Source organism: Enterobacter sp. Ag1, assembly GCA_000277545.1.
Lineage (GTDB): Bacteria > Pseudomonadota > Gammaproteobacteria > Enterobacterales > Enterobacteriaceae > Cedecea.
The window spans coordinates 57,672-114,164 of record AKXM01000055.1 but is presented as its reverse complement, the minus strand read 5'-3'; the positions used below and the strand labels follow the sequence as shown (position 1 = coordinate 114,164).

Genomic DNA, 56,493 nt, shown 5'->3' with positions numbered 1-56,493 from the left:
CAGAATGCGACCCAGCAAATTGGTGATAACCAGTGTGTGAAGCAGTTCATGGATAAAGAACTGAATGTCGACACTAAACTGCGTAACTCTTCTGACTACTCTGGCGTTATTCAGGGCCTGATCGGCGGTAAAGTCGACCTGGTGCTGAGCATGTCTCCTTCTTCCTACGCTTCGGTGTACATGAACGACCCGAAAGCGGTGGATATCGTCGGCATCGCGGTTGACGATAAAGATCAGTCCCGCGGCTACCACTCCGTAGTGATCGTGAAAGCCGACAGTCCGTACAAAACCATCGAAGATCTGAAAGGCAAATCCTTCGGCTTCGCGGATCCGGACTCCACCTCTGGCTATCTGATCCCGAACCACGAGTTCAAACAGAAACTCGGCGGCACCGCGGACAACAAATACAACAACTTCTTCTCCAGCGTCACCTTCTCCGGCGGCCACGAACAGGACATCCTGGGCGTGCTGAACGGCCAGTTTGCTGGCGCGGTGACCTGGGCTTCCATGGTTGGCGACTATAACGACGGCTACACCGCCGGGGCGTTTAACCGCCTGATCCGTATGGATCACCCTGACCTGATGAAGCAGATCCGCATCATCTGGACCTCACCACTGATCCCGAACGGCCCGATCCTGGTCAGCAACAAGCTGCCAGCTGACTTCAAGGCCAAAGTGGTGGATGCGGTGAAAAAACTGGATAAAGAAGATCACGGCTGCTTTGTGAAGGCGATGGGCGGCACCCAGCACATCGGCCCGGCGTCAGTGGCTGACTTCCAGCAGATTATCGACATGAAGCGTGAGCTGGTTAGCGCTCGCTAATTGACGCCCACCGCATAAAAATCGCACCCCGGCAGCCTGCCTGGGTGCTTTTTTATCAGGACGGGGCAACCCGTCACCGGAAACAAACCGGATAATAAGTGATGATGTTGAATACGGAATTTGAGCGTTACTATCACCAGGTCAGAATGCGCCAGAAGCGCGACACCCTGATTTGGTCCCTGCTGCTGGTAGGCCTGTATCTTACCGCCGGTCATATCGCAGAGTTCAGCCTGACCACCATCTGGCAATCGCTGCCAAACTTCCTCGACTACATGTTCGAAACCCTGCCGACGCTGCACCTCCCGGTTCTGCTGGCCGACGTCCACACCAAAGGCTCGCTGGCCTACTGGGGATACCGCCTGCCGATTCAGCTGCCGCTGATTTGGGAAACGCTGCAGCTGGCACTGGCGTCGACGCTGATTTCGACCTGCATTGCCGCTGTGCTGGCATTTTTGGCCGCCGGTAATACCTGGACACCGCCCGCCGTGCGCTTCGGCGTTCGTGCTTCAGTTGCCTTCCTGAGAACGATGCCGGAGCTGGCATGGGCGGTGATGTTCGTGATGGCCTTTGGTATTGGCGCTATTCCGGGGTTTCTGGCGCTGGCCCTGCACACCATTGGCAGCCTGACCAAGCTGTTTTACGAAGCCATCGAAAGCGCGTCCGACAAACCTGTGCGCGGCCTGGTGGCCTGCGGTGCCACGCCACTTCAGCGCGTGCGCTTCGCTCTGTGGCCGCAGGTGAAACCGATCTTCCTGTCCTACAGCTTTATGCGCTTTGAAATTAACTTCCGTTCCTCCACCATTCTCGGCCTCGTTGGCGCGGGCGGGATCGGCCAGGAGCTGATGACCAACATTAAACTCGACCGCTACGACCAGGTCAGCATCACGCTGCTGCTGATTATCGTGGTGGTTTCCATCCTCGATGTCCTGTCCGGCAGGCTGCGCCGCTGGGTTCTGGAGGGGAAAAAATGAGCATTTCACAGGCAACACCGGATATCGCTAAAAGCCGCGAGCAGCACCGCGAACTTTACCGGATGCAGGGACGATATCTGCGTCACATCGGCCTGCTGGCCGCCGCCATCCTAGGCTACTACGTCTGGTTTTTCTTCACTTTCGGCATCGACTCCGGGCAAATCCTGACCGGCATCGCTCAGCTCGGGCGCTATTTCCTGCGCATGTTTGTCTGGCATGACTTTGTTAACTGGCCGTTCGCCTATTACTTCTCGCAAATCGCTATTACGCTCGCCATTGTCTTTGCCGGGACGCTAACCGCCACTGTGCTGGCGCTGCTGCTGTCGTTCTTTGCCGCCCGCAATATCATGCAGGGCCCGGTGGCAAGGGTCATTGCGCTGCTGGTTCGCCGCCTGTTCGACCTGCTGCGCGGCGTGGATATGGCAATCTGGGGGCTAATATTTGTGCGCGCCGTGGGGCTTGGCCCGCTGGCTGGCGTACTGGCAATTATCATGCAGGATACCGGCTTACTGGGCAGGCTGTATGCCGAGGGGCACGAAGCGGTAGAACGCTCTCCGAGCCGGGGATTAACCGCCGTGGGCGCGGCGGGCATTCAGAAGCACCGCTTCGGGATCTTCACCCAGTCGTTCCCAGCGTTTCTCTCCCTCAGCCTGTATCAGATTGAGTCCAACACCCGTTCAGCGGCGGTGCTGGGTTTTGTCGGCGCGGGCGGTGTCGGCCTGGTTTATGCCGAGAACATGCGGCTGTGGAACTGGGACGTGGTGATGTTTATCACCCTGATTCTGGTCTGCGTGGTAATGGCGATGGATGCTATTTCTGCCTGGCTGCGCCGCCGCTATATCACCGGGAAGCCGGTGCCGCTGTATTCTCCGCAATAACGCCTAAACGGGGCACGGTTTTCGCCATGCCCCGGTTCCGCTATAAAGACCAACTCAGCGTTTGCCAGCCGTAGCGAGCGCCCTGCGCCGCAAGCTTCTGGCAAGGATTTACCATCAGCACTTTGTCGGCCTCAAGGCAGAGCGGTAGGTCGTTAATAGAGTCGGTATAAAACGTCAGTTCTCCGCTGTATTCGGGGTTCACCGTCAGCCACTCCTTCAGACGGGTAATTTTACCTGTCTGATAGCTCGGCACACCGCTTATCACGCTGGTGTAGGCGTTATTGCCGGTCACCAGGTCGATACCGATGGCGTGTTCAATGCCCAGCCGCGGCGCAATGGCCTTCACCAGCAGGCTGACCGACGCAGAGATGATCATCATCTGCTGGCCCTGAGCGTGTAATTGCTCAATCAGGCGCTTCGCCTCCGGGTAAACCAGCGGCAGTACATCATTTTCTACGCAGCGAGCCACCAGCGTATCGACATCGGCAACTGTCATGCCGGCCAGCGGGGCCAGCGTGACGCCAACGTATTCGTGAATGTTCATTTCGCCACGCTGGTAGTCGAGCATCAGCTTGTGCTCTTTGGCCAGATAATCAGGGTCTTTGATCAGCCCTTCGCGAGAAAGAAAGCGGCTCCAGAGAGTGCTGCAATCGGCGTCAATCAGGGTGTGGTCGAGGTCAAAAACGTACAGCGGGTTAGACATGTTCATTTCTCATTTCAGCAAAGAGGCCGCCGGGCAGCTTAGCACCAGACCCGACGGGCAGGGATTCCCACTTCTCTTTGTCGCAGAAAAAAATGACAGCGGCATGAAAGCACGCGTTACTTCACATGCGGCTTCCTCTTTCCTGCTGCTGCCGGACGGCGCTGGTGCGCAAGCGGGGTATGTTTCGTCAGCGCCGGGCGGGCGTGACGAGCATGCCTGCGGGCCTCACGCATCTCTTCCAGGGTCGGGGCAGGCACCAGGCATTCACGTCTGCCGCCAATCAGGTGCTTTTTCCCCATCGCCTCCAGCGCCTCACGGATCAGCGTCCAGTTAGCCGGGTCGTGATAGCGCAGCAGAGCTTTATGAAGGCGGCGCTGGCGGTCACCGCGAGGCACGACGATATCCTCGCTTTTGTAGTTCACCTTACTCAGCGGATTTTTGCCCGTGTAATACATGGTGGTTGAGTTAGCCAGCGGCGACGGATAGAAGTTCTGAACCTGATCGAGGCGGAACCGGTGCTGCTTCAGCCACAGCGCCAGGTTCACCATGTCCTCATCACGCGTCCCAGGGTGCGCGGAGATAAAGTATGGGATCAGATACTGCTCTTTGCCAGCCTGCTTCGAATAGGTATCGAACAGCTCTTTAAAGCGATGATAGCTGCCCATCCCCGGCTTCATCATCTTCGACAACGGCCCTTCTTCGGTATGCTCCGGGGCAATTTTGAGATAACCGCCCACGTGGTAAGTGGCCAGCTCTTTGATGTAACGCGGATCGGCAACCGCCAGATCGTAACGCACGCCGGAGGCAATCAAGATCTTCTTCACGCCCTGCAGATCGCGGGCACGGCGGTAGAGATCGATGGTCGGCTGATGGTTGGTGTCCATATGCTGGCAAATTTCCGGGTAAACGCACGACAGGCGACGGCAGGTTTGCTCCGCGCGCGGCGACTTACAGCGCAGCATATACATATTGGCCGTTGGGCCACCGAGATCGGACACTACGCCGGTAAAACCCGGCACGCTGTCGCGCATCGCTTCGATTTCGCTGATGATGGAATCTTCGGATCGGCTCTGAATAATGCGGCCTTCATGCTCGGTGATGGAGCAGAAAGAGCAGCCGCCGAAGCAGCCGCGCATAATGTTCACCGAGAAGCGGATCATCTCATAGGCCGGAATGCGGGCCTTGCCGTAGGAAGGATGAGGCACACGCTGGTAAGGGAGCGCGAACACGCTATCCATCTCTTCGGTAGAAAGCGGGATTGCCGGAGGGTTGATCCAGATATAGCGATCGCCGTGCTTTTGCATCAGCGCTCGGGCACAACCGGGGTTAGTTTCATGATGCAGGATCCGCGAAGCGTGGGCATACATCACCTTATCGGCCTTCACCTTCTCAAAGGACGGCAGCAGAACATAGGTCTTTTCCCACGGCTTTGGTCGCGGGGGCTGCACGGTTACAGCTTTGGTTTCATCCGCCTTCTTGTCCTTCGGTTTATTGCCGTCGGCACAGGGGAGATCGTCCCCGTAAGGATGCGGAATGGGGTCGATTTTTCCTGGCGTATCAAGCCGGGTGGAATCGACGCCAGCCCAGCCGGGCATCGCTTCTTTGCGCATGATGGCGGTATTACGCACGTCGCAAATGTCAGCGATCCCTTCTCCGTTAGCCAGACGATGCGCCACTTCCACCAGCGGACGTTCACCATTGCCGAAGATCAGCATATCGGCTTTGGCATCAACCAAAATCGAGCGGCGCACGGTATCAGACCAGTAATCATAATGCGCGGTACGGCGCAGGCTGGCCTCGATGCCGCCGAGGATCACCGGCACATCACGCCACGCTTCTTTGCAGCGCTGGGTGTAAACCAGAGAAGCACGATCGGGGCGCTTGCCTGCCACGTTATCCGGCGTGTAGGCATCGTCGTGGCGCAGCTTGCGGTCCGCCGTGTAGCGGTTAATCATCGAATCCATGTTCCCGGCGGTCACGCCAAAGAACAGGTTCGGCTTGCCGAGGCGCATAAAGTCCTGTTTAGAATACCAGTCCGGCTGAGCAATGATACCGACACGGAAACCCTGCGCCTCTAACATACGGCCACAGATGGCCATCCCAAAGCTGGGGTGATCCACGTAGGCATCGCCGGTGACCAGAATGATGTCGCAGCTGTCCCAGCCGAGTTCGTCCATCTCCGCGCGAGACATGGGTAAAAACGGTGCCGGACCAAAACAGGCGGCCCAGTATTGAGGCCATGAAAAGAGTTCGCGTTCCGGCTGGATCAGGCTTTTGACGCTCATAATATTTCCGAAGAGATGATGTAGAAATGAACAAAAGGGCGGCGATTATACGCCTATTAGCAGTAATCTTTGAAGGGTTATTCGGTGTTTTACGGCCCTCTCCCCAAAGGGGCGAGGGGAAAAAGACTCTGCGTAGAGTCCCATGCTATCCCTTCTCCCTTGTAGGGAGAGGGTTAGGGTGAGGGTAAAAACTAGGGTGTGGGCTGAACCAATAGCTGACCGATAGAGCCGCGATCGGCAAGCTCCAGCGTCTGGCTGGAATAGAGGAACGGGAAATGCTCCCAGGAAGGCTGCCCAAAGTAGACCAGCAGCTCAACCTGCCCGTCTATCCACACGGTATCCTTCCAGCCGCGATCTTCCCCGAACGGCGAAGCCCCGTTGACGTTGCGCACCAGGAAACTGACGCCCTCAATGTGGAAAGACTGCGGCGTATCAGCGCGCACCGTCCAGCGTTCCCAGGTGCCCTGCTGAGTCTGAATATCAATCCGCTTCATATCCCACAGCTGGCCGTTAATGCCCGGATCGTCACCGAGAGTGATTTCACGGCTGCGCGTTGGGTTACCGCCGATAATCTCTTCCGGCAGAAGGCGCATTGGCAGCGTGTCGGTCACCAGCGGCAGCAGCCCGGTAGGACGCAGCGTTAACACCAGCGTGGAAATCAAAATGCTCGACGGCTCAAAGAAACCACGAATGCGATCCATGATCCCCGCCGCTTCACCGGCGGTAATCGAGACCTCTTTGCCTTCGGTCATGTCGATAAGAATTTCTCGCCGCTCTCCCGGCGCCAGCGACAGCTGCTTGACCGAAACGGGTGCCGGCAGAAACCCCTGATCGCTGGAAATCACCGCGATGGAGCGACCATCGCTCATTTGCAGCTGGTAGCGACGCGAGTTTGAGGCGTTCAACAAACGCAGGCGCACCCAACCACGGGACACTTCCACGTACGGGCTTTGCACCCCGTTCACCAGCAGCGTATCGCCAACAAAACCGCCGCTACCGGGCTCCTGATACTCTGGCGCACCGAAGTTGTCGAGTCGCTTGTCCTGGATGATAATCGGGAAGTCATCCACGCCGTAATGGTTAGGGATTGGCAGAGATTTGCTGACTTCATCCTCAATTAACCACATCCCCGCGAGGCCGTTGTAAACCTGCCTTGCGGTGCGATTCGGCGTGTTGGCGTGATACCACAGCGTAGCGGCTCGCTGGCGAATGGGTAAAACGGGCGCCCAGTCTACGTTCGGCGACATCATACGTGCGGCCCCGCCAATCAGCGGACCCGGCACCTGCAGGCCAGCAATCGTCATCGCAACATTTTCCTGCAGACGGTTGCTGTAGATCATCTTCACGTCATCCCCGCTCCAGACGCGAATGGTTGGCCCCATATAGCGCCCGTTAAAGCCCCAAACGGGTGCCTTCGCGCCGCCGGTAAATGACCAGTGAGCGCGCTGCAGCGTCAGGAATAAGGGCTGGCCGCGACGAGATTCAAGCAGAGGGGGAACAGGTAAAGGCTGCTGCTGCCCTGCCGCGTTTGCCCTCAGCGGCACCGAGCCGGCACAAAGCGCAACTCCGGATGCCTGAATAAACTGACGCCGACTGAGTGACATAATTGCTCCATGTAAAACTGAATAACGAAAGGCGATACAAACCGTACCGCCAAAGGCGGCATTTAACTCGCCTGATTCTTTTCAACTTTGCCGGCGGCTTCACGCGCGGCAACTTCTTGATTGAGTTCGTCGATTTTGGCCATCATCAGTTCACGACAGTCAGTGGCCAGCTTACGGACCTGATCTTTCCCATAAGCGCTGGTATCAATTGGCGGCAGCATTTCGACGATGACCAACCCGTTGTTCCAACGGTTTAGCTTAATTTTATTACTGGTATTGGAAACGCACACCGGAATAATCGGCACGCCCGCGGCAATCGCGGCATGAAACGCCCCGGTTTTAAACGGCAGCAGGCCTCGACCACGGCTGCGGGTCCCTTCCGGGAACATCCAGATAGAAACATTACGTTTGCGAATCTGCTCGACAACCTGGGAGATAGTACCGTGGGCTTTTGCCCGGTTATCCCGGTCAATCAACAGGTTGCCCGTAAGCCAGTAAAGCTGGCCAAAAAACGGGATCCACACCAGGCTTTTTTTACCAACCGTTACCGTCGGCGGCTGCACGATACTCGAGGCCGTCACCATATCGTAGTTGTTTTGATGGTTACCGATGTAAATCGCGGTGGGATGGTTTTCTGCCCCGGCAGGTAAGCGGGTTTCAACCTTGAGACCGAATACCGGCGCCAGACGCCCGAAAAGGTGCCCAAAAGTTGCCACATGGCGCGGATTACGTGGGCTAAACAGACAATAAATTGAACCAAAGATGCATACCAGGATGCAGTAAATAACGACAATAATAAAACGTACAATCGCTAGCATAACTACCTCATGAGCCGAAGCCGTTGATAAGTATATCGGCTTTAGCGTAAAACACACCGGACGACGGCAACGCTGCCGCCGTACCCCGGATTATTCTTCGCTGTCTCCAGCTCCAGCCCGCATTGGGGAATCGACGTCCACGCGGTCGATACGCTGCAGGCCACGCATCAGCGTCCCGCGGCGGCCTCTCTCGCCGGTAATTTTCTGCAGCTCTTCAGGGCGCAGCTTAATTTTACGCTTCCCGACGTGCAGCGTCAGCGTACTCTGCGGCGGCAAGATAAACAGATGTGCCAGCTTGTCTTCACCTTTCGCCGCTTCGGCTGCCGGGATAGAGATAATTTTATTGCCCTTGCCTTTCGACAGTTCCGGCAGGTCACTCACCGGGAACATCAGCATGCGCCCGGCGGCGGTGATCGCCAACAGCATGTCGTCTGCGCTGTGAATTTCCAGCGGAGGGAGGACGCGGGCGTTATCCGGAAGGGAAATCAGCGTTTTACCTGCGCGGTTGCGTGAAACAACGTCGTTAAAGGTACAGACGAAGCCATAGCCTGCGTCCGAAGCCATCAGCAGCTTCTGATCGTCTGCGGCCATCAGCACATAGTCAACCGTCGCACCCGGCGGTGGCGTCAGCTTACCGGTCAGAGGCTCACCCTGACCACGCGCTGACGGCAGCGTGATAGGATCCAGCGCGTAGCTTCGCCCGGTGGAGTCAATGAACGCCACCGGTTGATTGCTCTTACCTTTGGCTGAGCCAAGGTAGCTGTCACCGGCTTTATAGCTCAGGCCCGGCGCGTCAATATCGTGGCCTTTGGCGCTGCGCACCCAGCCCATTTGCGACAGCACAATCGTCACCGGTTCAGACGGCACCATGTCATGCTCGCTCATCGCCTTCGCTTCACCGCGCTCGTGCAGCGGAGAGCGACGGTCGTCCCCGTAGGTATCGGCATCCGACTGCAGCTCTTTTTTCAGCAGCGTGTTCATTTTGCGCTCTGAAGCGAGAATACCCTGCAGCTGATCGCGTTCTTTTTCCAGCTCGTTCTGCTCGCCGCGGATCTTCATCTCTTCCAGTTTGGCGAGGTGACGCAGCTTCAGCTCAAGGATAGCTTCGGCCTGCGTTTCGCTGATATCAAAACGAGACATCAGCACCGGCTTCGGCTCATCCTCGGTACGAATGATATGAATCACTTCGTCGATATTGAGGAACGCTACCAGCAAACCTTCGAGGATATGCAGGCGCTTAAGGACTTTTTCCAGACGATAGTTAAGGCGGCGGCGAACCGTGTCACGACGGTAGACCAGCCATTCGCTGAGGATCTCCAGCAGTTTTTTCACCGCCGGGCGACCGTCCAGGCCAATCATATTCAGGTTAACGCGATAGCTTTTTTCCAAATCGGTGGTCGCGAACAGATGGTTCATTACCTGCTCAACGTCCACGCGATTGGAACGAGGCACAATCACCAGCCGGGTCGGGTTTTCATGATCCGACTCGTCGCGCAGGTCTTCAACCATTGGCAGCTTTTTCGCACGCATCTGGCTGGCAATCTGCTCCAGAACGCGAGCGCCTGACACCTGATGAGGCAGCGCAGTAATCACAACGTCGCCATCTTCTTTGCGCCACACCGCACGCATGCGGATGGAGCCGCGCCCGTTCTGGTAGATTTTGCGAATATCTTCACGCGGCGTGATGATTTCCGCTTCGGTCGGATAATCCGGACCGTGGACGATATCCAGCAGGCTGTCCAGCGTCGTTTTTGGCTGGTCAATCAGCGTTATGGCGGCCTGGGCGACTTCACGCAGGTTATGCGGAGGAATGTCGGTTGCCATGCCCACGGCGATACCGGTTGTCCCGTTAAGCAGGATGTTCGGTAAACGCGCAGGCAGCATTTTTGGCTCCTGCAGCGTTCCGTCAAAGTTCGGGATGTAGTCTACCGTTCCCTGCCCGAGCTCACTGAGCAGCAGCTCCGCGTACTTCGACAGGCGAGATTCGGTATAACGCATGGCAGCAAAGGACTTAGGATCGTCCGGCGCGCCCCAGTTCCCCTGCCCGTCCACCAGCGGATAGCGGTAAGAGAACGGCTGCGCCATCAGCACCATCGCTTCATAACAGGCGCTGTCGCCGTGCGGATGGTATTTACCCAGCACATCACCCACGGTACGGGCTGACTTTTTGAATTTTGCGCTGGCGTTTAGCCCCAGCTCCGACATCGCATATACGATTCGACGCTGAACCGGCTTGAGCCCGTCGCCAATAAACGGCAGGGCGCGGTCCATGATGACGTACATGGAATAGTTGAGATACGCATTTTCCGTGAATTCGTGCAGCGCAAGACGCTCAGCACCATCATGAGTCAAATCACTCATTGCTCATTCATCCTCAAACTGACGAACCGATTGTGGCCACAATCGGCGTAATTGCCGCCGATAGTACCTTATCTGGCCTGTTGAGTCATAGCGATGAATAGCTTTATACGAAGCGGCAGCCCATATGGGCAAGCCGCATTTTCAGCGTTACTTCAGTTTGTTAATTTGCTTTACGTCGATTTCTATCGAGTTCCAGTCTTTATCCACTTTACCCTGAATTTCCACGGTGTCCTGAGGAGTGACCGTTTGGCCGTTCCAACGCTTATGGTCAATGTCTACGTTGATACTGTCGGTTGCATCGCGGAAAATATAATCATCACCACCAATGCGCTGCTCAATTTTACCGGTCAGCGTCACCCAAGTGTCATCAGATAACGTTTTGGCCTGTTTTACCGTGGTTTTACTCCCCGTTGGGCCCACAAAGCCACCCTGCTGTATAGGCTGAGTTTGTATCGAGGCATTAGGATCAACAAACCCGCCGGTCTGAGCAGCAAATAGAGGGGCTGAAGTTAAAGCGATAATGGCAAATAAAGCGGCTGTCTTTTTCATAATGTAATTCTCCTTTCGTTTCTTAGCCCCTAGTAAAGCGCCCAAACCTTAACGAGATCTTAACCCCTCGGCAGGAAGTGTTTTTTTATTACAAATTTGCGGTCTTTGCCGAAGGAGCAGGCTTTTCTTCTGTACACACCAAGACGACAGGTATTTACTGCTCGTCTTAACGGCAGCAACAAGGAGTGCGCCATGCGCCTGTTACTTATTGAGGATGACCCACTAATTGGTGACGGCATTAAAGCCGGATTAATCAAAATGGGGTTTGCAGTTGACTGGTTTAGCGATGGGCCAAAGGGGCAAGCCGCACTTGGCCTGGCCCCCTACGACGCCGTAGTGTTGGATCTCAGTCTCCCGGGCATGGATGGCCTGGATATTCTGCGCGCCTGGCGTAAAGAGGGGCACAGTCAGCCCGTACTGATCCTGACTGCCAGAGACTCGCTGGAAGAGCGCATTGAAGGATTGCAGCTGGGTGCGGACGACTACCTTTGCAAACCATTCGCCCTGACAGAAGTGGCAGTGCGGTTGCAGGTACTCATCCGCCGGGCGCACGGCCACGCGCAGCCAGAGATTACCCACGGAAATGTCGTACTTTCTCCGGCAAACCATACGGTATCTCTCAACGGCGAGCCTCTACAGCTAAAGCCTAAGGAATTCGCTTTACTCGAGTTGCTTATGCGTAATGTCGGGCGTGTTCTGCCACGTACACTGATCGAGGAAAAAATCTATAGCTGGGACGATGAAGTCTCGCGCAACGCCCTTGAAGTTCACATCCATCATCTCCGTAAAAAGCTGGGCAGCGGTTTTATTCGCACCGTACACGGCATCGGCTATACGTTAGGTGAGGCATGCTAAGAACGTTGACCAAAAGCTTACGCACACGCCTGACCGTAGGCTTTATAGTGCTGACCCTTGCAGCAGCAGCCTTTGCCAGTGCCGCCGCTTGGTATGAAGCCCGTAAATCGCTCAACAAGCTCTTCGATACCCAACAACTGCTTTTTGCTAAGCGGCTAAGCGTGCTGGATTTCGATGGCGCAAACAGCGCCGAGCCACAGCTTCCTCGCAGTAAAAACATTCTGAAAAAACATCGCGGTAAGCTCGATGATGACACATTAGCCTTCGCCATTTTTACCGCTGAGGGCAGGCTTGTGCTCAATGACGGCGACAGCGGTAAAGGACTGATCTATTCATGGCATAGGGACGGATTTACTGATGGGCAACTCGATGATGATGACGATCTCTGGCGTCTGGTCTGGCTGACAACGCCTGATGGTCGTTATCGTATCGTGGTCGGTCAGGAGTGGGACTACAGGAACGATATGGCTCTGGATATCGTGTCCGCTCAGCTCACGCCCTGGTTAATAGCACTGCCGCTGATGCTGGTCCTGCTGATTGGGTTAGTCAGCAGAGAGCTGGCACCGCTGCGAAAACTGGCGCAAAAACTACAGCGTCGCCCCCCCGGTGACAACAGCAGACTCGAGACTCAGCCTCTCCCGCTGGAAGTCAGGCCCCTTGTGGATGCCTTAAATCAGCTCTTTGAGCGTACAGAAGCATTTATGCAGCGTGAAAGGCGCTTTACGTCCGATGCCGCCCACGAACTCCGAACCCCGCTTGCGGCCCTGAAGGTACAGGCAGAGGTGGCTCAACTGGCGGAAGATGATGCCCAAGTCAGAGAGCAAGCGCTGAACCAGCTTCATCAGGGCATTGACCGAGCCTCCCGTCTTGTTGAACAGCTGCTGACGCTTTCCCGGCTGGACTCTCTGGCTGAACTGAATGATGTCCAGGACGTGTCACTGCAGACTCTGCTTCAGGAAAGCGTGATGGAAGCCTGGCACGCGGCCCAGCGAGAGCATATTGATATCCACCTGCAGATGCCGGAAAAACCAGTCATCCAGCTCGTTCAGCCACTTCTGCTTGGGTTGATGTTGCGCAATATCATTGATAACGCCGTCCGCTACAGCCCTGCAGGCAGCGTTGTGAACGTCGTACTTAAGGAGAATGAGCTTGAGGTTATCGACAATGGACCGGGCGTGAACCCTGAATATCTTGCCTCTTTGGGGGAACGCTTCTTTCGCCCACCAGGGCAGCTAAAAACCGGCAGCGGGCTGGGGTTGTCAATCGTTAGTCGAATTGCGGCGTTGCACGGTATGCGGGCAACTTTCGGCAACGCAGAAAGCGGTGGTTTTAGGGTTCGCATCCGTTGGAACTGAGAAATTTCAGCCGGATTATTGCTCGTGCAGCAAAAGTCTTTGCACATCCTGGTCATTTTTTCACAGTAAGGTTCTCATTATAATGATTAGCAAACGTAATTATTTAAGGGCTAACAATGAGCAACATCCTGATTATCAACGGCGGTAAAAAATTCGGTCATTCCAACGGCCAGCTTAATGACACCATGACCGAAGTCGCGGAAAGCTATTTGCGCGACCTCGGGCATGATGTCCAGGTCACCCGCGCAGACAGCGAATATGACGTTAAAGCGGAAGTTGAGAAATTCCTTTGGTCAGACAGCATCATCTGGCAGATGCCGGGCTGGTGGATGGGCGCCCCGTGGACGGTCAAAAAGTACATTGACGATGTGTTCACCGAAGGCCACGGTTCGCTGTATGCCAGCGACGGCCGTACCCGTTCAGACGCCTCTAAAAAATATGGTTCCGGCGGCCTGATTCAGGGCAAAACCTACATGATGTCCCTGACCTGGAACGCACCTTTAGAAGCTTTCACCGAAAAAGATCAGTTTTTCCATGGCGTTGGCGTAGACGGTGTTTATCTTCCATTCCACAAGGCTAACCAGTTTCTGGGCATGGAAGGGCTGCCAACCTTTATCGCTAATGACGTCATCAAGGCACCTGATGTGCCACATTATGTAGCAGAATATCGCAAGCATCTGGCTGGTATTTTTGCTTAACTGTTTGCCGGATAACATAAGGAGTTAGTCATGCTGACAGTGATTGCAGAAATTCGTACACGCCCTGGGTCACACCATCGCCAGGCGGTAATTGCAGCGTTTGAGAAAATTATTCCAACCGTGCTGAAGGAAGAAGGCTGCCACGGCTACGCGCCGCTGGTCGATCATAACGCCCAGGTCGCGTTCCAGACTACCGCCCCGGACTCCATCTTCATGCTGGAAAAATGGGAAAGCGTTGCGCATCTGGAAGCCCATCTTGAGACGGCCCACATGAAAGAACATAGCGCCCGCGTGAAAGACGACGTGCTGGAAGTGCATATCCGCATTCTCGAAGAAGCCGTGAAGTAACTGGCGTCTGAGAATGCAAAAAGGGATGGCCTGAGCCATCCCTTTTACGTTTTGGAGAAAAACGTTTAGCCCTCGATATCGGCCATGTCGCCTTTTTCCTGCAGCCAGTTGCGGCGATCTTCCGAACGCTTTTTGGCCAACAGCATATCCATTGTCGCCAGCGTGCGCTGGTCGTCTTCATCACTGATGGTCAGTTGAACCAGACGGCGCGTATTCGGATCAAGCGTGGTTTCGCGAAGCTGAAGCGGGTTCATCTCGCCCAGCCCTTTAAAGCGCTGCACGTTTGGCTTGCCTTTCTTGCGCTTAAGCTGTTCCAGCACGCCGGCTTTTTCTTCTTCATCCAACGCGTAATAAACCTCTTTACCGAGATCGATGCGGTAGAGCGGCGGCATCGCCACGTAAACGTGACCACCTTTCACCAGTGCCCGGAAGTGGCGCACAAAGAGCGCGCACAGCAGCGTGGCAATGTGCAGACCATCGGAGTCCGCATCCGCAAGGATACAGACCTTGCCATAGCGCAATTGGCTCAGATCTTCACTGTCTGGATCAATACCGATCGCCACAGAAATATCGTGCACTTCCTGCGAGGCCAGTACTTCGTCAGAAGAAACTTCCCATGTGTTCAGGATCTTCCCTTTCAGCGGCATGATCGCCTGATATTCACGATCGCGAGCCTGTTTCGCGGAGCCGCCCGCCGAGTCCCCTTCCACCAGGAATAGTTCGGTCCGGCTTAAATCCTGCGCAGTACAGTCTGCCAGCTTACCCGGCAGCGCTGGCCCGCTGGTCAGCTTTTTACGCACAACTTTCTTCGCGGCGCGCATCCGGCGCTGAGCGCTGGAAATAGCCAGCTCTGCCAGCTGTTCTGCCGCCTGTACGTTCTGGTTCAGCCACAGGCTGAAAGCATCCTTCACTACGCCGGAGACAAAGGCCGCACACTGGCGTGAGGAGAGACGTTCTTTCGTCTGGCCAGCAAACTGAGGATCCTGCATTTTGACCGACAGCACATAGGCGCAGCGTTCCCAAATATCTTCCGCAGAGAGCTTCACGCCACGCGGCAGAATATTGCGGTATTCGCAGAACTCACGCATGGCATCGAGCAGCCCCTGACGCAGGCCGTTAACATGAGTACCGCCCTGCATGGTTGGGATCAGGTTTACGTAGCTTTCCGTCAGCAGCTCACCGCCTTCCGGCAACCAGAGCAGCGCCCAGTCAACGGCTTCGGTGTCGCCCGAAAAATTGCCGATAAACGGCGCTTCCGGGAGGGTAATCAGGCCATTTACGGCTTCGCACAGATAGTCGTTCAGGCCGTCCTGGTAGCACCAGCGCTGCTCGGTATTATTCACCTTATCGGTAAAGGTAATCTCAACCCCCGGGCACAGTACCGCTTTCGCTTTCAGCAGATGGCTGAGGCGTGAAACGGAAAAACGCGGGCTGTCGAAGAAGCTTTCATCCGGCCAAAAATGCACGCTGGTCCCGGTATTGCGCTTCCCGCAGGTGCCAATCACTTCCAGATCCTGCACCTTCTCGCCGTTTTCAAAAGCGATGCTGTATACCTGAGCGTCGCGGCGGACGGTCACTTCAACGCGTTTGGAAAGGGCGTTAACCACAGAGATCCCTACACCGTGGAGGCCGCCGGAAAATTGGTAGTTTTTATTCGAGAATTTACCGCCCGCATGCAGACGGCAAAGGATCAGCTCAATGGCCGGGACCTTCTCTTCGGAATGGATATCAACAGGCATCCCGCGCCCGTCATCAATGACTTCCAGCGACTGGTCTGCGTGCAGGATGACATCCACGCGCTTAGCGTGACCTGCCAGCGCCTCATCCACGCTGTTATCAATGACTTCCTGTCCTAAATGGTTAGGACGAGTGGTGTCAGTGTACATCCCCGGGCGGCGGCGAACAGGCTCAAGCCCGGTGAGTACCTCTATATCATCGGCATTATAGGATTGCGTCATGGTTTATTCATTCAGATAGCGAAACAGGAAATCGGCCGTCAGGCCTCAGCGCAAGCCGAGGAAGTCGACAATCTGTGTGAAATAATCTTCGAAGCCCGTGAAGGCATGATTGCCACCGGGTTTCACCGTCTGGCGGCAGAGCGCGTAGTAGGCTACGGCCTGGCGGTAATCAAGCACCTCATCGCCCGTTTGTTGCAGCAGCCAAATCAGGTCTGGCGCTTCCAACGGGTCAATCTGCATGACTTTCAGATCGTAAATATGGCGTGACTCTAGCACATATTGCTGCCCGGTGTAGGGGTTCTCGTTTTTACCAAGGTAACCCACAAGCAGCTCAAAAGGGCGAACCGCCGGGTTAACCACTACCGCAGGCAGCGTAAAGCACTGCGAAAGCCAGGTCGCGTAATAACCGCCGAGGGAAGACCCCACAATGCCCAGTGGCTCTCCTCCACGTTTGAGCACCAGCGACTCTAGCAGTTCGGAAGCCTCTGCCGGATAAGGCGGTAACTGAGGCACAATCATCTCAATTTCAGGATGATGCTGAGCCAGCCACGCCTTAAAACGGGTCGCTTTCGCGGAGGCCGGAGAGCTATTAAACCCGTGCAGATACAGTAACGCAGGCATTAATAACCCTCAGAAGCCGTGTCAGGACTGAATTTACCGCTGTGCAAACGGCAAACTTCCGTCGTCAGGCTGCCGTCAGGATAAAGATCGAGCCAGCGCCATCCCGGCTCAATGGTGTCGAGCGTGAAATTGGCGCAGTGAGGTTTGAACTGGACGCATGTCGAAGGCGTGGCCAGCATTCTGCGACCGTTCCAGTCGAGATCCAGTTCCTGATGAATGTGCCCACAAAGCAGCGTTTTCACCTGCGGCCAGGGCTTAAGCACGGCATCCAGTGCGGCAGCATTGCGCAGGCTGTGCTGATCCAGCCAGCTGCAGCCGGCAGGAAGAGGATGATGATGCAGCAAAAGTAGGGTGTGACGCTCTGGAGCCGCAGCCAGCTGACGCTCAAGCCATTCCAGCTGATAGTCGCTCAGTTCACCGTGGGGAACGCCAAAGACCTGGCTGTCCAGCAGCAAGATTTGCCAGCGATCGCCGATATAAACGCGCTTGGCCGGGGAAATACCCGCTTCCTGCAGAGCGTTAAACATTGCAGGCTGAAAATCGTGGTTACCCGGCAGCCAAACGCAAGGCGCAGAAATGCGGGAGACTCCTTCAGCAAAGTGCTGATAAGCCTCCACGCTGTGATCCTGGGCCAAATCCCCGGTTGCCACCAGTAAGTCGCAGGCACGCTGTTCGGCCAGAATAGCGGTCAGCACCGCCTGATAGCTCTTCCAGGTATTAATCCCGAGCAGCGTTTCGTTCTTTCCAGCGAACAAATGGGTATCGGTTATTTGCAATATCCTGATTCGGCCTCCATCGGCCACAGGAAGGGTTAACAGGCTTTCCAAATGGTGTCCTTAGGTTTCACGCACACTTACTACCCACCACACTTAAGCTGCTGATATCCAGGCGGCAGCTCGATTCATTCAGGGTATCAATATCATCCATTTATTCAGGGCGTTGTGCCGTTAACCGTCCTCAACCCTAAAAAAACTAGGTATACACAGGCACGGCCATTGCTCCATGCGCTAAACAGTAGCGCAGCCAATCAGCAAGAAACTGGTTAATTTGATGCTTTTCGTCGCGTTGATGCAACTTTTTATTCGGATAATCATATCGCGCTTTGAAGCGAAAGATCTGCTGGCTTGAACACACTTCCGCGACCATCGCGTCGTGATACAGCCTGACCGACATTGACGGCAGGCTCCAGTAACTCACCGAGGGGTGCGTTTGTTCTATTTCCACCAGGGTGGTATAACGTGTTGATTCTGAAATAGTTAATCGATATCTGGCGCTATTAACCTGATAGGTTACCGTTTCGCCCGCTGCATCATTTTTCGGCAACAGACGGCGCAGCTGCGCGAAGTTGGTTTCGCACAAACGCATCATTTCGGGGAAGTCAGGGGTATAGCGCTTCATAATCAGTGATTCCACTCTTTTCTTAGTTGCTCATAATGCAGCTGCAGCCATTGCAAAGCGATGACCGTCGCCGCGTTGTCGATGCTCCCCTCTTCGACACACTGGTAAGCCTGCTCCCGGCTCACCACATGAACACGAATATCTTCGTTTTCTTCCACCAGGCCATGAATACCTTTGGCCTGAGTGGCATCCACTTCTCCGACTAAAATAGACAACCTTTCGCTGGTGCCGCCGGGGCTGGCTAAATAGCTCAGAACCGGTTTGGTTCGGCCCACAGCAAGGCCAGCTTCTTCTACGGCTTCACGACGCGCAACATCTTCTACGCTTTCGCCCTCTTCAATCATGCCGGCGATCATTTCTAACAGCCATGGAGTTTCGCTGGTGTCCCAGGCCGCGATACGAATCTGCTCTATCAGCACGACTTCATCACGCACAGGGTCATAGGGTAGCAGCACCGCAGCGTGACCGCGTTCAAAAATTTCGCGCCTGACTTCGCCACTCATTTCGCCGTTGAATAAACGATGACGAAAACGATAAAGATCGAGTGAAAAAAAGCCACGATAAAGCGTTTCCCGTGCAATAATTTCTACATCCTTTTTGGCGAAAGTAGCCTCTAGCTTTTCTGACTTGTTCATAGATGATGTCCTGATGACAAATGGGCGCTGGCCGGGCGATTTCAACCCTGCGTAACTGCCCTTTCAATTTTGATGTGGTAGATTGGTGAAAATTAAGGTAGATGGCACTTTACGCCAACCTGCCCGGCTGACGGAATCTGTAGAATCGGCGATCATCTTTGACTCCTGTCGGCGTTAAACAAAATAATTCTGCTTCACAACAAGGAATGCAAATGAAGAAACTGCTCCCCATTCTTATCGGTCTGAGCCTAACGGGTTTCAGCGCCATGAGCCAGGCAGAAAACCTGCTGCAGGTTTATCAACAGGCGCGCACCAGCAACCCGGACCTGCGTAAATCCGCTGCTGACCGTGACGCCGCATTCGAAAAAATTAATGAAGCACGCAGCCCATTACTGCCACAGCTGGGCCTGGGTGCAGATTACACCTACGGTAACGGTTTCCGCGACTCTAACGGTATTAACTCCAACACGACCAGCGCAACGTTACAGCTGACGCAAACCATTTTTGATATGTCGAAATGGCGCGCACTGAGCCTGCAGGAAAAAACCGCAGGGATTCAGGACGTCAGCTTCCAGACCGATCAGCAGTCTCTGATCCTGAACACGGCCACAGCCTATTTCAACGTGCTGAGCGCCATTGACGCGCTTTCCTATACTGAAGCGCAGAAACAGGCCATTTACCGCCAGTTGGATCAAACCACTCAGCGCTTTAACGTAGGCCTGGTCGCCATCACTGACGTGCAGAACGCCCGCGCGCAGTACGACACCGTGCTGGCGAATGAAGTCACCGCCCGTAATAACCTGGACAACGCGGTGGAATCACTGCGTCAGGTCACCGGGAACGACTATCTGAGCCTGGCTTCTCTGAACGTAGACGGTTTCAAAACCAGCAAGCCAGATGCGGTCAACAACCTGCTAAAAGATGCTGAAAAACGCAACCTTAGCCTGCTTCAGGCTCGCCTGAGCCAGGATCTGGCGCGCGAACAAATTCGCCTGGCTGAAGATGGTCATCTGCCGACGCTGAGCCTGAACGCATCCAGCGGCGTCACTAACAGCAGCTACAATGGTTCTAAAACTTCCGGCAATTCGCAGTATGACAACAGCTATAAAGGGCAGAACCAGGTTGGCCTGAGCTTCTCCCTGCCGCTGTACCAGGGTGGCCAGGTTAACTCTCAGGTTAAACAGGCTCAGTACAACTTTGTGGGTGCCAGCGAGCAGCTGGAAAGCGCGCACCGCAGCGTGGTACAGACCGTGCGTTCTTCCTTTAATAACGTGAACGCCTCTATCAGCACCATCAACGCTTACAAACAGGCCGTGGTGTCTGCGCAAAGCTCCCTGGATGCGATGGAAGCCGGTTACTCGGTGGGTACCCGTACTATCGTTGACGTGCTGGATGCGACCACCACGCTGTATAACGCCAAACAGCAACTCTCCAGCGCACGTTATAACTACCTGATTAACCAGCTGAATATTAAATCAGCGTTGGGTACGTTGAACGAGCAAGATCTGATTGCGCTGAACAATACGCTGGGCAAACCGGTTTCAACCTCTGCGGACAGCGTTGCGCCGGAAACCCCAGAGCAGGATGCCCGCGCTGACGGTTACAACACCGCGCCAGCGACGGCTTCCACTAAGGCAACTCATGCCACTCCGGCTGCGGCCACCAGCGGGAAAAAAGCGAACCCATTCGCTAATTAATCGCCGGAATGCTAACGAAAGGGGCGTATTTTTACGCCCCTTTTTTTCTGTCTCGCGTTTGAACGTAAGGCAACGTAAAGATCTCCTGCCAACAGGCCAACATCGCTTCAATTTCAACCGCTCATCCCCTATCCTTAGCACCAAACCTACTGGGCTCAGGACTGATTAAATGAAACGGACAAAAAATATAAATCATTCATCGTTCCGCAAAAGCTGGAACGCACGCCATTTAACGCCGGTGGCGTTGGCGGTCACCGCCGTCTTTATGCTGGCCGGCTGTGAACAAAGCGACGAAACCGTCTCAATGTACCAAAACGCGGACGACTGCTCGCAGGCAAACCCGAGCAAAAGCGCGGAATGTACCACCGCCTATAATAACGCTCTGAAAGAAGCCGAGCGCACGGCACCGAAGTACGCTTCCCGTGAAGCCTGCGTGGCCGAGTTTGGCGAAGGCCAGTGCCAGCCAGCCCCTGCTCAGGCAAGCCTTGCCGGCGAAAGCCAGGCTCAGGCTCAACCGCAGCAAAGCGGCAGCTTCTGGATGCCGCTGATGGCGGGCTACATGATGGGCCGTCTGATGGGCGGCGGCGCGGGCTTTGCGCAGCAGCCGCTGTTTACCTCAAAAAACCCGGCCAGCCCGGCTTACGGCAAGTACGCCGATGCCAGCGGTAAAAGCTACGGCGCGGCCACCCCAGGCCGGACGACAACCGTTCCGAAAAGTGCGATGGCACCAAAACCTGCGACCACCTCAACGGTGACTCGCGGCGGCTTTGGTGAGTCAGTGGCCAAGCAATCCACCATGCAGCGCAGCAGCGCCACCTCCGGCAGCAGCCGTTCGATGGGCGGCTGATAAATCATGGAAAGAGTTTCTCTCGTTGAACGCCCGGACTGGCGCGAAAAAGCCACGGAATACGGCTTCAATTTTCACACCATGTACGGGGAGCCGTACTGGTGTGAAGACGCCTATTACAAGCTCACGCTGGCTCAGGTTGAACGCCTGGAAGAGGTCACCGCCGAGCTGCATCAAATGTGTCTGCAGGTTGTGGAAAAAGTGGTGGCCAGCGACGAGCTAATGGCCCGTTTCCGCATTCCGAAACACACCTGGGAATTTGTTCGCCAATCATGGCGCAGCCAGCAGCCCTCCCTTTATTCCCGCCTGGATCTGGCGTGGGATGGCGTGGGTGAACCCAAGCTGCTGGAAAACAATGCCGATACGCCAACGTCGCTGTATGAAGCGGCTTTCTTCCAGTGGATCTGGCTTGAAGATCAGGTGGCGGCGGGCAATCTGCCCGAAGGCGCAGACCAGTTCAACAGCCTGCAGGAAAAGCTGATCGAACGTTTCGCCGAACTCAAGCAGCAGCATGGTTTCAATCTGCTGCACTTTGCCTGCTGTCAGGACACGGTAGAAGATCGCGGCACCGTGCAGTATCTGCAGGACTGCGCCGCCGAATCTGACGTCGCCAGTGAGTTCCTGTTTATCGAGGAAATTGGCCTCGGCGAAAAAGGTCAGTTTACCGACCTGCAGGATCAGGTTATCAGCAACCTGTTCAAGCTCTACCCGTGGGAATTCATGCTCCGCGAGATGTTCTCCACCAAGCTGGAAGATGCCGGCGTGCGCTGGCTGGAGCCAGCCTGGAAAAGCATTATCTCCAACAAAGCCCTGCTGCCGATGCTGTGGGAGATGTTCCCGGGCCACCCTAACCTGCTGCCGGCTTATTTCGCCGAAGATAACTTCCCGCCGATGGAAAAATACGTCGTGAAGCCAATCTTCTCCCGCGAAGGCGCCAACGTGAAGATCATCGAGAATGGCCAGGAGATCGCGCGCGTTGACGGGCCGTACGGCGAAGAAGGCATGATCGTCCAGCAGTTCTATCCGCTACCAAAATTCGGCGACAGCTATACGCTGATTGGCAGCTGGCTTATTAACGATCAGCCTGCAGGGATCGGGATTCGTGAGGATCGCGAGCTTATTACGCAGGATCTTTCCCGTTTCTATCCGCATATCTTTGTGGAATAGAGCATTAAAAAAGCGCCCATTGGGCGCTTTTTTGTTTATCCTACCACAACCGACAGCATACTTAGCGATCCCATCTCTATGCCGTCGACCGGAATCGTCACCGGCTCTTTGCCGTCCCACGCGCCCAGGACATAAAGTAGCGGCAGGAAATGCTCCGCCGTCGGGTTAGACAGTGAACCGCCTTCATGACTGAGATAGTTCACCAGCGGATGCTCCTCCGCAGGCCCCTTCCAGGTCAGGTTGGCTTTAACATAGTCGTTAAACGACTCAGCCCAGGGGTAAGGTGTATTTTCACCGTGCCAGCGCGCAGTTCTCAGGTTATGCACCACGTTACCGCTCGCCACCAGCATAATGCCCTGGTCACGTAGCGTGGCCAGTTTGCGGCCAGTCTCCAGATGCCAGGCTGCCGGCTTCGTGCTGTCAATGCTCAGCTGCACCATCGGGATATCCGCGTTAGGGTACATCTTGATCAGCACTCCCCACGAGCCGTGGTCAAAGCCCCATGCCTCTTTATCTAACGCCACCGGCGTTGGTGCCAATAATTCAACCAGCTGCTGCGCCAGCTCAGGCGAGCCAGGTGCCGGGTAATGCGTGTCATACAGCGCCTGAGGAAAACCACCAAAGTCGTGAATCGTCTTCGGCGCTTCCATCGCGGTCACGCCCGTTCCACGGGTGAACCAGTGGGCCGACACCACCACAATCGCTTTTGGCCGCGGCAGCGTTTCGCCGAGCTGAGCCCAGGCGCGGGTATAGCGGTTATCTTCCAGCACGTTCATCGGGCTACCGTGGCCAAGGAACAGCGCGGGCATACGTGGGCTTGTCATGATGGTGTCCTTAAATGGCTAAGATTCAATACACACAGATTACGCCCAATTTTTGTGGGAAGAACTCAGATAAGCATGATGATGATCATCAGAAATTTTGAACAGGTCTGAAAAGACGAAAACAGCGAGGCGGGAGTGAATAACAAAAGCCCGATCGCGCTGACCGGGCTTTACTTTTTTAGCTGGCTTTACGCGCTTGCGCCTGGCGATATTCCACCAAATCTTCGATGGTCACAACCGCCATATTATGTTTGCGGGCAAACTCGATGCACTCCGGCGCACGCGCCATGGTGCCGTCGTCGTTGGTCAGTTCACACAGCACACCCGCAGGTTTGAAACCGGCCAGGGAAACGAGGTCGATAGTGGCTTCGGTGTGGCCGCCGCGAGTTAACACGCCGCCCGGCTGCGCACGCAGCGGGAAAACGTGACCAGGGCGGTGCAGGTCGCTCGGCTTAGCGCCGTCGGCAATAGCTGCACGAACGGTGGTCAGACGGTCGGCTGCGGAAACGCCGGTTGTCACGCCGTGAGCGGCTTCGATGGTCACGGTAAACCCGGTGCCGAAAGCGCTGGTGTTGTTTTCGACCATCATCGGCAGATCGAGCTGTTTACGGCGTTCGTCGGTCAGGCACAGGCAAACAATGCCGCTCCCGTGGCGAATGGTCAGCGCCATTTGCTCCACGGTCATGGTTTCAGCCGGGAAGATCATATCGCCTTCGTTCTCACGATTTTCATCGTCGAGAACCATAGCGCCACGGCCTTCGCGAAGCGCATCAAGAGCACGCTCAACGCGCTCAGTCGGGGTGCCAAATGCAGAAAGTAGCGTCTGATTCATGGTAATAAAAACCTCATTAATATTATGGTTACCAGAATCAGGGCAGTCTTAGGAGCTAAAAAAATAACGCGGGCAGGCCAGGGCCTGACGTGATCGTTACTCTCTCCCATCCGGACTTTAACCGTCGGCCCCGGAATTACACCGGATCTGCTGACCTTCAGGCAAAGCCTGAAGCGCTCGCGGGCTTTCAGCGTTCGCTGATTTACCGCCGGTGGGGAGTTTCGCCCCGCCCTGAGAATAAGCAGGTTCACTATAGCGCTAATCATTTTTGTGGGCAACGATTACACAGGCAACATTTCCAGTTTATCCCCTGGCAATCAGGCATTACAATTAGCCCTATTACTCGCCAGATAATGGAAGCCGCTATGATTGACCCGAAAAAAATTGAACAAATCGCCCGCCAGGTCCATGAGTCAATGCCGAAAGGGATTCGTGAGTTCGGGGATGATGTGGAAAAGAAAGTACGCCAGATCCTGCAGTCTCAGTTGACCCGTCTTGACCTTGTGAGCCGCGAAGAGTTTGACGTGCAAACTCAGGTCCTGCTGCGCACCCGCGAGAAACTGGCTCTGCTGGAGCAGCGACTGACCGAACTGGAAAACCGCGAAGCCCCGAAAGACGCCGAGTAACGCTCCGCCCCCTGACGCTCCCGCAAAGGAAAGCGTCAGGGGGAAATTCTCAGCGTAAAAATGCCTCACTCAACCGAACCCAATATGTAGCCCCCACCGAAATACAGGCATCGTTAAACTGATACAGAGGATGATGCACTGAATAGTCGTCTTTCCCCGTCGCCGTACCCAGCCAGAGATAACACCCCGGCACCTCTTCCAGCATAAAAGAGAAATCCTCGCTGCCCATCATGCTCTTCACCTGCTGAGGATCCGCGACGTTATCCGCGCCGAACGTATCCCGGGCAACCTGAAGCGCGAATGCCGTCTGTGCTTCGTTATTTATCGTCACCGGATAACCAAAATCCACCTCTATACAGGCCTTCAGGCCAAAACTTTCCGCCTGAGCGTGGACGAGGGTTTCAACCCGTTGTTTGAGCGCCTCACGAACCTCTTTTTTAAAGGCACGCATGTTCAGCTTCAGCACGGCTGTGTGCGGAATAATGTTGTGTGTTGTGCCGCTCTGCAGGCTGCCCACGGTCACCACCGCCGCATCCTGCGGATCGATATTGCGAGAGACAATAGTTTGCAGCGCCATCACAATAGAGGCTCCGGCAATCGTAGGATCGATACAGTGCTCCGGCATCGAACCATGCCCACCTTTACCTTCCAGCGTGATAGTCAGGCTGTCAGAAGAGGCCATTAGCGCCCCCGGCTTCGTCACCCACTGACCGGCGGGGATCAGGGGGAAATTATGCAGCCCAAACACCGCGTCGCACGGGAACAGCCTGAACAGACCGTCGTCGATCATCCGCTTAGCACCGCCGATCTTTTCTTCCGACGGCTGAAAGATCAGATGCAGCGTCCCGTTAAAAGGCTTCTTCTCCGCCAGGTAGCGAGCCGCAGAAAGCAGAATGGCGCAGTGGCCGTCATGCCCGCAGGCATGCATCTTACCTTCCACCTGGCTTGCCCAGGGCAGCCCGGTTTGCTCTTGCATCGGCAGCGCGTCCATATCGGCGCGGATCCCCAATCTTTTGCTACCGCTTCCCACTTTTAGCGTCCCAACCACCCCGGTGCCGCCTAACCCGCGATGTACTTCATAACCCCAGCCGGTCAGCAGTTCAGCAATACGATCGCTGGTGCGGAACTCTTCAAACCCCAGTTCCGGGTTTTGGTGGAAATCACGCCGAAGGGCGATCATCTCTTCTTCACGATCCAGAATCTCTTTAATCAACATAGGTAGCTCCTTGTATTAAGCGTCAGGTTGCGTTTTCCGTTCCCGCCAGACAAGCAGCGCCGCCAGCGAAACGAAAGAGCAAAAAATCAGATACCAGGCCGGCGTCATCGGCTGACCCGTCGCTTTAAGCAACCAGGTCACGTTAAATTGCGCAAAGCCGCCAAATAGGGTGACGCCAACGGCATACACAATGCTGATGCCCGAGGCCCGAACCGTTTTCGGAAATGCTTCGAGCAGCAGCAGGAACAGCACCACCGTGCACACATTCGCCAGCACCTGATCGACAGCGATTAACGCAATAGTGATCCACAGCGGCATACCGTTCAAAATCGACGCGAAGATTGGCCAAACCAACAAGAGTGAAACGGCAAAGCAGAACGTCATGATCGGCTTACGTCTGGGCAGCCTGTCCGCCAACTTTCCTGCGAAAAAAGGGATCAGGAGCGTCATCAGCGCCGCCGTCAGGCTTATCCAATAGGAGGTCGCCGCCGGCATGTGCAGCGTGTTCACCATGTATGCAGGCATGTAATAAATGATGATGTAGAACGTTGTCGTGCCTTTCATTATCAGCAAAATGCCCAACAGCAGAGCCCGACGATGCTCCCGCCAGAGGATTTTGGCCGAGTTCTCCTTTTGGGGAGTCGCTTCAGTATGATGCGTTTCCGGCAAATGGCGCCGGATGTACATCCCAATGGGCATGATCGCCAGACCCAGAATAAAGGGCACGCGCCAGCCCCAATCGTACAGGGCCTCTTCGCTGAGGTAGTGGCTCAATCCTGCTCCCATTGCCGCCCCAAACAGCGCGGCGCCGCCCTGGCTGGTCATCTGCCAGCTCACCCGCTGCCCGCGCCGGGATTTATCTCCGGCCTCCATCAGCCAGCTGGTTGCCGCGCCGATTTCGCCCCCGGCGGAAAAACCTTGCAGCAGGCGGCCAGCAATCAACACGATAGGCCCCAGTATTCCGACCTGGCTGTAAGTCGGCGCAAACGCCACCAGCATCACGCCAAGGGCCATCAGTCCGAGGATCAACGTCATCCCGGAACGGCGGCCATGCTTATCCGCATAGTTACCCAGCACCAGGCTGCCCAATGGGCGCATCACAAAACCGACGCCAAAGGTCGCTACCGCCAGCAGCAGCGAAACATAGTCATTACTGGAGGGAAAAAAAAGGTGGCCAATAATCACTGAAAAGAAGCTATAAACCGCAAAATCATAGATTTCTAATCCGTTTCCCAATGTTACCGCCACCAGAGACTTAGCGCTGGTTCGCTCTTCCAGAGGACGGCTTTGAGGCGGCATCGCGGCGATCAACCCGCTAGCCGCAGAGGCAGTATTTGCAGATGATTTCATGCTCACTTCCTTCTCATTATTTTTTGCATGTCGGGCTGTGACTTCTGAGGGTGATTCGACTATCTGCATAAAAAAAGAACATCGCAAACATAAAAATTAGTTATGGCTTTGGTTATATTCTTCGTATCCTGAAAGTGCATTTTTTGCACTATGGCGAAAGCCGATGGCGGAGTGACAAATGAAAATCAAAATAAATCAATTAGATGTATTACTGGAAGTTGCCGCACAGGGCAGCATAGGCAAGGCCGCCCGGGCGCTGCATCTCACTCAACCCGCTATTTCCAAAACCATTCAGGAGCTGGAGACGGAAATCGGCATGCCAATTTTGCAACGCTCATCACGGGGGGTGACGCTAAATGAGTACGGGCAAGTGCTGTTGCGCCATGCCAGGGATATCGATCGCTCGCTACATCAGGCGCGGGATGAAATCGATAATCTGCTCGGAAAAGCCATGCGTCAGCTGCGCATTGGATTTACCTCCGCCGCCTCTTACGGTCCCTTTAGTACCACAATGAGCCAGTACCAGAGCCGCTATCCCGGCGTGAAGTTAATCGCCATGGAAGGCAGGCCGCTCCAGATTCTGGATGCGCTCGCTAATCAGCGGCTGGATATGGCGGTGATGACCAGTGCCAGCGGAACGCCCATCGGCACGTTTTACCAGGAAACGCTCTACGCCCTCAGCAACACCATTATTGCCGGCGAGCATCATCCCGTCACCCACACCACCACGCTGAAAAGCCTGATGCAATTTCCCTGGCTGGACTGGGATGAGCCGGGAGAGCACTCTATTCTGGGCCAGGTCTTCCGCCGCTATAACCTGCCGCTTCCGCCGACGATTGTGCACTGCTCCTCGCCGTGGATTATGGCGCGCATGATGGAACAGGCGCCCATTGTCAGCATGTGGACTTCGGTCAGGCTTCGCTTTCCTGGCTATGAAAAAAACCTTCGGCCACTGGCGCTTAAAGAAGTGCTGCCGGCAACCAGCGTGAACATCGTTTGCCCCAGTATAGGGCGGCTGTCCACCGCAGGGACGACCTTTATGGAAATGCTGAGGATCAATTCGCGCGACTGGCTTCAGGACAGCGACGCGCTGGAAATGGTAGCGAGGATATAAAAAAGGCGGACAGCATTGAGCTACCCGCCTTGTTGTTCCTATACAGCTCGAATCAGAAGGTTTCCCAGTTATCGTCAGACGTAGCAGCCACGGCTTTACGCGGGGCAGCCGTCGTCACAACAGCCTTCGGCGCAGCGGCCTGGGCTTTGGCCTGGCGTTCCTGAGCGATACGGAATACGGAAACGGACTGCGTGAGCCTGCTGGCCTGTTCTTCCAGCGCAGCGGCGGCGGCGGCAGACTCTTCCACCAGCGCGGCGTTCTGCTGGGTCACACGGTCCATTTCTGCAACCGCTAATCCAACCTGATCGATCCCGCGGCTTTGCTCGTCAGAAGCAGAGGCAATCTCACCCATGATATCGGTTACGCGGGTCACCGCATTAACGATTTCCCCCATGGTTTCCCCGGCGCTTTCAACCAGCGTTGAGCCGGTATCCACCTTGCTAACCGAATCCTCAATCAGGGTTTTGATCTCTTTCGCGGCCTGCGCGCTACGCTGCGCCAGATTACGCACTTCCCCGGCTACCACGGCAAAACCACGTCCCTGCTCACCCGCACGGGCAGCTTCAACGGCGGCGTTAAGAGCCAGGATGTTGGTCTGGAAGGCGATGCCGTCAATGACGCTAATAATGTCGGCAATTTTCTGCGAACTGCCGGCAATTTCGCTCATGGTATGCACCACATTGTCCACGACTTTACCGCCGCGCTGCGCGGTTTCAGAGGCACTTAGCGCCAGCTGGCTAGCCTGACGGGCGTTTTCAGCATTCTGTTTAACCGTGGCAGTCAGCTGCTCCATGCTCGCGGCCGTTTCCTCAAGCGAAGCCGCCTGTTGTTCGGTACGAGAAGAGAGATCGTTATTGCCGATGGAAATCTCGCTGGCGCCGCTATAAATGGCATTCGCGCCGTTGCGGACCTCACCCACGGTAATCACCAGCTCGTTTTGCATATGGCGCAGGTTCTCGGCCAGCTGCCCCATTTCGTTGGTGCCTTCCACGTCGATTTTGCGCACCAGATCGCCGCTGGCGATGTGGCGAATGCTTTCGATCAGGCGATTCAGCGGAGAGATAAGCGTGGTGCGGATCCCCTGCCAGACCACAAGGATCACCACCAGCACCACAATCAGGACGCCAATCAGGATCCAAATCGCCATGCTGTAAGAGCTGTTGCTGCTGTCGACCGCTTCCTGATAAAGGTGGTCGTTTTGCTGCAGATAGTTAACGTATTGCTTCTCAAAGCCATCCTGATACCCCTGGGTTGGCTGATCGAAGAATTCATTAATTTTCCCCGCGCCAAGCAGTTGAATCAGCTCTGCCAGCGCACCGTGATAAATATCGTAGTTGCGCTTAATTGCTTGTGCGGCCGCGTCGCTTTGGCGTGGATCGCGCGGTAAAGCTTCATAAGCCGCCCACTCAACCTCAGCCTGTTTCAGCGAAGTGCTGGCAATCGCCATCAGTTCTTCAACGGTTGCACCGCTGCCAATTTTATTGGCATCCATCATATAGCGAATACCGGCGCGGTTCAGGGTGTTACGGGTCTGCAACAGCGCGACCCAGCTGCCGTTCAGCGTTGACTGCTGCTGACGAATGGTTTGTAGAACGGTGAAATTTTCTTTGTCCTGCTTCAGCGCATTGAAGAACAATCCGCCGGAAGCTATCTGCAAAATGCCAAACAGCCCCAGGACGACCAGTAAGCTTGTAACGATTTTGATACGGTTTAACATTGCTTCTCATTCCCTGTAAGACAAGTCTTAATCATCGGCGTAACAGCAGAAAACTTTACCCAAAGCGTTTTTTTGCCGTTTTTTCTGCTACTCCCAGGAAATGGCCTGGCAATAATTCATCCTCCACACCTGCGGGGTTAAGTCGTAACACATTCATAATCCGAGTTTTTTTCACTATCATTTTTTTAATAGTCAACCAGCCCGGAGGAAGGCATGCTTACCGTTGCTATCTGTGAAAGAAATAGCCATTTTGCCAATGGCATTAAAATTATTATCCAGCAGCTCTGCCGTCAGTTTAGCGAGACTTATCATTTCCTACCGTTGGCGCACCAGGACGTCGCCGATCTGGTTTTTTTCGCGCTAGACGACAACTGGTCAACCGCCAACTGCTACAAAATACCGCAGACGACGCGCCATCAGCGGGTGATCCTCATCTGTAAAAAGCAGGATCAGGAGAACCTGATGTTTCGTCCCTGCCTGTATATGCTGCCGTCTATCTACCGTGAGGATGAGGTTGAAGATGTCAGGCTCAAACTGGCCCCCTGGATAGATCCAGAACGGCGCAAAAAAAACACCCTGCCCGTGCCCACGTCTATTTGCCACTACTGCACAACGCGGCATTTCAACATGCAGGAGCGTGAATTACTGAAGCTAATGGCCTGTGGTTACTCGCTGATTGACGCGGCTTTTATTATGCATATTGATGAAAATACGGCGCGGGATAAACGACTGTCGATTATGAAAAAACTTAATATCAAGAGCCAATATAAACTCATGAATTATATCAAACTCAATCTGCCGTTCTTGCTGGATTGAATTATTTAATTAAGTACTTTCTTATTATGCCAGGGAATTACTCTTAATTATAAAAAAAACGCGCCCTTCACTCTTCAGGGTTGCGAATTTTCGCAACCTGGAATAAGCCATCCCCGGTATTCACTCATTCGAGGCGCTGAGAGAATACGCTCAGAAAAATCTCCAAATTTGCTGAAAGCACACCACCTCTTCCTCTCAGGGCATTGATTGCTCAGCAATTCAGTTATAGCTGTCACAATTAGCGACAAAATAATGATAAATATTTCTAGAGATAACAATTTATTATCTGTTGACCAGCATATTTCCGGTTTCCGTCTGGAACCGATTGTTAATTTATTTAGCGGACACGTTATTAGCCACGAAGTACTCAGCCAGCTCGCCGCGCCATCACGCGATTCCGAGATTTTTTTTGCGAACCTGTCGGCAGCCGACAGCGTGGCGCTTTTTTGCCGTCAGGCCAACCTGCTGAAGTCCCGACAGGCATCCGGTAGCTTCTTCCTTAACCTTCCCATTATGGCGCTGATTGACGAGCGGCTATTCGCCCGGCTGCTTGATGTTTGTGAATCATGGATAACAATTGAGATACAGGATGCTCCACTTTTTGATACGTGCTCCAGGCGGCATCAGCTTTGCCTGCGGGAGCGAATTAAGCTGTTACAGCAACAAAGGATATCGGTATGGCTGGATGACCTTACCGAGGGCTGTATTGAAAGCTTCCACCGCTACGCCATTGATGTCGGCGGAGTAAAAATTGATAAGCAAGCATTCTGGACGCTCGGTAAAAATCCCAGGGCACTTCAACGCCTGGTCGCACGGTGCGCGGACATTTCACCTCACATTATCATCGAAGGTATCGAAGACACACATCATCTCGAGCTCGCTCGCCAGTCAGGTGCCAGCTTCGGGCAAGGCTATTTATGGCCGCATAAACGCTGGCTGCTCTCTGATACCTTGTCATTGTGAGCAGGCTTATGTGCGCAGCTATGAGGCGAAATAAACACCGTCGTACCAGGACTGATTATCTTCTAAACCCCGCCAACTCCACCGCGCCACTTTTTTTTGATCGACTCGAATATATTCAACAGCAATTGATTGGGGGGCAAAAACCAAAGAAGCCCGATGCCATCCTCGTTTCTGCCGACAATTTTCTCAGCAGCGCAATCACCGGCACTCTTTTCCATCGCCTTAACATTCCCGTGCTCTCTTCGCTGGATGACGTTATCGCGCATCAGGTGCACTCTCCCGTACCGCGACTGATCGTCGACCTCGACAGCCTGGAGATCCCCACACTTGACGTTTTGAAGGCCATTCGCCAACAAATTATCACCACGCCGCAACACCAAATCATGCTGCTTAGCGCGCAGCGAAAGCCCGAAATCACACGATTTATTCAGCAGGCCGTTGGCTGCAAGATTGTCGAGCGTCGTCTACCCCCGGACAAACTGAAACAGGCTTTAAGCCCCGGCGCCCCAGATTTGGCGGCGAGTTACGACACGCAGGTTTTTTCCCTCAGAGAGTGGGCGATTTTACTGGCGCTGAGCCGCGGAGAGTCATTGAAATCAATCGCCCTTTTACTTGAGAAACCCTATCATTACGTCGTTTATCGCTTCAACGTTTTGCTGACCCGACTGGCGCTCGATAACCGCAGTAAATTGCTGCACCTTCTACATGAAATTTCTGTTGCAAATAGCGCACATTGGCTATCGAACTAACCTACTGAGGCATAAGATATTTTAAGAATTTACTTAATTTCAATGTTCAAATTGAGTTAAAAACAAACAAAAAATTAACAATTACAACTATTCCTGGAAGCAATTATTCCGCTATGACGCCATTCAGCACTTTTTGATCCAAAACAAAATAACAACATTCAGAACTAAATGTCATTTTTTCTCCAATAAAAAGTCTTTTAACCCACCTTAACTAAAAAATTAGGTTCGTTAATTCAATTTAGAAAAAGGTCAATTAACTACACAGCATTTCGTATTGACTTAGACTTATTCCAGGAACATCAGACTTTTCCCACAAAAACTGCGCTGTATAATCACCTCATCACATATTTATATTTGCCATGGCATCTATAAGGATTACATGTGAAGTTATTTAGGCAGTCATTCTCCCGCCGACAATAACGAATTTAAAAAGGAAGAGAGTTAAAAAAAACAAGGAGGTTCCCGCATAAAGACCGGCAACCGCCAACTCACTGTTTATCACTTTCGCTGCCATTGACGCTGTGTCAAAGCGATGTTTTTATCAAACAATCGAGGCAAAAAAAAATGAAACCGGCATCCGTAATCATTATGGACGAGCATCCTATTGTCAGAATGTCGATAGAAGTTCTCCTCCAGAAAAATAAAGATATTAATGTTGTTTTAAAAACAGATGATGGTCGGGAAGTTATCGACTATATGCGCGCGAATCCAGTCGATCTGGTGATTCTTGACGTTGAACTCCCCAACACAGATGGCTTTACATTACTTAAAAGAATCAAAGGATTACAGGAAAAAACCAAAATCCTTTTCCTGTCGTCAAAATCAGAGTCGTTTTACGCAGGGCGCGCTATTCAGGCCGGCGCCAACGGATTTGTGAGCAAACGTAAGGAACAGGAAGATATATTTAACGCGGTTGAAATGTTGCTTTCTGGCTACTCCTTTTTCCCTTCGGAAACGCTGCATTTTATCAGCAGCCATAAATCACGCCGGGGAACGATGGACGATATGCCGTTATCCAACCGCGAAATCACAGTCTTGCGTTATTTGGCAAACGGCCTGTCGAATAAAGAGATTGCCGAACAGCTATTACTGAGTAACAAGACCATTAGCGCACATAAAGCTAATATATTCTCTAAACTCGGACTCACTTCCATTGTCGAGCTGATTGACTATGCCAAGGTGCATGAACTGCTATAAAGGACCATTACGCACCGGAAGCGGAAATACCGGGAAGACTCCTCCCGGTTATTTTCTGGAACCATTAACGATGCTTTAATTGTAGTTAATCAGAAACGTCGCATCCGCATTGGCCAGCCCGGCATCCGCGTTGTCCGCCGTGGCAATATAGTTTGCCCAAAACTTGAGCGTCACATCGCCGTTGGCATCAACCGGCATCGTTTTACTGGCATCATTCAACAACAATCGGGACTTATCCTCATTCAGTAGCTCAATGGCCACATTTTTCGCCGTACTGGCAGCGTTTAGCGCCAGCAGTCCCGTGCCGGTACTCTTGCCATTAAAGGTGATAGAGGCGGTACCGCTCGGCGGGCAGCCGGTTAGCTTCAGGTTAAACGGCATTGCCTGAGTTGTGCTCCCGGCGGTGCGCAGCTGTTTGGTCGGCCACGAGCCAAGCTTCACCGTCTTATTGTCCCCGCCCGTCTCCACGACACAGGTGTAATCCACGATTGTTCCATGCAGCTCAACGTTGATTTCCCCCAGCGGCGAAGCCGCTTTCACTGAGGGCACGCAGAGTATCGGGACCAGCGCCAGCGCGCTCAGGATAAACTTGTTCATCAGGTCCCCTTAGTCGAAATCAACGCGCAGATAGCCACGAGCCGTGAACGGCCCTTCCTTCGGCTTAACGCCCGTCACGCTGACCGGCCAGGCGCGAATTCCCACCCGGGCCGCAGCGGCATCATCAAGCTGGAAATTAATCTTGCTGCCAAGGTTGTTTGGCGTCAGCGGCGTACCGCTGGCGTTCGCCACGATAAAGCCCAGATCGCTGTTATCGGATATCATCATATTGCCGCTGCTTTTCTCAGCCTCAAGGCGCAGCGTGAGGTAAGCCTGGGCATCGATATTAGTGCATTTGATGCCGACCGTTTTACTTTGCGGCGTCACGCTTTGCGGGCGGTTACCGGCCCCGGCCTGGCTGAATAACGATGCCCCGATGCTGCCAAAATCAAACTCCACCACCTGCCCGGCGTTGATTTCGCAGGTCTGCGGGACTTCAACTTTGCCGCTGTAGCTGATGGTGTAAACGACGGTATCTAACGGGTCCGCAGAGGTCGTCGTTACGTAGACCCGGAACATCGTCTGGCGTGGAATCGGCACCATGTTAATAAAACGGCGGGTGACTTTAAGGCGAAACACCAGCTTCGAATCCGTGACCCCAAAAGGTTTGTTCTTCGATACGTTAGGGTGCGACCCCATTTGCATGTAGCTCACCGGCGGATAAAAATCACCTGCATAGCTGTCGTTTATTTTCATGGCGCCATTAAGGTAGTCATTTATCTTCAGATATTTATAACTCCCCACCACTTCCTGAATGGGTAAATCGGTAACATAGCTACGCTTGGTGGTATTCCCCGACGTTCCTTTAGGACAGATGGCATTCACCCCAATCAGCCCTGTTTTTTCACTCAGAGTCACGATCTGCCCGACGTTGTTGTTGCTACTATTAAATTTGTCAGACAGGTCGTACGAAATATCGGTTGGGACCTTAAGCTCGTTTTCACAAACCGTCGCCAGAGCTGGGGCAGCAAACGCCAGCAGCAGCGACCCGGCCATCAAATTTTTCAGTTTCATTTTCATCTTCCTGAATCTCTCCGCACGCTATGAACAGGTGGCGGTTGCCATGACGACAGCCTGTTTCAGGCTCTCTTCCGGCAGGGAATAGTTGGCGCGGCACTGGGAACCCTTCCCGTCGCCCCACTGGATCAGCAATTTGCCTTTCAGCGGCAGGCCGCTGAGGTAAATCTGCCCGTCGTCACCGGCCATGCTGGTCACACCGCTTTGCTCTTCCCGCACCACGGAACCAAACGGCACCGGGCGGTCGCCGCGTTTAACGGTGAGGATGGCGCGCACGCCAATTCGGGCATCGAAGGTGGCGCGGACCAGGGCACCCTCCGTCGGCACTACGCTGCTGACGTTGTTTTCAATGTCGGTGTGGTTGTCCATTGTGTTGGTGTCGAGCGCTACGCGGTTGTAGCGGTAAACCGTGGCATACGGCATAACGGCATAGCCACGCCAGTCGGTTTTCACCCCGGTCTGGTTTTCAATGCTGACGCCGGAAGCGCCCGGCGCTTTAATCAACACGTTGGTGTCGCCCAGCGGCTGGCTGAAGGTCACCCCGTCCGCATGGCCGACCACGCCACCGGAAGCCTGCCAGTTGAAGTCATGCTGGTTGCGGTCATAGTTGTAGCCCAGGCCAAGCGTGCCGTACGTGGCCTGCCAGTTGGCAGTGGCGCTGCCGGAATAGCCGTTATTGCTGGTATGCCCCTGACTCACGCTGTAGTTCAGGTTGCGACCTTCCAGCAGCGTGCCGCCGACCCCGGATTGCCAGCTGTTTTTGCCGTCAGAGCTGCGGCTTGTGGCCATCGTGGCGTAGGCACGATCCAGCGCCGTATCGCGCGAATAACCGTGCCCAAGCAGCGTGCTAAACGGAATCGAAAGGTTGAAGGCGACAATCCGGTTGGTGTCTGCCAGGCCGAGCGACTTACTCCACGACCAGGAAAGCGAGTAGCTGATCCCGCGCCAGCCGCTGGAGTACCCCAGCTGGTACCAGGTGTTGTCCTGATCGGTTCCCCAGTAAGTTTGCTGGCTGCCGGAAACATAGACCGAGCCGTAATCCCCCAGAGACTGGGAGATATTGACCTGAAATCGGCCCTTTTTGTTGTAGCGCAGGTTGTGATAGCTGGTCGCCACCAGTTCCTGCCGGTTGCTGTCATTGTTTTGCCACTCGTACTGGTAGCCTTCCATATTCCGGTAGGCCACATCATCCAGAGTGTAAAAACCGCGCGTGGAGTAGCGATAGCCCAGCAGCTGGAAGTTAGTTCCGTAGCCGCTCAGGGATTTGGCGTACAGGAAGCGCAGCGACTGCCCCTGATGATCGCTGTCATCCGCCAGCTTGCTGCGCGCATGGGTAAGATCGAGCGAAATCGCCCCCCAGTCACCGAGGTTTTTCCCGGCACCTAACGCAACGGCGGTATAGCGCTCTGCCAGCTGTGTCCCACCATAGGCGGTGTAGCCGTTCGGCAGACCGGCAATCAACGTACCCTGAGTAAAGAACGGCTTATCCTGCTGGTTATTCCCGCTGCGGAAATCCCCCATCACCACATCATATTTAAACCGGCCTTCACGCTGCAGCATCGGCACGGTGGAATAAGGCACGGAGTATTTCTGCACAGAGCCGTCTTTCTCCTCTACCGTAACCTCTAAGTCACCGCTTGAAGAGGTCGGGTTAAGGTCGCTGATGGCAAACGCGCCCGGAGAGACATAGCTCTGATAAATCACGTAGCCGTTCTGGCGGACAACAATCTTGGCGTTGGTGCGGGCAATCCCGCGCACGGTTGGCGCGTAGCCCTGCAGGCTGTCCGGGTACATGCTGTCGGAAGAATAGAGGCGCGCCCCACGAAACCCGAGGCTGTCGAACACATCGCTGCCGGTGTTGCTGTCGCCCATGACCAGCTCGCCCTTGAGCGGGATAATCGTGCGCTGCAGCGTCGTACTGATGTTCTGCCATTGATTCTGGTGGTGGCCATCGCCGCTGGTGTAGTTCCAGGCCCCGTTATTGCGCAGGCGCCACGGGCCCAGATTCAGGCCGCTTTGCAGGTTCAGATAGTAGCTGTCGTTGTAAGTGCCGCGGTTGCCGGTGAAGGTGTAGTTCAGCAACGCCGCCGGGATCCCTTCATCCCACTGATCCGGTGGAATGTAACCGCGGGCGCTGTTGATTAAAGAGGCCTGTGGCAGGCTAATATCCAGTCGCAGACGCGAAAAGTCATAGCTCATTTCAGCGCCTGGCACGGCCGTGGTCAAGGGGACGCACTCCCCGGACTTATATTTCGCCAGCTCAGGATACGCCAGCATATTCAGCCCGAGCCGCTTGAGCCAGTCGACGTCGAGGCAGGCCGTCAGCCCGCCGGACTTCACGGCTTCAGAAGCAGGGACTTTCGATTCCGTCGCCGTAAAATGCACGTCTTCGGTGGCAACAAATTCATCGTTGCGCCAGATGTCCACGCGATAAACGCCCGGCGGCTGGCTGCTGCCTTTTTCGAAGCGAGACAGATCCGCCACCGCCGCGGTATCGTCCGACAAAAATGCCGGGTTGAAATAGCTCTCAGCGGCAGCGAACGCGGGCCAAAATGAGGCCACAATGGTCGCCGCCAGCGGCGCTAGCGTAAACACTTTACGCGAGACTGATCTCTTCATGATTTACCTGCTTCCCTTTGCCCGCCTGGCGTTACTGCATGACACCCGCTTGTGCTTTAGTCACCGCGCCGTAGTCGTTCACAGTCTGGAAGCTCACCGCCCCCTGAACGCCGGACGGTACGGCAACCTGCACGCTATTTTTCGGTGCCACCATGGTGTTAGGCAGTTTTTCACTCCCCATTTTCAGGTTGACCAGTGAAACGTAGTAAGGCGACGGGTTACTGATCTTCAGGTACTGACCGTTGCGCGCGAAGCGAATCTCTTTCAGCGCATCTTCCGGCTGCATCTGCAGATTTTTAGGGCGTACAAACAGTTTGATGCGGGAAAGCACCGCCAGTTGAAGGACGTTTTTTCCCTCAACGCTGTTTTTATCCACGGAAGGAATGGCCTTCACGTTCATCCAGAAAATAGACTCGCGATCCGTCGGTAACGCCGGCCCGGCATAGATAATACGCAGCGTGTTTTCGCTTTTTGGCTCACTGACAAACAGCGGCGGCGTAACCACAAAACTTTTCTCTTTCTGGCCGAGATCGTTCTCGATCCATGAGTTCACCAGGAAGCGCTCTTTCGGATCGCTGTTGGTGATGGCCAGCGAAGTTTGTTTCGCGTCGGCCGGATAAATAACGCGCGTAGCGCCCAGGGCAATACCGCCCGCAGCCTGCGCATTAAAAGTCATCATCATTAAAGAGAGCATCAGTGCCGAAGCGGCTTTATATAATTTGTTCATCACGACAGGTACCATCAAAATAGCCAGAATGGAAAAGCAGAGGTTCAGGGATAAACCAGCGTGAACCAGACGTCAGAGCGAATATTTCCGGGCGACATATGCTTAGAAACCGCGCGATAACGGGCAGTAAAATGAAAACTCATTTCCTGCGTAGTTATTTCCGAATAAGACGCCGGTTCGCTATTGGGAATAATCAGCTGCTGCTGTTGGTCGAATAATGCGAGGCCAATGCCGCTGCTGGCGTCATTGCCACTTACGCTGGACGTAGCCAGAAAGACCAGAGGATCTTCCGCAGGAGTAGATCCCTGAAACGCGATGCCCACATGGTCATAAACCTCCGGGCGACAGTCCGTCAGCCGAAGGGTAAAAGGGATGCTGGGCGGCGCGTAGCTGCCAACATCTTTAAATACGTTGCTCGGGTACTGGCCCATTTGCACCGTCATTTCCTGACTTTCAGGCGCGACGGCGCAGGCGCCGTTAACCAGCTCACCCTGCATATGCACTTCCCCACCGTGGATAACCACAATGCGCTTTGCCTGAACGGGATTCACCGCAGCCAGCATCGCCAGGAGCAGGATTTTCCTTATCATCATCGTCCTCTCTGGACTCGCGTCGGACAAGCCTCATCCGTGAGGCTGAATCATCCCTGTGCTCTCAGCCGTGGCTGATTATTCGTATTTCATAACGAAAGTTGCGTCCGCGTTCGCAGCACCGGCAGTCGCGGTGGCAGCGGTTGCTTTATAGCGAGCGGTGAACGGAATGGTGTTCTCACCGTCGTTCAGAGTCTGAGCGGTAGAGAAGGTAGAACCGTTCGGAGACAGGGTCTTAGAGGTACGATCCAGGATCTCGATACCCACGCCTTTCGCGGTGGTTGCGTTCCCGCTTGAGTTTACCGCCAGCAGCGTTGGGTCGGTCGCATCAGTCTGGCCGGTGAATGCCACAGAAGCGGTGGCCGCCACGGTGCTATCGCAATCGGTCAGAACGATGTTGAATGGGATCTGGGAAGAGGTATCGCCCACTTTGGTGAAAGCGGCGGTACGGTACTGGCCCAGTTTAACGATCTGGCCGTCGGACTGAGTGCTTACCGCACAAGCGGCGTTAACCAGCTCGCCCTGGAAATGCACGGTCCCGCCATTAACGGTAACAGGATCTGCTGCGTTAGCGGCGCTGCTGACCAGAGCAACGGTTGCGATCAGAGAAGAGGCGATTTTGCTTAATTTCATGGGTATTCCTTCATATATAAAACGCACATCGGAGTCAGGCATCCTTCATGACTCCGTTTGAATCATCATCGGTCTTAAATGACCGCATAACGCATTCCCCACATCCTGTGGGAATTCCTTAGAATGCTCAGTGGTTTCATTAGAATTAAAGACAAACGTTTCCCCAGCACATTATTTAATGTGCCGTATAAAGTTATCTTTAATAATTCAAGATGAAATTTTTATATATTCGTGATGGGCTACGAAGTATGGCTAAATTAAGCTAAATTTTATTTAAGTAATAGATACCAATTCTTTATGTTGCATAAGCTCGGTCTTAATAACGCCTAAGAAATGACCAGGTAAACCTTTCGGGAAAATGATTATTGAGAGATAAAAGCCTCGTAAATTTAGGGGGTTATATTATTCTCTTAGCCCCAGAAAATTGTTCGTTTTTTGTTAAATTTGTTTATTTTTTGTTTGATTCAGATAAAGGGATCTTGAACGCCTGCCGCGCAATACCGAGTGAAGTTGCCAAAAGGTTAAAGACGTTGCGCAAGCGGTGATACACTGGAAGGCTTGCCCCAAACTTTGACCCAGGACTTCAGGATGAATGAAACCGCCCCCCATACCATTCCGGCAACCTCGATAACACGCCCCAACTGGTCGGCAGTCTTTGCCATCGCGTTTTGCGTGGCCTGCCTGATTACCGTTGAGTTTTTGCCGGTTAGCCTGCTGACGCCGATGGCGCAGGAACTGAATATCTCCGAAGGCCTTGCCGGGCAGTCGGTCACGGTCACCGCCTTTGTGGCGATGTTTGCCAGCCTGTTTGTCACCAACCTGATAGGATCGACCGATCGCCGCCGCGTGGTGCTGCTTTTTGCCGTCCTGCTCACCGCCTCCTGCCTGCTGGTTTCGTTCGCGGGCAACTTCTCTCTGCTGCTGCTTGGTCGCGCCTGTCTTGGGCTGGCATTGGGCGGGTTCTGGGCAATGTCGGCCTCGCTGACCATGCGCCTTGTGCCCGCGCGCACGGTGCCTAAGGCGCTGTCCGTTATCTTCGGAGCCGTCTCGATTGCGCTAGTGATTGCCGCCCCGCTGGGCAGCTTCCTCGGGGGGATCATCGGCTGGCGCAACGTCTTTAACGCCGCCGCCCTGATGGGTATCGCCTGTATTATTTGGGTCTGGAAAGCGCTGCCTTCTCTGCCAGGGGAAGCGGCGCACCAGAAGCAAAACATGTTTGGCCTGCTCAAACGCCCGGGCGTGCTGGCGGGTATGCTGGCAATTTTCATGGCGTTCGCCGGGCAGTTCTCGTTCTTTACCTATATTCGCCCGGTTTATATGACCCTGGCGGGCTTTGACGTGGACGGCCTGACGCTGGTGCTGCTGAGCTTCGGTATTGCCAGCTTCGTCGGCACCTCTCTTTCCGCCCCGATCCTGAAACGATCGCTCAAGCTGGCCCTGGCCTGCGCGCCATTAATTCTCGCTATCAGCGCGGCGGTACTGGTGCTGTGGGGGACGAACAAAGCCGTGGCATCGGTGATTGCTATTGTCTGGGGGCTGGCCTTTGCCCTCGTGCCGGTCGGCTGGTCAACGTGGATCACCCGCTCGCTGGCGGATCAGGCGGAAAAAGCCGGGTCAATTCAGGTGGCCGTGATTCAACTGGCCAACACCTGCGGGGCGGCAATAGGCGGCCTCGCGCTGGATAACCTCGGCCTGCTGGCCCCGCTTATCTTGTCCGGCAGCCTGATGCTGCTGACAGCGGTGCTGGTTACGGTGAAGGTGCGGGCTTAAGTTGTAAAAACAACAAGGCCCGCACCAGGCGGGCCATATTCGTGATGAGAAGCTACAGGCGTTTAGTTAATTCACGGCGAGCCAGCTCTGCTAAAAAACCACTTCGGCTGGCGTACTCCCTATTACCACTGACATAGCTATCGATTCTCGCCAGCAAGGATTGTGGCAACGTAATATTCAATTTTACCGATTTACCTTCGTACCGGGTAATATCGATATCAACAAATCCCCAAACGCCCCCCTGGCAACTCTCATCATTTTTATGATCGTTAATCGTCAGAGCAACAGGCACCGCTCTGCCTTTCTCGCTTTGATATTCCAGATGAGCATTAATCGCGCCATGGGCGTCATCGATAGCCTCATCGATGGTGTCTCCGGCGAAATAGCAGCCTTCAATATCCGGCACAAACCCTGACCAGCTTCCACTTTCGGCCTGGTGCAAATACACAGGATATTTCATACGTTCCTCTCTCCTGAAAGCGCTACTCGTTGGCACGCCACTTATTCATTTCTCACCCAGTTGCTTAAGAATTTTATGCAACGTTCCCGGGGCCAAATCCTTGGTTGGGTGGGGTACCACGACAGGGTTTGCCTCACCTTCTTTTTCAAAAATGTGGTGGCTGCCTCTGGTACGCACGTGTAGCCATCCCAACTTTTTCAACATCCTTATCAGCTCTGCGCTTGTCATTCCTTCATCCATGAAGTGAAATTTGGTGGTTATAATAACCACCAAAAGAGCAAATATCAATCACACCTTCGGATGCTCAGCCGCGCCAGAAAGGCTTATCCCCGAGGATTGTCGCGCGGTGCATGATACGGCGAGCCGGGAGATAATCGGCGTTGGCGTAATGCTGCGTCACGCGGTTGTCCCAGATGGCAATATCGTTTTGCTGCCAGCGCCAGCGTACCTGGAACTCTGGTTTGGTGATGTGGGCAAACAGGAAGCCCAGCAGCGTCTCACTCTCTTTTTCTGTCAGGTTAACAATGCGCGTGGTAAAGCCTTCGTTGACGAACAGCGCCTGTTTCCCGCTGACCGGATGCGTGCGAATCACAGGATGGCGCAGCGGCGGGTTCTTCGCCACGGCTTCGCGCCAGCGCTGGTGTTCGACTTCGCTGTGGGCGTACTTATACTCCTGGAACGATTTACGGAAATCGTGCTCGGCCTCGAGCCCGGACAACAGCTTTTTAAACGGCTCGGACAGCCCCTCATAAGCGGCAATCCCGCTGGTCCACAGCGTATCGCCGCCGGTTTCCGGCAGCTGCTTCGCCGCCAGAATCGCTCCGGCAGGCGGCGTTTCAATAAAGGTCACGTCGGTGTGCCAGTTGTCGTTATCCGGCGGATTATCGTTGTGGGTATCCAGCACGATAATTTCTTCCACGTCTTCGGCATGCGGATAAACCGGGTGAATATGCAGATCGCCGAAACGCAGAGCCAGCGCGCGCTGCTGCTCGGGCGTAATTTCCTGCTCGCGGAAGAACAGCACCTGATGGCGGATCAGCGCGTGGTAAATCTGCTCGAACTGGTTGTCGCTCAGGCCGCGCGTTAAATCCACGCCGTCAACCTGCGCCCCGATATACGGCCCCAACGGCTTAATGTTCACTTTTTCACTCATTGCCCTTCTCCATGCCACGGGGTCAGACGGCGCTGTAGCGCCCGTAGCCCCAGTTCTAAACAAAATGCGATGACGGCAATGACGCCGATCCCGGCCAGCACCACGTCGGTCGCCAGAAACTCACCGGCGGACTGCACCATAAAGCCCAGCCCGCGCGTGGCGGCGATAAGCTCTGCGGCCACCAGCGTGGACCAGCCCACGCCCAGCCCAATGCGAAATCCGGTCAGAATTTCCGGCAGCGCGCCCGGCAAAATCACATGCCAGATAACCTGCCAGCGAGATGCCCCGAGCGCCTGAGCCGCACGAATGCGTACCTGCTTCGCGCTGCGCACGCCCGCCATGGTGGACATGGCCACCGGCGCAAAAATCGCGAGATAAATCAGCAGGATTTTGGATGTCTCGCCGATGCCAAACCAAATCACCATCAGCGGTAAATAGGCCAGCGGCGGCACCGGGCGGTAAAGCTCGATCAGCGGATCAAGAATGCCGCGCACGGTGGGACTCAGCCCCATTGCAATGCCCACCGGGATGCCTATCAACACCGCAGCGGCAAGCGCGGTAAGAATGCGCCCCAGGCTCGCGGCCAGATGCTGCCAAAGCGTGGCGTCCATAAAGCCCTGCGGCCCGGCGATGGTGATAAGCTTCGCCAGCACCTGCCCCGGTGGCGGCAGAAACAGCGGGCTTATCCAATGCTGCGCCGCCACCCACCACCACAACAGCACCAACGCCACCAGCGTGGTTGCGCTCAGGGTGAGCTGACGCGAAAACGGCCAGCGCAAGGCTAGCCTGCGGCGCACGGGTTTGTCCTGAATCACTATGCTCATAAGAAGCCCTCCCGCTGATCGAACACGCGGCTCAGCACGTATTCACGTTTGGCGATAAATTCTGGATCGGATTTGATGCTTCGGCACGGCTCTCCGGCGGCAAAGCGACGGCCAAAATCAAGCTGAAGCCGCTCCAGCACGCGGCCAGGGCCTGGCGAGAGCAAGACCAGTTCCGTCGCCAGAAAGACCGCCTCTTCAATGTCGTGGGTGATCAGCAGCACCTGCCGACGGCTTTCGTGCCATAGCTTCAGCAGTAGAGTTTGCATCTGCTCGCGGGTAAAGGCATCCAGCGCGCCAAACGGCTCGTCCAGCAACAAAAGCTGGGGCTTCGTCGCCAGCGCCCGGGCAATGCCCACCCGCTGCCGCTGCCCGCCCGAAAGCTGCCAGATGGCGTTTTTCGCCTTATCTTCCAGCCCAACCTTGCGCAGCATGTCGAGCGCAATCTCTTCCCGCTCGGGCTTAGCCTGCCCGGCAAGCTGCAGCCCGAAGGCCACGTTATGCAGTACCGATCGCCAGGGCAGCAGCCCTTCGTTCTGAAAAACAACCCCGCGCTCGGCGCCGGGGCCTGCAACCGTTTTGCCCTGAAGCGTAATGCTGCCGGAATGATAGGGAACGAAACCGGCGATCAGGTTAAGCAGCGTGGTCTTACCGCAGCCGGAAGGGCCGAGCACCACCAGCAGCTCGCCCTCGTCCACCGTCAGATTAATGTCGTCGAGTACCGGCTTGCCGCCGTACTCCGCGCTGAGATGCGAAACCTGTAGCATCGGCGTGTCTCCTGTTTACTGCGCCAGCGGCTTCACGAAGCGGTCGGTTACAAACTGGCTATAATCGGTGGCGACCGCCGGCACTTTGCCCTGCTCTTTCAGGAAGTGCGCGGTGTCCACGATGGCTTTATTCACTGGGCCGCTAAGCTGCTCAACCTGCTGCTTCGCCGTCAGGTAGGTATTGCCCTTCACCAGCCCCGGGACGTCGCTTTCCGGTACGCCGCTCAGGCGCGAAAGCTTGCTCAGGTTGTCCGGCTGCTGAAGCCAGCCGTCAGGGTTGTCGAGGTAGCCTTTCTGAGCCGCAACGGCGCTGCGGGCAAAAGCGGTGACCACATCAGGATGTTTTTCAGCAAAGTCTTTACGTACGACCCAGACGTCGAGCGTCGGGGAGCCCCATTTGCCCACCTGCGCCGAGTCCGTCAGCACGTTGCCGTCTTTTTCCAGCTCGTTCACCGCCGGAGCCCAGACATAAGCGGCGTCGATATCCCCGCGCTGCCACGCGGCAATAATTGCCGGAGGCTGAAGATTTAGAATTTGAACCTGATCCGGCTTGATGCCCCAATGCTTGAGGGAAGCCAGCAGGCTGTAATGGGTAGTCGAAATAAACGGCACGGCGATGCGTTTGCCGATCAGGTCCTGCGGCGTTTTGATGCCTTTTTTGACCACCAGCGCTTCAGAGTTACCGAGCTGGGAGGCCAGGAGGAAGACTTCAATCGGTACGTTTTGGCTGGCGGCAACGGCCAGCGGGCTGGAGCCGATATTGCCGATTTGCACATCGCCCGAGGCGAGCGCACGCACCACGCTCGCGCCGCTGTCGAACTTACGCCATTCCACTTTCGCCCCGCTGTCTTTGGCAAAAGCGTCGTCGGCTTGCGCAACTTTGGCGGGTTCGGCGGAGGTTTGGTACGCCACGGTGACGTCCACCGCCTGGGCCTGAGCCGCAATTAGGGCCAGTGCAACCAGCCAGAGTGAGTGTCGTTTTGCTGCCATGATTCTGCTCCTGTCTCGGGGGAGAGAGCAGTATTTCCAACGGCAACGATTCCATAAAAGAATAAAAAATTATCGCTAATGCCTTTCCATCCTTAGAAAAAAAGTGGGCAAGGTTAGCTGCTGACCGGGAATAACGCCGCCCGCAGAAGGCGGGCCGGCAAGAGTCATATTAACTTAAGTCAAATCAACGTTCTTACTGCCAAAACACCAGGTCATGATAAACCCGGCCACATAGGCGATAACAATCCCGGCAACGTAAACCGCCATCCCGGCGAAGATCCCCTGATGGGAAGTCATCAGCGGAATCGACACCAAACCTGACGGCCCAAACACCGTATTGAGTCCGACGGGCAGCCCCAGCCAGGCCACCAGCCCGATAAAGAACCCGCCGATGCCGCCGCCGATACAGGCGGTAATAAACGGCTTCAGGCGCGGCAGCGTCACGCCGTAAATCAGCGGCTCACCAATGCCCAGCAGGCCGGGAATAATCGCCCCTTTGATTTGCGTACGCAGGACCGAGCCTTTCGGCGAGCGGGCAAACAGAGCCAGCGCCGCGCCCACCTGCCCCGCACCGGCCATCGCCAGAATCGGGAACAGCGAGTTAAAGCCCTGGGCATCCATCAGCGCGAAGTAGACCGGGACAAATCCCTGGTGAATACCAAACACCACGGCAATCAGGAACAGCCCGGCCAGAATCGCCGTGCCGAACGGGTTGCCGTTCAGGTGCATAAACAGCCAGGACATGCCTTTGAACAGCTCGCCGCCGATGGGCATGATCGCCACAAAAGTGATCGCCCCGGTGATCAATAAGGTGATCGTCGAGGTGAGGATCATATCCAGGTTGTCCGGGATCATCCGTCGAACCTGGCGTTCGATCCACGCCCCGAGCATACAGGCCAGCAGCACGCCAATAATGTTGCCGCGCGGGTCGATAGCCAGCCCGAAGAAGGTATCCATCCCGGCGTAGTAGCCCACTTTGCCTTCCGGCACGTAGCGCAGAATAAACAGCGAGGCGATGATCGCCCCGTTCACGCCGGTGCCGCCGAAAGCTTTCTGGGTGTTGAAGCCAATCAGAATGCTCAGGAAGGTAAACAGCCCGATGCTGAACACCTTCATATAGGCAATAAGCTGGGTCAGCCAGGCCGCAGGCGCTGTGCCTTCAACGATCAGCGTTTGCTGTAGCAGCGTGGCAATACCCAGCAGCAGCCCGGCGGCGATAAAGCCCGGGATCAGCGGCGTGAAGATGGTGGCAAACTTAGTGAGGAAGTTATGCACCGCGCTGTTCTGCTTCGCCTTCATCTGCTGTTTGTTCTGGCTGGCGAGCGCGGCCAGGTCCGCGCTTTCGCCACGCTCCGGCTCGCTTAAGCCCCCCTGCTTTAACAGGCCATTCATCAGCTCGCTGGCGGTTTGCGCTTTGCCGGGGCCGAGAATAATTTGCAGCTGGTCGTCGCCGTTGACCACGCCCATCACGCCGGGGATTTTCTTCAGGTCGTCGTGCTGAACGAGATCTCTGTTTTTGAGCGTTAGCCTGAGACGCGTCATGCAGTTGCCGCAGACAAGGATATTGCCGCTGCCGCCCGTCAGGCGCAGGATGTCTGCCATCATCGAGCCGGTGATTTTCGCCATAGCTACCCGTTTAACCCCCGTAATGCTTCACGTATAAAGCCTTGTTTTTTCGCCAGCAGATCGCTTGCCTCTTCGGCTGACAGGCCGCTCAGCAGCATGAAGATCGCCGTTTTGCAGTGGCGGCGGCAGGCGCTAAGCGCCGCTTCGGCCTGCTCCGGGCTGCATTCGGTCGCCGCCACCACAATATTGACCTGGCGCTGGATCAGCTTGGCGTTGGTGGCTTCCACATCCACCATCAGGTTGCCGTAGACTTTGCCGCTGCGAATCATCGACCCGGTAGTGATCATATTCAGGATCAGCTTTTGCGCCGTCCCGGCCTTCATGCGTGAAGAGCCGGTGACGATTTCCGGGCCGACGACCGGTTCAATGGCGATATCCGCCGCCAGGCTCATTTCGCTGCCCGGATTACAGGAGACTGCGGCGACGGTGGCCCCCACGCTTTTTGCATAGGCCATAGCGCCCAGTACGTAAGGCGTACGCCCGCTGGCGGCAATCCCTACCAGCACGTCACGCGCGCTGAAGTTCAGGTTACGCAGATCCTGCTCACCCATTTCACGGTTGTCTTCGGCGTTTTCTACCGCCTGCAGAATGGCCGGATGCCCACCGGCAATCAGCCCGACGACCTGCTCACGCGGCGTGCCAAAGGTTGGCGGGCACTCACTTGCATCCAGGATCCCCAGACGGCCGGACGTTCCTGCGCCGCTGTAAATCAGCCTGCCGCCCTGGGCGAAAGCCGCCACCACTTTATCGACAACCTGAGCGACCTGCGGCAGCGTGGCTTCCACCGCCAGCGGCACCCGCTTGTCTTCGTTATTGATAACTTTAAGCATCTCTAAGGTGGGCAGAGTGTCGATTTCCGCGCTGGCCGGATTGCGGCCTTCGGTGACCAGTTTGGTTAAGTTAATTTTCATCGGGGCATCCGTTATGTGTGTTCTGTTGTGCATAGTATGGAATATTTTATTCCATGTGCGTGAACACAATCACGAATATTTTATTCCGCGACAAAGGGAATAGCAGAATAACTCGGGCGAGAAAGCCGCCCTTGCGGGCGGCAAAAGAGGGAATCAGGCGATGCGGGTAAAACCGGCTTCCAGGTCAGCAATCAGTTCTTCAACGCTTTCCAGGCCAATATGGACTCGCACCAGCGTGCCGCTGAAGTCCACCTTACCTGCCGGACGAATGTCGTTCAGCTCTTCCGGCTGGTTGGCCAGGATCAGTGACTCAAACCCGCCCCAGGAATACGCCATATGGAACAGCGTAAAATTATCCAGGTAACCCGCAAGCTGCTCGTCCGTCAGGCGCTGTTTTAGCACAAAGGAGAACAGGCCGGAGCTGCCGGAAAAGTCGCGTTCGAAGAACGCATGTCCCGGACATTCAGCCAGAGCAGGATGGTTAACCCGCTCCACCAGCGGATGAGCCGACAGCCAGCGGGCAATCGCGAGGCTGCTTTCCCCATGTTGCTTCAACCTCACCCCCAGCGTGCGCAGGCCACGGGCAGCCATATACGCCGTATCGGCATCCAGCGTCTGGCCCATCAGGTACGAGTTTTCACGCAGGCGATCCCAGCAGCGTGCGTTGGCAACCGCCGTCCCCAACATGCCGTCCGAATGGCCGATGGTGTATTTGGTCCCGGCCTGAATCGAGATATCTACACCATAATCCAGCGCACGGAATAGCACCCCGGCGGCCCAGGTGTTGTCCAGCATGACAACAATTTCCGGGTTAACGGCGCGAATAGACTTAATCATGCCGGGCACGTCCTGAACCTCCATGGTAATTGAGCTCGGAGACTCAAGGAAAACAACGCGGGTATTCGGCTGGATGAGCTCAGCGATCCCGGCGCCAATCAGCGGATCGTAATACGTTGTTGAGACGTTGAATTTGCTCAGGATCTTGTTGCAGAAATCCTGCGTTGGCTCATAGGCCGCGCCGGTCATCAGGATATGATCTCCGCCGCTGACAAAAGCCAGAATCGCATTGGTGACCGCCGCCGCGCCGCACGGATAAAGCGAGCACCCGGCACCGCCTTCTAACTCCGTCATCGCCTTCTGGAAGGAAAAATGCGTCAGCGTGCCTCTGCGGCCATAGAACAGTTCGCCGTTTGCCCGGTTGGCAGTGGCAAATTTTTTGGCTTTCACGCTGTCAAATACCAGCGAGGACGCACGCTGGATGACCGCATTTACCGCCCCCTGGGTGTAGCGTTTTTCACGCCCGGCGACGATCAGCTGAGTTTCAAGATGACTTTTCTGTTTCATAAAATTCTCCCGTTATTTCCTGATTCATTCCATTCAGAGGGCTTAGCCAGCGAGGCTGTTTGCGGCCAGCGGAGCGCTGGTTTCCGGTTCACCACGCTTCTTTCCGGCGAAGCGTTCAACGATTTGTGCCGCATTAAGATCGTGGATCACGTTGATAAGCGTGGCCGGTGCATCGGTAATGGTGCCAAGCACCACCAGCAGCGGGATGGCTTCCATTGGCAGCCCCAGCGTCGTGACAATAAAGATCTCCCCGAGGAACGCGCCGCCCGGTACGCCGCCAACGATAATGGCCGACAGCACGGCAATCAGCATCGCGAGGAAGAAGGTTTCGCTGGTAAATGGCAGGCCAAGAACCGAATAGATAAAGACGATTTTCAACGCGGCAATCATCGCCACGCCGCCTTTATTGAGGTTCACCAGCAGCGGAATCGAGACATCGACAATTTCAGGGTTGATGCCCATTGCCTTGCCCGCACGCAGCGTAACCGGCAGAGTACCGAGCGAAGAGCAGGTACCCAGCGCGGTCGCGGAAGGTTCAATCGCGTGTTTCCAGAACGCTTTTACTGCCGGAAGCCCGCCGCCAATCCACGAATAGAAAATGGAGCCAAGCACGTAATAGATAAGCGTTGCCGCCATAAATAACCCGATGGCGCGAGCGAAGGTCATCAGCAGCGAAGCATCCTGGCTCGCCATGGTTGCAGCGAAGTAGCAGCCCAGGCCGACAGGTGCCACCTTCATGATAATAGAGACAATTTTCATGATAACGGTGTTGGCATCCTGCAGCAGAGCGGCGATGCGTTTACCCGCATCCGCCGACTGACCAATCGCTACACCGGCGATAATCGCAATCACGATCAGCGCCAGGATGTTCGACTTGGAGAACAACCCGACAAAGTCGCTGGTAGTCACCATGCTGACAAAATCCATCTCCCCCGAGCCGCCTTTCACCGAATGGGAAAGATCGATGGTCACGCCCTGGGCCGGGTTGTACCAAAGCGCCAGCAGCACAATGCCTGCGGCGGGAATAAGCGCCATGGCGATGGAAACAATAAAAATAACCACCATGATACGGCCTAACCGTTTAAGGTCGGTCATGCCGGCAATAGATGACATCACGCTGACGCCAACCAGCGGCACAATAATCATAAACAACAGGTTGAGGAATATTTGCCCGACAGGTTGTAATTTAATGGCGTAAGTTGGGGCATAAATACCCAGCAAGCCGCCGACAATGAGAGCAAATAAAAGAACAAAAGATGATTTGTAGGGTTCGAGGCGTGTCCACATAAAGGATACCTTCTCAATAAAAGTAATAATAACTGGGACGAAAATCACAATTACCAACTGCTGTAATTAAATCCCCGGACTTTTGTGATGAAAATCACTAATAATGTATAAAATTCATTTTCCAACTTCTTTATTTACTACAGCGCAATAGTTACACTTTTGAAATTGGATTGGTATGGGGAATTAATACCGTTTCCTCAAATCACTTGTGAATAAAAGGAAAAAATGAGCGCGCCAATTTCACTCAAGCATCTCGAGGTATTCGTCAAAATTATCGATTGCGGCGGGCTGTCTGAAGCGGCGGCACAGCTCAGCGTGTCGCCTTCGGCGGTAAGCAAGAGCCTGGCGGCGCTGGAGGATTTACTGGGCACAACGCTTATCAAAAGAACGACCCGCAGCATCACGCTAACCGATGCGGGGCAATATTTGTTTAACCGCGCTAATAAGTTAATTAAAGAATTCGACGACACGCTAAATACCACATCAAGCTATTACAACAATCCGCAGGGCGAATTGCGCATCACCTGTTCTATTGCGTTTGGCTACGCCAGGCTGGTCAACCTTGTTGATAAATACCGGGCGAACTTCCCCGATGTGAATCTTTATATTGACCTCAACGATAACTTTATTAATCTTAATGAATCCGACTTCGATATCGCCCTGCGAATATCCACCTCTCCGCCGCAAAATTACGCCATGCGCAAACTGGCTCCAGTTCGCTGGGCTTACTGTGCCACCGCAGACTACCTCAGCAAGAAAGGGATGCCGGGCAAACGCACGGATCTGGTCACGCACGACTGCCTGGTTTACCCAGGGCTGACACCGCAGATTAAAACTACCGACGAGCACGAACGGCAGCACCTGCTAAAAATGCGTACGCCAATCCAGGCCAACAGCAGCCTGGTACTGCTTAAATCCGTACTGGAAAATCAGGGCGTCGCCTACCTGCCCACCTATCTGATTGGCGACCATATTCAAAAGGATGAACTAACCCCGCTGCTGCTGGACGGCATCATCACTTACGAAACCCATGCGCTGTACGCCCTCTATTTCCCGAGCAAATACAGCAATCCTAAGGTCAGGTCGTTTATTGATTTCCTCGTAGGGGAGCTTTCGCCGCAGCCAGCGTGGGACAACTGGATCCCTTAATTATTTCCCTTTAGTTTTTCTGTGTTATTATCCGCCCGTTATTTCTACCGAACTTACTCAGAGGCTTGATGCTGGAGAATGTCATCATCTGATAATCAGTGCCCCGCCTGTCACAGGCCGGACTGATTATCACTGCGCTTAACTCTTATGCGAACACACGCGTTGTGTTGGCACGTTTTGCACATGATGATGAAAAGGTTTTTCAGCATGAATTTATCCCGTCAGGAACAGCGTACCCTTCACGTTTTAGCGAAAGGGGGACGCATCGTTCACACTCGCGACTCGTCAGGCCGCGTCACCGCCGTTGAATGTTACTCCCGCGAAGGGTTGCTGCTTAGCGACTGTACGCTGGCCGTGTTCAAAAAGCTCAGAACCAAGAAGCTGATTAAATCCAGCAACGGGCAGCCATACCGGATCAACACCAGCGGGCTGAACAACGTTCGCGCCCAGCCGGATAACAGGTAATTGACGAGAGTCTGGATGAAACAGGCGTTTTGAAAGGCTAAAACAGATAACGGGCCATCTGGCCCGTCGAGACTGATGACAAAGCTCATGCGGCTAAAGTTCTGCAATCTGTCACCTGAAAATAAACTGGAAAATCAATCCATTGATTTTCGGCTGCTAGCCACAAAGAAGGAAAAACCACGCTTTTTCCTTCTTTGTCTGCAACTTTAACGGGCCGCATGGCCCGTTATTTCAATGTTCGAGTTCGGCGGCCCGGAATTCTTCTTCGCAATACTGGTTGAAGCGTTCGCAGAACCACGTTTTCTGCTCACGACTCATGTTGCCTGTCACGGCCTGGAGATTCACCTGCTGCCCCGAAGCCTGCATATGCGCGAAGCTACGCGCCAGAAAATCAAAATTCTTTACTGCCTGTAGATCTCTGTTCATCAGCATATCCCTCTGTGAGTTAACTTTTGGGTAAGTCATATGCTTCTGGTTTCAGTATCGACCCGCCGACGATTATTTTTTGAACAATGAATGCGCTTTTGGGATTTCTCCCTGCGATATATCGAAACGCGACTTTAGCGCTGCCGAATCGGCCTTGTGAACTGCGCCGCCTCCAGCGTTAACTTTGCGGCAGTAAACCTGTCGCTGCGCACGCCAAGAACCTCCTTTTCCCACAGCGGATTCAGCGGCACGTGGTAGCCCGCGTTCTTGGCCTGAAGCACCAGCTCCGCAAGATCGTCTTTGTTTTCAATAATGCACAAAGGCGCAAAGCGCCCGATTTTATGGGGCAGCGCGAACGTGGCCGGGTAGTTGCTCTCAGGATCGGTAACCGGGTTGGCGCTGTCCGTTGCGTGATGCACCACTTTTTCCCCGTCCCCCACCAGCGCCTGGTTTAGCACGCCAATCATCCTGCGGGCGCGCTCGCTCGTGTTGCCTGTTTCCTCGTCGCTCTTGCGGTAGAAACTCGCCGGGCTGTCATAGTCCCCGCGCAGCGCCTGGTGCTCAGGCAGCGTGCGGTAATTTTCCAGCCGCTGGCGAAATACCTGATGCGACACATCCGGCACCTGCAAATTATCCTCAGGCCCTAACTCGCTGACGTGCGGGGCGATGACCAGCAGATCATAATCCGCGGTGAAGGGCCGGGCTTCAGCGTGTGGGGCAAGCACCTGCAGGGGTGCACCGTGATGGGAAATTTGATACCGCGCTTCTCCGCTGCCCGGCAGGCGCCGGGCCTCAAACGCATAAGGCTCCCCACCTGGCCCGCTGGCCCTGAGATGACTCACGCCGCCGGCGCTCTCAGGTGACAGCTTGTCGATAAGCCCCTGCTCAAACAGGTCGTGCAGGCGGCTCTGGGAAACTTCCAGCGGCACGGCGGCAGCATGCCCGTCAACAATGCAGGCCTGCGTTTGCAGGTTAAACTTCGCGATTCGCTCGGGCGAGGCGTTCTCCAGCTTGCTGAACCGCTGCTCCACGCAGATAAACCCCGCCTGCGGCCCCCACGAGGCGCTTTTCCCCTTGATGTGAAATCCTTTGGTCGGATAGCCGGCCTCAATCAGCGCCGTTGCCAGCTTGTCCACCGGGCGAACGCCAATGATGCAATTGTGTTCCGAAGCGACTTTTTGAAGCGGGATAAGGTGCTCAGGCACGATGCCGGTTTTGTCTTTGATGTGTGAGACAAGCTGCGGGAGATCCGTGCCGGGCGTTTGACTCGCTGTGGACAGGTGAAGTTCTAAAGGGCGATACGCCGCAGGGGGGGATTCAACTTTCATTTTTACGGCCAGGCTCCCGGCGATAAACAACAAGCCATTGAGGCTGCGACCGGGAAAAGGCGGCCGGGGCAGCATCACGCGAAAACATCACCCAGGTGAATGCTCGCGGATTGCCCCGCCGCCCTGGTTCCGGTTAAGTCTTGTCTTTCACCGTTTCGGTTCCACCGTTATTTTTCACCGAGGCAATGCCTTTATCCCGGGATTGCTCCGTGGCGTACATCTGGCTGGTACCAATCACCTGATGATTGCCGGCCTTGAGGTTGAAGTAGAACTTCCCGTTGCTGGCAACCTTCTTGTCGTAGCGCTCCTCCAGCGGGCTGTTGGTGCGCACGGAGGCGATACCGTTGTCCGCCGAGGCGCGGGTTTTATACAGCTCGCTGGTGAGGACCACTTCGCCATTACCCGCCTTGAGCACGAACTTAAACTGCCCGTCGCTGCTTTTGCTTAATTCGAACCAACCAGACATGTTAACTCCTTGATTAAAATCATAAACAGTTAATAGATTGGGTGAACGTCAAAAACAGTATGTACGAAAAACAAACAAATCGCCCACCCCACCTGCGCCCTGGCGGGACAAATGTCCCGGCCACGATGCGGATTTAAGATCCCGCTGGCAGTTTTCACGCTAATCTGTGGGCAACGCGGGACGGGCGTCCTGTCCTTATTTGACGGGAAATTTTATAGTGAACAGCATGAAAAACGAGAACAGACCCGGCGACTGGCTGAACGTCATTGAACGCGTGACCGGCGACCCGGTGCTGTATGAGCTGCTGAAGTATTGCCCGCTGGATATTCTGCGCAGCTGGCAGCTAAAACATTACCCACGCGGCTCGCTGATTTTTCGCCAGGGGGAAATTTGCGATGAATTCCACCTGATTGTTAAAGGGGAAATCGACGTTTTCACCACCGCCGACGACGGGCGAAAATATTCCCAGGCGCGCTATAAAAAAGGCGACATTCTGGGGGAGCTGGAAATATTCGAGCGGCGGCAATACATCTGCTCGGTAGAAGCGGTTAGCGACGCGGCGCTTTTAGTGCTGACGCGGGAAGAGTTTATTCGCTGGCTGGGATTAGACAATTACTTTAATCAAAAAATATTACAGGCCGTGAGCGATCAATATTATCAGCTCTCCAAAAAGGCCGGGGAAGACATTCTTTATTCGTTACATCAGCGTCTTTGCCTGGTGCTGTGGCAGAAATACCAGCAAATACAGGGCAGCATCCCGCTTAATAAGCAGCAATTAAGCGAGCAGTTTGCGGTGGCTCCGCGCAGCATTAACCGCATTTTATCCGAACTGCGGGAAGACAATATCATTGCGATTCACGGCGAGCAGATTCAGGTTCTCGACCCTCAGCGCCTGCGCCAGCACGCCGAACATTAAATAACAGCAGCCAATCCTGAGCCATGCCAAATGGCTCGTTTAACGCCAGGTAACTATCATGACCCAACTCCAGCCCCATATCCGGCTCAGCCGGGAGATGACGCACGCCCGTTATGCGCTCCTGCCGGGCGATCCGAAACGCGTGGAACACGTCGCGCAGTTTCTGGACAACGTGGAAGACTTCGGCAGCAACCGAGAATACCGCGCCCTGCGCGGCTGGTTCCGCGGCGTGGAAGTGCTGGTGATGTCCACCGGCATGGGCGGGCCTTCTACCGCCATCGCCGTGGAAGAGCTGCGCCAGATTGGCGTCACCAACCTGATCCGCATCGGCAGCTGTGGGGCGATGCAAAACCACATTCGCCTCGGCGACCTGGTGATCGCCACCGCCGCCGTGCGGGACGACGGCACCAGCCAGATGTACATCGACAAAGGCTACCCGGCCTGCGCGGACATCGGC

The 56,493-nt window shown here is 54.8% G+C and carries 56 protein-coding genes and 1 riboswitch (2 of these 57 running past the window's edge); of the genes, 21 read left to right on the top strand and 35 right to left on the bottom strand.

All coding sequences use genetic code 11. The features are described 5' to 3' along the window. The 3 genes from phnD to phnE (A936_RS19805) form a co-directional block, all read left to right on the top strand. On the top strand, positions 1 to 822 hold the 3' portion of the coding sequence (gene phnD / locus A936_RS19815) for a phosphonate ABC transporter substrate-binding protein (protein WP_008460942.1). 120 nt of this gene lie to the left of the window's left edge; the window shows 822 of its 942 coding nt (coding positions 121-942); its start codon lies off the left edge, out of view; it ends in the stop codon at positions 820 to 822. Positions 823 to 923: 101 nt separating this feature from the next. Further along, a complete protein-coding gene (gene phnE / locus A936_RS19810; protein WP_034810028.1) occupies positions 924 to 1,793 on the top strand; it encodes a phosphonate ABC transporter, permease protein PhnE in 870 nt (289 codons plus the stop codon). Further along, the gene (gene phnE / locus A936_RS19805; protein WP_008460938.1) at positions 1,790 to 2,671 is read left to right on the top strand and encodes a phosphonate ABC transporter, permease protein PhnE; all 882 of its coding nucleotides are present in this window, start codon (positions 1,790 to 1,792) and stop codon (positions 2,669 to 2,671) included. Before phnE (A936_RS19810) ends, phnE (A936_RS19805) begins: the two co-directional genes overlap by 4 nt. Positions 2,672 to 2,711: 40 nt before the next feature. Here phnE (A936_RS19805) and A936_RS19800 read toward each other — a convergent pair whose 3' ends face one another. The 6 genes from A936_RS19800 to A936_RS19775 form a co-directional block, all read right to left on the bottom strand. Beyond that, positions 2,712 to 3,374, bottom strand: a complete 663-nt coding sequence (locus A936_RS19800) for an HAD family hydrolase (protein ID WP_008460936.1) — start codon at positions 3,372 to 3,374, stop codon at positions 2,712 to 2,714. Between the two features lie 116 nt (positions 3,375 to 3,490). Next, positions 3,491 to 5,659, bottom strand: coding sequence for a YgiQ family radical SAM protein (locus A936_RS19795; protein ID WP_008460934.1), 2,169 nt, complete (start codon positions 5,657 to 5,659; stop codon positions 3,491 to 3,493). 191 nt (positions 5,660 to 5,850) lie between these two features. Next, complete coding sequence (gene ftsP, locus A936_RS19790; protein WP_008460932.1) at positions 5,851 to 7,263, bottom strand: cell division protein FtsP; 1,413 nt, start codon at positions 7,261 to 7,263, stop codon at positions 5,851 to 5,853. A 62-nt stretch (positions 7,264 to 7,325) separates the two neighbouring features. Beyond that, positions 7,326 to 8,081 (bottom strand): 1-acylglycerol-3-phosphate O-acyltransferase, encoded by a 756-nt coding sequence (locus A936_RS19785; protein WP_008460931.1) that lies wholly within the window; start codon positions 8,079 to 8,081, stop codon positions 7,326 to 7,328. A 90-nt stretch (positions 8,082 to 8,171) separates the two neighbouring features. Continuing rightward, positions 8,172 to 10,442: a DNA topoisomerase IV subunit A gene (parC, locus tag A936_RS19780; protein ID WP_008460930.1), complete on the bottom strand. Its 2,271-nt coding sequence runs from the start codon at positions 10,440 to 10,442 to the stop codon at positions 8,172 to 8,174. 147 nt (positions 10,443 to 10,589) lie between these two features. After that, complete coding sequence (locus A936_RS19775) at positions 10,590 to 10,991, bottom strand: YgiW/YdeI family stress tolerance OB fold protein (protein WP_008460929.1); 402 nt, start codon at positions 10,989 to 10,991, stop codon at positions 10,590 to 10,592. Between the two features lie 192 nt (positions 10,992 to 11,183). Here A936_RS19775 and qseB point away from each other — a divergent pair, with 192 nt between their 5' ends. From qseB to A936_RS19755, 4 genes are all read left to right on the top strand, one after another. Then, a complete protein-coding gene (gene qseB / locus A936_RS19770; protein WP_008460928.1) occupies positions 11,184 to 11,846 on the top strand; it encodes a quorum sensing response regulator transcription factor QseB in 663 nt (220 codons plus the stop codon). Beyond that, positions 11,840 to 13,201, top strand: a complete 1,362-nt coding sequence (gene qseC, locus A936_RS19765) for a quorum sensing histidine kinase QseC (RefSeq protein WP_034810024.1) — start codon at positions 11,840 to 11,842, stop codon at positions 13,199 to 13,201. The genes qseB and qseC overlap by 7 nt, the downstream gene beginning before the upstream one ends. Positions 13,202 to 13,317: 116 nt before the next feature. Beyond that, positions 13,318 to 13,899, top strand: coding sequence for an NAD(P)H-dependent oxidoreductase (locus A936_RS19760; protein WP_008460926.1), 582 nt, complete (start codon positions 13,318 to 13,320; stop codon positions 13,897 to 13,899). Positions 13,900 to 13,929: 30 nt separating this feature from the next. Continuing rightward, complete coding sequence (locus A936_RS19755; RefSeq protein WP_008460925.1) at positions 13,930 to 14,247, top strand: putative quinol monooxygenase; 318 nt, start codon at positions 13,930 to 13,932, stop codon at positions 14,245 to 14,247. A 65-nt stretch (positions 14,248 to 14,312) separates the two neighbouring features. Here the strand turns inward: A936_RS19755 and parE are convergent, their stop codons facing one another. The 5 genes from parE to nudF form a co-directional block, all read right to left on the bottom strand. Further along, on the bottom strand, positions 14,313 to 16,205 hold the full coding sequence (gene parE / locus A936_RS19750) for a DNA topoisomerase IV subunit B (RefSeq protein ID WP_008460924.1): 1,893 nt from the start codon (positions 16,203 to 16,205) through the stop codon (positions 14,313 to 14,315). Positions 16,206 to 16,250: 45 nt separating this feature from the next. Next, entirely contained in the window at positions 16,251 to 16,826 is a 576-nt protein-coding gene (gene yqiA, locus A936_RS19745; RefSeq protein WP_008460923.1) for an esterase YqiA, read from the bottom strand. Continuing rightward, positions 16,826 to 17,653: a 3',5'-cyclic-AMP phosphodiesterase gene (cpdA, locus tag A936_RS19740; RefSeq protein ID WP_008460922.1), complete on the bottom strand. Its 828-nt coding sequence runs from the start codon at positions 17,651 to 17,653 to the stop codon at positions 16,826 to 16,828. Before cpdA ends, yqiA begins: the two co-directional genes overlap by 1 nt. Positions 17,654 to 17,798: 145 nt before the next feature. Next, positions 17,799 to 18,224, bottom strand: coding sequence for a DUF1249 family protein (locus A936_RS19735; RefSeq protein ID WP_008460921.1), 426 nt, complete (start codon positions 18,222 to 18,224; stop codon positions 17,799 to 17,801). 2 nt (positions 18,225 to 18,226) lie between these two features. Further along, the gene (gene nudF, locus A936_RS19730) at positions 18,227 to 18,859 is read right to left on the bottom strand and encodes an ADP-ribose diphosphatase (RefSeq protein ID WP_008460918.1); all 633 of its coding nucleotides are present in this window, start codon (positions 18,857 to 18,859) and stop codon (positions 18,227 to 18,229) included. A 212-nt stretch (positions 18,860 to 19,071) separates the two neighbouring features. Between nudF and tolC the strand changes: the two genes are divergently transcribed. The 3 genes from tolC to A936_RS19715 all read left to right on the top strand — a co-directional run bounded on the left by tolC (position 19,072) and on the right by A936_RS19715 (position 22,570). Next, complete coding sequence (gene tolC, locus A936_RS19725) at positions 19,072 to 20,556, top strand: outer membrane channel protein TolC (RefSeq protein ID WP_008460916.1); 1,485 nt, start codon at positions 19,072 to 19,074, stop codon at positions 20,554 to 20,556. A 169-nt stretch (positions 20,557 to 20,725) separates the two neighbouring features. After that, entirely contained in the window at positions 20,726 to 21,403 is a 678-nt protein-coding gene (locus A936_RS19720; RefSeq protein WP_008460913.1) for a DUF1190 family protein, read from the top strand. A 6-nt stretch (positions 21,404 to 21,409) separates the two neighbouring features. Beyond that, positions 21,410 to 22,570 carry a glutathionylspermidine synthase family protein gene (locus A936_RS19715; protein ID WP_008460911.1) on the top strand — a complete coding sequence of 387 codons (1,161 nt, stop codon included), beginning with the start codon at positions 21,410 to 21,412 and terminating at the stop codon, positions 22,568 to 22,570. 35 nt (positions 22,571 to 22,605) lie between these two features. Here the strand turns inward: A936_RS19715 and ygiD are convergent, their stop codons facing one another. Together ygiD and ribB are read right to left on the bottom strand one after the other, a co-directional pair. Further along, entirely contained in the window at positions 22,606 to 23,394 is a 789-nt protein-coding gene (gene ygiD / locus A936_RS19710) for a 4,5-DOPA-extradiol-dioxygenase (RefSeq protein ID WP_008460909.1), read from the bottom strand. Positions 23,395 to 23,572: 178 nt separating this feature from the next. Further along, positions 23,573 to 24,226, bottom strand: coding sequence for a 3,4-dihydroxy-2-butanone-4-phosphate synthase (gene ribB, locus A936_RS19705; protein WP_008460907.1), 654 nt, complete (start codon positions 24,224 to 24,226; stop codon positions 23,573 to 23,575). 94 nt (positions 24,227 to 24,320) lie between these two features. Then, positions 24,321 to 24,469, bottom strand: a riboswitch (FMN riboswitch). Between the two features lie 122 nt (positions 24,470 to 24,591). On the opposite strand from ribB, the gene ubiK reads away from it, so the two are divergent. After that, positions 24,592 to 24,852 carry a ubiquinone biosynthesis accessory factor UbiK gene (gene ubiK / locus A936_RS19695; RefSeq protein WP_008460905.1) on the top strand — a complete coding sequence of 87 codons (261 nt, stop codon included), beginning with the start codon at positions 24,592 to 24,594 and terminating at the stop codon, positions 24,850 to 24,852. Positions 24,853 to 24,901: 49 nt separating this feature from the next. Here ubiK and A936_RS19690 read toward each other — a convergent pair whose 3' ends face one another. Then, on the bottom strand, positions 24,902 to 26,068 hold the full coding sequence (locus A936_RS19690) for a M20 aminoacylase family protein (protein WP_008460903.1): 1,167 nt from the start codon (positions 26,066 to 26,068) through the stop codon (positions 24,902 to 24,904). A gap of 15 nt (positions 26,069 to 26,083) precedes the next feature. Further along, positions 26,084 to 27,418 carry an MFS transporter gene (locus A936_RS19685; RefSeq protein ID WP_008460901.1) on the bottom strand — a complete coding sequence of 445 codons (1,335 nt, stop codon included), beginning with the start codon at positions 27,416 to 27,418 and terminating at the stop codon, positions 26,084 to 26,086. Positions 27,419 to 27,596: 178 nt separating this feature from the next. Here A936_RS19685 and A936_RS19680 point away from each other — a divergent pair, with 178 nt between their 5' ends. Further along, on the top strand, positions 27,597 to 28,532 hold the full coding sequence (locus A936_RS19680; protein WP_008460900.1) for a LysR family transcriptional regulator: 936 nt from the start codon (positions 27,597 to 27,599) through the stop codon (positions 28,530 to 28,532). 52 nt (positions 28,533 to 28,584) lie between these two features. Here the strand turns inward: A936_RS19680 and tsr are convergent, their stop codons facing one another. Beyond that, the gene (gene tsr, locus A936_RS19675) at positions 28,585 to 30,249 is read right to left on the bottom strand and encodes a methyl-accepting chemotaxis protein (protein WP_008460899.1); all 1,665 of its coding nucleotides are present in this window, start codon (positions 30,247 to 30,249) and stop codon (positions 28,585 to 28,587) included. 213 nt (positions 30,250 to 30,462) lie between these two features. Between tsr and fimW the strand changes: the two genes are divergently transcribed. From fimW to fimZ, 4 genes are all read left to right on the top strand, one after another. Next, on the top strand, positions 30,463 to 31,065 hold the full coding sequence (gene fimW / locus A936_RS19670) for a fimbria biosynthesis transcriptional regulator FimW (protein WP_008460898.1): 603 nt from the start codon (positions 30,463 to 30,465) through the stop codon (positions 31,063 to 31,065). 252 nt (positions 31,066 to 31,317) lie between these two features. Then, the gene (locus tag A936_RS19665) at positions 31,318 to 32,028 is read left to right on the top strand and encodes an EAL domain-containing protein (protein WP_008460897.1); all 711 of its coding nucleotides are present in this window, start codon (positions 31,318 to 31,320) and stop codon (positions 32,026 to 32,028) included. 20 nt (positions 32,029 to 32,048) lie between these two features. Beyond that, positions 32,049 to 32,777 (top strand): DNA-binding response regulator, encoded by a 729-nt coding sequence (locus tag A936_RS19660; RefSeq protein WP_157141443.1) that lies wholly within the window; start codon positions 32,049 to 32,051, stop codon positions 32,775 to 32,777. A 564-nt stretch (positions 32,778 to 33,341) separates the two neighbouring features. Next, the gene (gene fimZ, locus A936_RS19655; RefSeq protein ID WP_008460895.1) at positions 33,342 to 33,974 is read left to right on the top strand and encodes a fimbria biosynthesis transcriptional regulator FimZ; all 633 of its coding nucleotides are present in this window, start codon (positions 33,342 to 33,344) and stop codon (positions 33,972 to 33,974) included. Between the two features lie 75 nt (positions 33,975 to 34,049). On the opposite strand, the gene sfmF is transcribed toward fimZ, so the two are convergent. The 6 genes from sfmF to fimA all read right to left on the bottom strand — a co-directional run bounded on the left by sfmF (position 34,050) and on the right by fimA (position 40,157). Then, positions 34,050 to 34,571, bottom strand: coding sequence for a fimbria assembly protein (sfmF, locus tag A936_RS19650; protein WP_008460892.1), 522 nt, complete (start codon positions 34,569 to 34,571; stop codon positions 34,050 to 34,052). 9 nt (positions 34,572 to 34,580) lie between these two features. Continuing rightward, positions 34,581 to 35,585, bottom strand: coding sequence for a type 1 fimbria D-mannose specific adhesin FimH (fimH, locus tag A936_RS19645; RefSeq protein WP_008460890.1), 1,005 nt, complete (start codon positions 35,583 to 35,585; stop codon positions 34,581 to 34,583). A gap of 27 nt (positions 35,586 to 35,612) precedes the next feature. Further along, complete coding sequence (locus tag A936_RS19640; RefSeq protein ID WP_008460888.1) at positions 35,613 to 38,207, bottom strand: fimbrial biogenesis usher protein; 2,595 nt, start codon at positions 38,205 to 38,207, stop codon at positions 35,613 to 35,615. Between the two features lie 31 nt (positions 38,208 to 38,238). After that, positions 38,239 to 38,934: a type 1 fimbria chaperone FimC gene (gene fimC, locus A936_RS19635; RefSeq protein ID WP_008460886.1), complete on the bottom strand. Its 696-nt coding sequence runs from the start codon at positions 38,932 to 38,934 to the stop codon at positions 38,239 to 38,241. Between the two features lie 44 nt (positions 38,935 to 38,978). Then, positions 38,979 to 39,524, bottom strand: coding sequence for a type 1 fimbrial protein subunit FimI (gene fimI, locus A936_RS19630; protein ID WP_008460884.1), 546 nt, complete (start codon positions 39,522 to 39,524; stop codon positions 38,979 to 38,981). Between the two features lie 78 nt (positions 39,525 to 39,602). Next, positions 39,603 to 40,157 (bottom strand): type 1 fimbrial major subunit FimA, encoded by a 555-nt coding sequence (gene fimA / locus A936_RS19625; RefSeq protein ID WP_008460883.1) that lies wholly within the window; start codon positions 40,155 to 40,157, stop codon positions 39,603 to 39,605. A 588-nt stretch (positions 40,158 to 40,745) separates the two neighbouring features. Here fimA and nepI point away from each other — a divergent pair. Next, positions 40,746 to 41,927, top strand: a complete 1,182-nt coding sequence (gene nepI, locus A936_RS19620; protein WP_008460881.1) for a purine ribonucleoside efflux pump NepI — start codon at positions 40,746 to 40,748, stop codon at positions 41,925 to 41,927. Positions 41,928 to 41,979: 52 nt separating this feature from the next. Here nepI and A936_RS19615 read toward each other — a convergent pair whose 3' ends face one another. The 10 genes from A936_RS19615 to A936_RS19570 form a co-directional block, all read right to left on the bottom strand. Next, a complete protein-coding gene (locus tag A936_RS19615; protein WP_008460879.1) occupies positions 41,980 to 42,387 on the bottom strand; it encodes a type II toxin-antitoxin system HicB family antitoxin in 408 nt (135 codons plus the stop codon). 45 nt (positions 42,388 to 42,432) lie between these two features. Beyond that, the gene (locus tag A936_RS19610) at positions 42,433 to 42,615 is read right to left on the bottom strand and encodes a type II toxin-antitoxin system HicA family toxin (RefSeq protein ID WP_034810082.1); all 183 of its coding nucleotides are present in this window, start codon (positions 42,613 to 42,615) and stop codon (positions 42,433 to 42,435) included. Between the two features lie 76 nt (positions 42,616 to 42,691). Next, positions 42,692 to 43,540, bottom strand: coding sequence for a taurine dioxygenase (gene tauD, locus A936_RS19605; protein WP_008460874.1), 849 nt, complete (start codon positions 43,538 to 43,540; stop codon positions 42,692 to 42,694). Next, complete coding sequence (gene tauC, locus A936_RS19600; protein ID WP_008460872.1) at positions 43,537 to 44,364, bottom strand: taurine ABC transporter permease TauC; 828 nt, start codon at positions 44,362 to 44,364, stop codon at positions 43,537 to 43,539. Before tauC ends, tauD begins: the two co-directional genes overlap by 4 nt. After that, positions 44,361 to 45,128, bottom strand: coding sequence for a taurine ABC transporter ATP-binding subunit (tauB, locus tag A936_RS19595; protein ID WP_008460871.1), 768 nt, complete (start codon positions 45,126 to 45,128; stop codon positions 44,361 to 44,363). The genes tauC and tauB overlap by 4 nt, the downstream gene beginning before the upstream one ends. Positions 45,129 to 45,143: 15 nt before the next feature. After that, positions 45,144 to 46,118, bottom strand: a complete 975-nt coding sequence (tauA, locus tag A936_RS19590) for a taurine ABC transporter substrate-binding protein (protein WP_008460869.1) — start codon at positions 46,116 to 46,118, stop codon at positions 45,144 to 45,146. A gap of 174 nt (positions 46,119 to 46,292) precedes the next feature. After that, positions 46,293 to 47,744 carry a PTS N-acetylmuramic acid transporter subunit IIBC gene (gene murP / locus A936_RS19585; RefSeq protein WP_008460868.1) on the bottom strand — a complete coding sequence of 484 codons (1,452 nt, stop codon included), beginning with the start codon at positions 47,742 to 47,744 and terminating at the stop codon, positions 46,293 to 46,295. A 2-nt stretch (positions 47,745 to 47,746) separates the two neighbouring features. After that, a complete protein-coding gene (gene murQ / locus A936_RS19580; protein ID WP_008460866.1) occupies positions 47,747 to 48,655 on the bottom strand; it encodes an N-acetylmuramic acid 6-phosphate etherase in 909 nt (302 codons plus the stop codon). Between the two features lie 153 nt (positions 48,656 to 48,808). Next, a complete protein-coding gene (metC, locus tag A936_RS19575) occupies positions 48,809 to 49,999 on the bottom strand; it encodes a cystathionine beta-lyase (RefSeq protein ID WP_008460864.1) in 1,191 nt (396 codons plus the stop codon). Positions 50,000 to 50,041: 42 nt separating this feature from the next. Further along, complete coding sequence (locus A936_RS19570; protein ID WP_008460862.1) at positions 50,042 to 51,286, bottom strand: dicarboxylate/amino acid:cation symporter; 1,245 nt, start codon at positions 51,284 to 51,286, stop codon at positions 50,042 to 50,044. A gap of 225 nt (positions 51,287 to 51,511) precedes the next feature. Here A936_RS19570 and A936_RS19565 point away from each other — a divergent pair, with 225 nt between their 5' ends. Both A936_RS19565 and A936_RS19560 read left to right on the top strand, forming a co-directional pair. Beyond that, the gene (locus A936_RS19565; RefSeq protein ID WP_008460859.1) at positions 51,512 to 52,435 is read left to right on the top strand and encodes a LysR family transcriptional regulator; all 924 of its coding nucleotides are present in this window, start codon (positions 51,512 to 51,514) and stop codon (positions 52,433 to 52,435) included. 207 nt (positions 52,436 to 52,642) lie between these two features. Beyond that, complete coding sequence (locus tag A936_RS19560) at positions 52,643 to 52,900, top strand: YjhX family toxin (protein ID WP_008460858.1); 258 nt, start codon at positions 52,643 to 52,645, stop codon at positions 52,898 to 52,900. Between the two features lie 231 nt (positions 52,901 to 53,131). On the opposite strand, the gene A936_RS23080 is transcribed toward A936_RS19560, so the two are convergent. The 3 genes from A936_RS23080 to A936_RS19545 form a co-directional block, all read right to left on the bottom strand. Further along, positions 53,132 to 53,332, bottom strand: coding sequence for a glycogen synthesis protein GlgS (locus tag A936_RS23080; protein ID WP_071530516.1), 201 nt, complete (start codon positions 53,330 to 53,332; stop codon positions 53,132 to 53,134). A gap of 128 nt (positions 53,333 to 53,460) precedes the next feature. Continuing rightward, positions 53,461 to 54,654 (bottom strand): anthrax toxin-like adenylyl cyclase domain-containing protein, encoded by a 1,194-nt coding sequence (locus tag A936_RS19550; RefSeq protein WP_157141442.1) that lies wholly within the window; start codon positions 54,652 to 54,654, stop codon positions 53,461 to 53,463. A gap of 133 nt (positions 54,655 to 54,787) precedes the next feature. Further along, a complete protein-coding gene (locus A936_RS19545) occupies positions 54,788 to 55,120 on the bottom strand; it encodes a YegP family protein (RefSeq protein WP_008460852.1) in 333 nt (110 codons plus the stop codon). Between the two features lie 217 nt (positions 55,121 to 55,337). Here A936_RS19545 and A936_RS19540 point away from each other — a divergent pair, with 217 nt between their 5' ends. Beyond that, on the top strand, positions 55,338 to 56,036 hold the full coding sequence (locus A936_RS19540) for a Crp/Fnr family transcriptional regulator (RefSeq protein WP_008460851.1): 699 nt from the start codon (positions 55,338 to 55,340) through the stop codon (positions 56,034 to 56,036). 58 nt (positions 56,037 to 56,094) lie between these two features. Further along, positions 56,095 to 56,493 carry the 5' portion of a nucleoside phosphorylase gene (locus tag A936_RS19535; RefSeq protein ID WP_008460849.1) on the top strand. It continues 348 nt past the right edge of the window, so 399 of the gene's 747 nt are visible here — the first part of the coding sequence; its start codon is at positions 56,095 to 56,097; its stop codon lies beyond the right edge, outside the window.

Excerpts from the sequence above, each read along its gene's own strand:
- fimZ (WP_008460895.1), top strand. The coding sequence starts at position 33,342 with ATGAAACCGGCATCCGTAATCATTATGGACGAGCATCCTATTGTCAGA.
- A936_RS19610 (WP_034810082.1), bottom strand. The coding sequence starts at position 42,615 with ATGACAAGCGCAGAGCTGATAAGGATGTTGAAAAAGTTGGGATGGCTA.
- A936_RS19560 (WP_008460858.1), top strand. The coding sequence starts at position 52,643 with ATGAATTTATCCCGTCAGGAACAGCGTACCCTTCACGTTTTAGCGAAA.
- phnE (WP_008460938.1), top strand. The coding sequence starts at position 1,790 with ATGAGCATTTCACAGGCAACACCGGATATCGCTAAAAGCCGCGAGCAG.
- nudF (WP_008460918.1), bottom strand. The coding sequence starts at position 18,859 with ATGAACAAGTCAGAAAAGCTAGAGGCTACTTTCGCCAAAAAGGATGTA.
- murP (WP_008460868.1), bottom strand. The coding sequence starts at position 47,744 with ATGGCGAAAATCACCGGCTCGATGATGGCAGACATCCTGCGCCTGACG.
- fimC (WP_008460886.1), bottom strand. The coding sequence starts at position 38,934 with ATGAACAAATTATATAAAGCCGCTTCGGCACTGATGCTCTCTTTAATG.
- parE (WP_008460924.1), bottom strand. The coding sequence starts at position 16,205 with ATGACGCAATCCTATAATGCCGATGATATAGAGGTACTCACCGGGCTT.
- A936_RS19570 (WP_008460862.1), bottom strand. The coding sequence starts at position 51,286 with ATGTGGACACGCCTCGAACCCTACAAATCATCTTTTGTTCTTTTATTT.
- A936_RS19545 (WP_008460852.1), bottom strand. The coding sequence starts at position 55,120 with ATGTCTGGTTGGTTCGAATTAAGCAAAAGCAGCGACGGGCAGTTTAAG.
- yqiA (WP_008460923.1), bottom strand. The coding sequence starts at position 16,826 with ATGCCTGCGTTACTGTATCTGCACGGGTTTAATAGCTCTCCGGCCTCC.
- tauC (WP_008460872.1), bottom strand. The coding sequence starts at position 44,364 with ATGAGCATAGTGATTCAGGACAAACCCGTGCGCCGCAGGCTAGCCTTG.
- A936_RS23080 (WP_071530516.1), bottom strand. The coding sequence starts at position 53,332 with ATGCTGATGAACAGAGATCTACAGGCAGTAAAGAATTTTGATTTTCTG.
- phnE (WP_034810028.1), top strand. The coding sequence starts at position 924 with ATGATGTTGAATACGGAATTTGAGCGTTACTATCACCAGGTCAGAATG.
- A936_RS19550 (WP_157141442.1), bottom strand. The coding sequence starts at position 54,654 with ATGAAAGTTGAATCCCCCCCTGCGGCGTATCGCCCTTTAGAACTTCAC.
- A936_RS19775 (WP_008460929.1), bottom strand. The coding sequence starts at position 10,991 with ATGAAAAAGACAGCCGCTTTATTTGCCATTATCGCTTTAACTTCAGCC.
- A936_RS19800 (WP_008460936.1), bottom strand. The coding sequence starts at position 3,374 with ATGTCTAACCCGCTGTACGTTTTTGACCTCGACCACACCCTGATTGAC.
- qseB (WP_008460928.1), top strand. The coding sequence starts at position 11,184 with ATGCGCCTGTTACTTATTGAGGATGACCCACTAATTGGTGACGGCATT.
- ribB (WP_008460907.1), bottom strand. The coding sequence starts at position 24,226 with ATGAATCAGACGCTACTTTCTGCATTTGGCACCCCGACTGAGCGCGTT.
- ftsP (WP_008460932.1), bottom strand. The coding sequence starts at position 7,263 with ATGTCACTCAGTCGGCGTCAGTTTATTCAGGCATCCGGAGTTGCGCTT.
- A936_RS19665 (WP_008460897.1), top strand. The coding sequence starts at position 31,318 with ATGATAAATATTTCTAGAGATAACAATTTATTATCTGTTGACCAGCAT.
- A936_RS19640 (WP_008460888.1), bottom strand. The coding sequence starts at position 38,207 with ATGAAGAGATCAGTCTCGCGTAAAGTGTTTACGCTAGCGCCGCTGGCG.
- tauD (WP_008460874.1), bottom strand. The coding sequence starts at position 43,540 with ATGAGTGAAAAAGTGAACATTAAGCCGTTGGGGCCGTATATCGGGGCG.
- fimW (WP_008460898.1), top strand. The coding sequence starts at position 30,463 with ATGCTTACCGTTGCTATCTGTGAAAGAAATAGCCATTTTGCCAATGGC.
- A936_RS19660 (WP_157141443.1), top strand. The coding sequence starts at position 32,049 with ATGAGGCGAAATAAACACCGTCGTACCAGGACTGATTATCTTCTAAAC.
- nepI (WP_008460881.1), top strand. The coding sequence starts at position 40,746 with ATGAATGAAACCGCCCCCCATACCATTCCGGCAACCTCGATAACACGC.
- metC (WP_008460864.1), bottom strand. The coding sequence starts at position 49,999 with ATGAAACAGAAAAGTCATCTTGAAACTCAGCTGATCGTCGCCGGGCGT.
- A936_RS19685 (WP_008460901.1), bottom strand. The coding sequence starts at position 27,418 with ATGAAATCATCTGCAAATACTGCCTCTGCGGCTAGCGGGTTGATCGCC.
- A936_RS19715 (WP_008460911.1), top strand. The coding sequence starts at position 21,410 with ATGGAAAGAGTTTCTCTCGTTGAACGCCCGGACTGGCGCGAAAAAGCC.
- A936_RS19760 (WP_008460926.1), top strand. The coding sequence starts at position 13,318 with ATGAGCAACATCCTGATTATCAACGGCGGTAAAAAATTCGGTCATTCC.
- A936_RS19680 (WP_008460900.1), top strand. The coding sequence starts at position 27,597 with ATGAAAATCAAAATAAATCAATTAGATGTATTACTGGAAGTTGCCGCA.
- sfmF (WP_008460892.1), bottom strand. The coding sequence starts at position 34,571 with ATGAACAAGTTTATCCTGAGCGCGCTGGCGCTGGTCCCGATACTCTGC.
- fimA (WP_008460883.1), bottom strand. The coding sequence starts at position 40,157 with ATGAAATTAAGCAAAATCGCCTCTTCTCTGATCGCAACCGTTGCTCTG.
- A936_RS19565 (WP_008460859.1), top strand. The coding sequence starts at position 51,512 with ATGAGCGCGCCAATTTCACTCAAGCATCTCGAGGTATTCGTCAAAATT.
- fimH (WP_008460890.1), bottom strand. The coding sequence starts at position 35,585 with ATGAAACTGAAAAATTTGATGGCCGGGTCGCTGCTGCTGGCGTTTGCT.
- tolC (WP_008460916.1), top strand. The coding sequence starts at position 19,072 with ATGAAGAAACTGCTCCCCATTCTTATCGGTCTGAGCCTAACGGGTTTC.
- A936_RS19755 (WP_008460925.1), top strand. The coding sequence starts at position 13,930 with ATGCTGACAGTGATTGCAGAAATTCGTACACGCCCTGGGTCACACCAT.
- fimI (WP_008460884.1), bottom strand. The coding sequence starts at position 39,524 with ATGATAAGGAAAATCCTGCTCCTGGCGATGCTGGCTGCGGTGAATCCC.
- murQ (WP_008460866.1), bottom strand. The coding sequence starts at position 48,655 with ATGAAAATTAACTTAACCAAACTGGTCACCGAAGGCCGCAATCCGGCC.
- A936_RS19785 (WP_008460931.1), bottom strand. The coding sequence starts at position 8,081 with ATGCTAGCGATTGTACGTTTTATTATTGTCGTTATTTACTGCATCCTG.
- parC (WP_008460930.1), bottom strand. The coding sequence starts at position 10,442 with ATGAGTGATTTGACTCATGATGGTGCTGAGCGTCTTGCGCTGCACGAA.
- A936_RS19720 (WP_008460913.1), top strand. The coding sequence starts at position 20,726 with ATGAAACGGACAAAAAATATAAATCATTCATCGTTCCGCAAAAGCTGG.
- A936_RS19690 (WP_008460903.1), bottom strand. The coding sequence starts at position 26,068 with ATGTTGATTAAAGAGATTCTGGATCGTGAAGAAGAGATGATCGCCCTT.
- ubiK (WP_008460905.1), top strand. The coding sequence starts at position 24,592 with ATGATTGACCCGAAAAAAATTGAACAAATCGCCCGCCAGGTCCATGAG.
- tsr (WP_008460899.1), bottom strand. The coding sequence starts at position 30,249 with ATGTTAAACCGTATCAAAATCGTTACAAGCTTACTGGTCGTCCTGGGG.
- tauA (WP_008460869.1), bottom strand. The coding sequence starts at position 46,118 with ATGGCAGCAAAACGACACTCACTCTGGCTGGTTGCACTGGCCCTAATT.
- qseC (WP_034810024.1), top strand. The coding sequence starts at position 11,840 with ATGCTAAGAACGTTGACCAAAAGCTTACGCACACGCCTGACCGTAGGC.
- A936_RS19735 (WP_008460921.1), bottom strand. The coding sequence starts at position 18,224 with ATGAAGCGCTATACCCCTGACTTCCCCGAAATGATGCGTTTGTGCGAA.
- A936_RS19615 (WP_008460879.1), bottom strand. The coding sequence starts at position 42,387 with ATGAAATATCCTGTGTATTTGCACCAGGCCGAAAGTGGAAGCTGGTCA.
- tauB (WP_008460871.1), bottom strand. The coding sequence starts at position 45,128 with ATGCTACAGGTTTCGCATCTCAGCGCGGAGTACGGCGGCAAGCCGGTA.
- ygiD (WP_008460909.1), bottom strand. The coding sequence starts at position 23,394 with ATGACAAGCCCACGTATGCCCGCGCTGTTCCTTGGCCACGGTAGCCCG.
- A936_RS19795 (WP_008460934.1), bottom strand. The coding sequence starts at position 5,659 with ATGAGCGTCAAAAGCCTGATCCAGCCGGAACGCGAACTCTTTTCATGG.